At 59.8% G+C, this 56,842-nt stretch carries 49 protein-coding genes, 2 tRNA genes and 2 riboswitches (1 of these 53 cut by a window edge); of the genes, 27 read left to right on the plus strand and 24 right to left on the minus strand.

Going from position 1 to position 56,842, the window contains the following annotated elements:
* Positions 1–485: 485 nt before the first annotated feature.
* From AB5Y82_RS03665 to AB5Y82_RS03675, 3 genes are all read right to left on the minus strand, one after another.
* Positions 486–2,402, minus strand: coding sequence for a glycoside hydrolase family 19 protein (locus AB5Y82_RS03665; RefSeq protein WP_368173673.1), 1,917 nt, complete (start codon positions 2,400–2,402; stop codon positions 486–488).
* Between the two features lie 79 nt (positions 2,403–2,481).
* Entirely contained in the window at positions 2,482–5,463 is a 2,982-nt protein-coding gene (locus tag AB5Y82_RS03670) for a M66 family metalloprotease (protein ID WP_368173674.1), read from the minus strand.
* Between the two features lie 73 nt (positions 5,464–5,536).
* Positions 5,537–8,149, minus strand: coding sequence for a glycosyl hydrolase family 18 protein (locus AB5Y82_RS03675; protein ID WP_368173675.1), 2,613 nt, complete (start codon positions 8,147–8,149; stop codon positions 5,537–5,539).
* A 99-nt stretch (positions 8,150–8,248) separates the two neighbouring features.
* Positions 8,249–8,336: riboswitch (cyclic di-GMP riboswitch) on the minus strand.
* A 315-nt stretch (positions 8,337–8,651) separates the two neighbouring features.
* Between AB5Y82_RS03675 and AB5Y82_RS03680 the strand changes: the two genes are divergently transcribed.
* Positions 8,652–9,887, plus strand: a complete 1,236-nt coding sequence (locus tag AB5Y82_RS03680) for a diguanylate cyclase (RefSeq protein ID WP_368173676.1) — start codon at positions 8,652–8,654, stop codon at positions 9,885–9,887.
* Positions 9,888–10,017: 130 nt separating this feature from the next.
* Here AB5Y82_RS03680 and AB5Y82_RS03685 read toward each other — a convergent pair whose 3' ends face one another.
* Both AB5Y82_RS03685 and AB5Y82_RS03690 read right to left on the minus strand, forming a co-directional pair.
* Complete coding sequence (locus AB5Y82_RS03685; RefSeq protein ID WP_368173677.1) at positions 10,018–12,612, minus strand: glycosyl hydrolase family 18 protein; 2,595 nt, start codon at positions 12,610–12,612, stop codon at positions 10,018–10,020.
* Positions 12,613–12,714: 102 nt separating this feature from the next.
* Positions 12,715–12,802: riboswitch (cyclic di-GMP riboswitch) on the minus strand.
* Between the two features lie 234 nt (positions 12,803–13,036).
* Entirely contained in the window at positions 13,037–16,492 is a 3,456-nt protein-coding gene (locus tag AB5Y82_RS03690; RefSeq protein ID WP_368173678.1) for a NahK/ErcS family hybrid sensor histidine kinase/response regulator, read from the minus strand.
* A gap of 215 nt (positions 16,493–16,707) precedes the next feature.
* On the opposite strand from AB5Y82_RS03690, the gene AB5Y82_RS03695 reads away from it, so the two are divergent.
* The 3 genes from AB5Y82_RS03695 to AB5Y82_RS03705 are packed head-to-tail and all read left to right on the plus strand — an operon-like array spanning position 16,708 to position 18,698.
* Positions 16,708–17,256 carry a DUF2975 domain-containing protein gene (locus tag AB5Y82_RS03695; RefSeq protein WP_076495674.1) on the plus strand — a complete coding sequence of 183 codons (549 nt, stop codon included), beginning with the start codon at positions 16,708–16,710 and terminating at the stop codon, positions 17,254–17,256.
* A gap of 7 nt (positions 17,257–17,263) precedes the next feature.
* Positions 17,264–17,473: a helix-turn-helix transcriptional regulator gene (locus tag AB5Y82_RS03700; RefSeq protein ID WP_005348179.1), complete on the plus strand. Its 210-nt coding sequence runs from the start codon at positions 17,264–17,266 to the stop codon at positions 17,471–17,473.
* Positions 17,474–17,480: 7 nt separating this feature from the next.
* A complete protein-coding gene (locus tag AB5Y82_RS03705) occupies positions 17,481–18,698 on the plus strand; it encodes a hypothetical protein (RefSeq protein ID WP_368173679.1) in 1,218 nt (405 codons plus the stop codon).
* Between the two features lie 77 nt (positions 18,699–18,775).
* Here the strand turns inward: AB5Y82_RS03705 and AB5Y82_RS03710 are convergent, their stop codons facing one another.
* Positions 18,776–19,930, minus strand: coding sequence for a 3-phenylpropionate MFS transporter (locus tag AB5Y82_RS03710; protein ID WP_005354203.1), 1,155 nt, complete (start codon positions 19,928–19,930; stop codon positions 18,776–18,778).
* Between the two features lie 289 nt (positions 19,931–20,219).
* On the minus strand, positions 20,220–22,325 hold the full coding sequence (locus AB5Y82_RS03715) for a TonB-dependent hemoglobin/transferrin/lactoferrin family receptor (RefSeq protein WP_216952995.1): 2,106 nt from the start codon (positions 22,323–22,325) through the stop codon (positions 20,220–20,222).
* A gap of 192 nt (positions 22,326–22,517) precedes the next feature.
* On the opposite strand from AB5Y82_RS03715, the gene AB5Y82_RS03720 reads away from it, so the two are divergent.
* Genes AB5Y82_RS03720 through AB5Y82_RS03730 form a run of 3 tightly spaced genes read left to right on the plus strand, consistent with a single transcriptional unit; the run spans position 22,518 to position 24,490 of the window.
* Entirely contained in the window at positions 22,518–23,489 is a 972-nt protein-coding gene (locus AB5Y82_RS03720; RefSeq protein WP_368173680.1) for a ChaN family lipoprotein, read from the plus strand.
* A gap of 25 nt (positions 23,490–23,514) precedes the next feature.
* Positions 23,515–24,069, plus strand: a complete 555-nt coding sequence (locus AB5Y82_RS03725; RefSeq protein WP_005348211.1) for a cysteine hydrolase family protein — start codon at positions 23,515–23,517, stop codon at positions 24,067–24,069.
* A gap of 37 nt (positions 24,070–24,106) precedes the next feature.
* Positions 24,107–24,490, plus strand: a complete 384-nt coding sequence (locus tag AB5Y82_RS03730; RefSeq protein ID WP_005335256.1) for a hypothetical protein — start codon at positions 24,107–24,109, stop codon at positions 24,488–24,490.
* Between the two features lie 87 nt (positions 24,491–24,577).
* Here AB5Y82_RS03730 and hutZ read toward each other — a convergent pair whose 3' ends face one another.
* Together hutZ and hutX are read right to left on the minus strand one after the other, a co-directional pair.
* On the minus strand, positions 24,578–25,135 hold the full coding sequence (gene hutZ, locus AB5Y82_RS03735; protein WP_021230813.1) for a heme utilization protein HutZ: 558 nt from the start codon (positions 25,133–25,135) through the stop codon (positions 24,578–24,580).
* Positions 25,132–25,644, minus strand: coding sequence for a heme utilization cystosolic carrier protein HutX (gene hutX / locus AB5Y82_RS03740; RefSeq protein ID WP_005362516.1), 513 nt, complete (start codon positions 25,642–25,644; stop codon positions 25,132–25,134). The genes hutZ and hutX overlap by 4 nt, the downstream gene beginning before the upstream one ends.
* 170 nt (positions 25,645–25,814) lie before the next feature.
* Between hutX and AB5Y82_RS03745 the strand changes: the two genes are divergently transcribed.
* The 5 genes from AB5Y82_RS03745 (at position 25,815) to pepE (ending at position 31,091) form a co-directional block, all read left to right on the plus strand.
* Positions 25,815–26,666, plus strand: a complete 852-nt coding sequence (locus AB5Y82_RS03745) for a hemin ABC transporter substrate-binding protein (RefSeq protein WP_159144271.1) — start codon at positions 25,815–25,817, stop codon at positions 26,664–26,666.
* Positions 26,663–27,694, plus strand: a complete 1,032-nt coding sequence (locus AB5Y82_RS03750) for a FecCD family ABC transporter permease (protein ID WP_368173681.1) — start codon at positions 26,663–26,665, stop codon at positions 27,692–27,694. The genes AB5Y82_RS03745 and AB5Y82_RS03750 overlap by 4 nt, the downstream gene beginning before the upstream one ends.
* A gap of 11 nt (positions 27,695–27,705) precedes the next feature.
* The gene (locus tag AB5Y82_RS03755) at positions 27,706–28,518 is read left to right on the plus strand and encodes a heme ABC transporter ATP-binding protein (protein WP_368173682.1); all 813 of its coding nucleotides are present in this window, start codon (positions 27,706–27,708) and stop codon (positions 28,516–28,518) included.
* Positions 28,519–28,748: 230 nt separating this feature from the next.
* A complete protein-coding gene (locus AB5Y82_RS03760) occupies positions 28,749–30,110 on the plus strand; it encodes an endonuclease/exonuclease/phosphatase family protein (RefSeq protein ID WP_368173683.1) in 1,362 nt (453 codons plus the stop codon).
* Positions 30,111–30,353: 243 nt separating this feature from the next.
* Positions 30,354–31,091, plus strand: a complete 738-nt coding sequence (gene pepE / locus AB5Y82_RS03765; protein WP_159144274.1) for a dipeptidase PepE — start codon at positions 30,354–30,356, stop codon at positions 31,089–31,091.
* Positions 31,092–31,211: 120 nt separating this feature from the next.
* Here pepE and AB5Y82_RS03770 read toward each other — a convergent pair whose 3' ends face one another.
* The 3 genes from AB5Y82_RS03770 to dnaB form a co-directional block, all read right to left on the minus strand.
* Positions 31,212–31,631, minus strand: coding sequence for a secondary thiamine-phosphate synthase enzyme YjbQ (locus AB5Y82_RS03770; RefSeq protein WP_159144275.1), 420 nt, complete (start codon positions 31,629–31,631; stop codon positions 31,212–31,214).
* Entirely contained in the window at positions 31,631–32,704 is a 1,074-nt protein-coding gene (gene alr, locus AB5Y82_RS03775; protein ID WP_159144276.1) for an alanine racemase, read from the minus strand. Before alr ends, AB5Y82_RS03770 begins: the two co-directional genes overlap by 1 nt.
* Positions 32,705–32,903: 199 nt before the next feature.
* Positions 32,904–34,298 carry a replicative DNA helicase gene (gene dnaB / locus AB5Y82_RS03780; RefSeq protein WP_026035132.1) on the minus strand — a complete coding sequence of 465 codons (1,395 nt, stop codon included), beginning with the start codon at positions 34,296–34,298 and terminating at the stop codon, positions 32,904–32,906.
* Between the two features lie 363 nt (positions 34,299–34,661).
* Here dnaB and AB5Y82_RS03785 point away from each other — a divergent pair, with 363 nt between their 5' ends.
* Positions 34,662–35,522 (plus strand): Tim44 domain-containing protein, encoded by an 861-nt coding sequence (locus tag AB5Y82_RS03785; protein WP_005335275.1) that lies wholly within the window; start codon positions 34,662–34,664, stop codon positions 35,520–35,522.
* Positions 35,523–35,948: 426 nt separating this feature from the next.
* Here the strand turns inward: AB5Y82_RS03785 and slyD are convergent, their stop codons facing one another.
* Together slyD and AB5Y82_RS03795 are read right to left on the minus strand one after the other, a co-directional pair.
* Positions 35,949–36,620 carry a peptidylprolyl isomerase gene (gene slyD / locus AB5Y82_RS03790; protein ID WP_005348264.1) on the minus strand — a complete coding sequence of 224 codons (672 nt, stop codon included), beginning with the start codon at positions 36,618–36,620 and terminating at the stop codon, positions 35,949–35,951.
* Positions 36,621–36,763: 143 nt separating this feature from the next.
* Positions 36,764–36,967, minus strand: coding sequence for a YheV family putative zinc ribbon protein (locus tag AB5Y82_RS03795; protein ID WP_005335287.1), 204 nt, complete (start codon positions 36,965–36,967; stop codon positions 36,764–36,766).
* Between the two features lie 39 nt (positions 36,968–37,006).
* On the opposite strand from AB5Y82_RS03795, the gene AB5Y82_RS03800 reads away from it, so the two are divergent.
* The 3 genes from AB5Y82_RS03800 to AB5Y82_RS03810 all read left to right on the plus strand — a co-directional run bounded on the left by AB5Y82_RS03800 (position 37,007) and on the right by AB5Y82_RS03810 (position 39,772).
* Positions 37,007–37,666 carry a hypothetical protein gene (locus AB5Y82_RS03800; protein WP_159144277.1) on the plus strand — a complete coding sequence of 220 codons (660 nt, stop codon included), beginning with the start codon at positions 37,007–37,009 and terminating at the stop codon, positions 37,664–37,666.
* A gap of 153 nt (positions 37,667–37,819) precedes the next feature.
* A complete protein-coding gene (locus AB5Y82_RS03805) occupies positions 37,820–38,719 on the plus strand; it encodes a chemotaxis protein (protein WP_005335289.1) in 900 nt (299 codons plus the stop codon).
* Positions 38,720–38,785: 66 nt separating this feature from the next.
* Positions 38,786–39,772, plus strand: coding sequence for a hydrolase (locus AB5Y82_RS03810; RefSeq protein ID WP_159144278.1), 987 nt, complete (start codon positions 38,786–38,788; stop codon positions 39,770–39,772).
* Here the strand turns inward: AB5Y82_RS03810 and AB5Y82_RS03815 are convergent.
* Positions 39,751–40,902 (minus strand): GGDEF domain-containing protein, encoded by a 1,152-nt coding sequence (locus tag AB5Y82_RS03815; RefSeq protein ID WP_159144279.1) that lies wholly within the window; start codon positions 40,900–40,902, stop codon positions 39,751–39,753. The two genes, AB5Y82_RS03810 and AB5Y82_RS03815, sit on opposite strands and share 22 nt — an antisense overlap.
* Positions 40,903–40,999: 97 nt before the next feature.
* Between AB5Y82_RS03815 and AB5Y82_RS03820 the strand changes: the two genes are divergently transcribed.
* From AB5Y82_RS03820 to AB5Y82_RS03830, 3 genes are read left to right on the plus strand one after another with little or no spacing between them, the layout of a single operon-like run.
* Positions 41,000–41,224: a YheU family protein gene (locus AB5Y82_RS03820; protein ID WP_005335298.1), complete on the plus strand. Its 225-nt coding sequence runs from the start codon at positions 41,000–41,002 to the stop codon at positions 41,222–41,224.
* A gap of 52 nt (positions 41,225–41,276) precedes the next feature.
* Positions 41,277–42,146, plus strand: coding sequence for a phosphoribulokinase (locus AB5Y82_RS03825; protein ID WP_005335299.1), 870 nt, complete (start codon positions 41,277–41,279; stop codon positions 42,144–42,146).
* Positions 42,147–42,162: 16 nt separating this feature from the next.
* Positions 42,163–42,696, plus strand: a complete 534-nt coding sequence (locus tag AB5Y82_RS03830; RefSeq protein WP_005335300.1) for a DUF4136 domain-containing protein — start codon at positions 42,163–42,165, stop codon at positions 42,694–42,696.
* A gap of 141 nt (positions 42,697–42,837) precedes the next feature.
* Here AB5Y82_RS03830 and AB5Y82_RS03835 read toward each other — a convergent pair whose 3' ends face one another.
* Both AB5Y82_RS03835 and AB5Y82_RS03840 read right to left on the minus strand, forming a co-directional pair.
* Positions 42,838–43,134 (minus strand): MliC family protein, encoded by a 297-nt coding sequence (locus AB5Y82_RS03835; protein ID WP_040067985.1) that lies wholly within the window; start codon positions 43,132–43,134, stop codon positions 42,838–42,840.
* A 93-nt stretch (positions 43,135–43,227) separates the two neighbouring features.
* The gene (locus AB5Y82_RS03840; protein WP_019446908.1) at positions 43,228–43,632 is read right to left on the minus strand and encodes an OsmC family protein; all 405 of its coding nucleotides are present in this window, start codon (positions 43,630–43,632) and stop codon (positions 43,228–43,230) included.
* A gap of 300 nt (positions 43,633–43,932) precedes the next feature.
* Here AB5Y82_RS03840 and crp point away from each other — a divergent pair, with 300 nt between their 5' ends.
* The 4 genes from crp (at position 43,933) to AB5Y82_RS03860 (ending at position 47,733) form a co-directional block, all read left to right on the plus strand.
* Entirely contained in the window at positions 43,933–44,571 is a 639-nt protein-coding gene (gene crp, locus AB5Y82_RS03845; protein WP_005335304.1) for a cAMP-activated global transcriptional regulator CRP, read from the plus strand.
* Positions 44,572–44,696: 125 nt separating this feature from the next.
* Positions 44,697–45,497 carry a putative RNA methyltransferase gene (locus AB5Y82_RS03850; protein ID WP_111901197.1) on the plus strand — a complete coding sequence of 267 codons (801 nt, stop codon included), beginning with the start codon at positions 44,697–44,699 and terminating at the stop codon, positions 45,495–45,497.
* Between the two features lie 337 nt (positions 45,498–45,834).
* Entirely contained in the window at positions 45,835–46,923 is a 1,089-nt protein-coding gene (locus AB5Y82_RS03855) for a porin (protein WP_368173684.1), read from the plus strand.
* A 174-nt stretch (positions 46,924–47,097) separates the two neighbouring features.
* Positions 47,098–47,733 carry a murein L,D-transpeptidase catalytic domain family protein gene (locus tag AB5Y82_RS03860; RefSeq protein ID WP_088868584.1) on the plus strand — a complete coding sequence of 212 codons (636 nt, stop codon included), beginning with the start codon at positions 47,098–47,100 and terminating at the stop codon, positions 47,731–47,733.
* A gap of 77 nt (positions 47,734–47,810) precedes the next feature.
* Here the strand turns inward: AB5Y82_RS03860 and AB5Y82_RS03865 are convergent, their stop codons facing one another.
* A complete protein-coding gene (locus tag AB5Y82_RS03865) occupies positions 47,811–48,242 on the minus strand; it encodes a universal stress protein (RefSeq protein ID WP_005335309.1) in 432 nt (143 codons plus the stop codon).
* Positions 48,243–48,430: 188 nt separating this feature from the next.
* On the opposite strand from AB5Y82_RS03865, the gene AB5Y82_RS03870 reads away from it, so the two are divergent.
* On the plus strand, positions 48,431–49,174 hold the full coding sequence (locus tag AB5Y82_RS03870; RefSeq protein ID WP_159144281.1) for an ABC transporter substrate-binding protein: 744 nt from the start codon (positions 48,431–48,433) through the stop codon (positions 49,172–49,174).
* 120 nt (positions 49,175–49,294) lie between these two features.
* Here AB5Y82_RS03870 and AB5Y82_RS03875 read toward each other — a convergent pair whose 3' ends face one another.
* Positions 49,295–49,747: an RNA methyltransferase gene (locus tag AB5Y82_RS03875; RefSeq protein ID WP_005335311.1), complete on the minus strand. Its 453-nt coding sequence runs from the start codon at positions 49,745–49,747 to the stop codon at positions 49,295–49,297.
* Between the two features lie 204 nt (positions 49,748–49,951).
* Between AB5Y82_RS03875 and AB5Y82_RS03880 the strand changes: the two genes are divergently transcribed.
* Both AB5Y82_RS03880 and AB5Y82_RS03885 read left to right on the plus strand, forming a co-directional pair.
* Positions 49,952–51,043, plus strand: coding sequence for a PfkB family carbohydrate kinase (locus AB5Y82_RS03880; protein ID WP_021230795.1), 1,092 nt, complete (start codon positions 49,952–49,954; stop codon positions 51,041–51,043).
* Entirely contained in the window at positions 51,037–51,945 is a 909-nt protein-coding gene (locus AB5Y82_RS03885; RefSeq protein ID WP_159144282.1) for a pseudouridine-5'-phosphate glycosidase, read from the plus strand. The genes AB5Y82_RS03880 and AB5Y82_RS03885 overlap by 7 nt, the downstream gene beginning before the upstream one ends.
* Before the next feature lie 86 nt (positions 51,946–52,031).
* Here AB5Y82_RS03885 and AB5Y82_RS03890 read toward each other — a convergent pair whose 3' ends face one another.
* The 4 genes from AB5Y82_RS03890 to AB5Y82_RS03905 form a co-directional block, all read right to left on the minus strand.
* Positions 52,032–52,757 (minus strand): carbonic anhydrase, encoded by a 726-nt coding sequence (locus AB5Y82_RS03890; protein WP_159144619.1) that lies wholly within the window; start codon positions 52,755–52,757, stop codon positions 52,032–52,034.
* Positions 52,758–53,107: 350 nt separating this feature from the next.
* A complete protein-coding gene (locus AB5Y82_RS03895) occupies positions 53,108–54,382 on the minus strand; it encodes an alpha/beta fold hydrolase (RefSeq protein WP_159144283.1) in 1,275 nt (424 codons plus the stop codon).
* 426 nt (positions 54,383–54,808) lie between these two features.
* Positions 54,809–54,884 (minus strand) — tRNA-Asn (locus AB5Y82_RS03900).
* Positions 54,885–54,888: 4 nt separating this feature from the next.
* Positions 54,889–54,964 (minus strand) — tRNA-Phe (locus AB5Y82_RS03905).
* A gap of 265 nt (positions 54,965–55,229) precedes the next feature.
* On the opposite strand from AB5Y82_RS03905, the gene rraB reads away from it, so the two are divergent.
* Complete coding sequence (gene rraB, locus AB5Y82_RS03910; protein ID WP_026034893.1) at positions 55,230–55,565, plus strand: ribonuclease E inhibitor RraB; 336 nt, start codon at positions 55,230–55,232, stop codon at positions 55,563–55,565.
* Between the two features lie 63 nt (positions 55,566–55,628).
* Here the strand turns inward: rraB and AB5Y82_RS03915 are convergent, their stop codons facing one another.
* Positions 55,629–56,842 carry the 3' portion of an EAL domain-containing protein gene (locus tag AB5Y82_RS03915; protein ID WP_162517607.1) on the minus strand. The gene runs 742 nt beyond the window's last position, so only the last 1,214 of its 1,956 coding nucleotides appear in the window; its start codon lies beyond the right edge, outside the window; its stop codon occupies positions 55,629–55,631.

Here is a 56,842-nt window from a genome sequence, read left to right on the forward strand (position 1 = left end):
GGCTGATCATCAGCTTCTCCCCCGTCACCTCGGGAAAGCCTTTCCATAAAGGGCATTGCATTTGAAAACCCTTTCCATGATTTTTGTAAATTTACAACACAGAAAGTTGATCTGGTTCACAAATGACCATAGGATCAAACCGTGACCCAGGTCACATACCATAACCATAAATGACAGAGCGATGAGGTAAACCATGTTTGAGAATCTGGCAGTCCTGTTCCACCTGCGCGGTGCAACCACCAAGAACGGCGTTGTAGAGAAAGATGCCTATGCCCCCTCCACCCGTGAATACTACTTCCGCTACGGCAAATAATTGCTGAAAGCCTTTCACGGAAAATGTAATAAAAAAACAACACACATCATCACACAGCCCTTTCGAGGCGCTGTCCTGTCCGGGCCAGATGTTCCACGGCCAAACCTGAACTCCACCAAACAAGAATGGGGCCCGCAGGCCCCATCTTTTATTGCTTCGGCTTAATGCCGGATCACAGCTTGATCCAGGCATCACTCCACGCGGTTCCCTTTCCCGGCTCATAGGCCCAGGCGGCACCTGCGCACCAGCCGGTGTAGGGGTGCGGTTTGCACTCGTAGCTGGCACCGCCGTTGCTGACCCGCTCGCCCGCCTTGTAGGGAGTCCCCTCTTTATAAGCCGGATAGTCAGGCGGCGTTACGCCCCCCTCCTCTCCTTTCACCAGCAGGCTATGGGTGGTGCTGCGGCTCAGATTACCTTCATCTGTGACCGTCAGTTTGATCTCCAGCTTGGTATCGCTGGCCGGCGTGGGCAGGGTCAACTCCAGCATTACCTGATCCAGTGCCGGGGCAGAGGCTCCAGCCGGGATAGTCCAGGCATAGGAGAGCGGCTTGCCTTCCGGATCGCTGGAGTGCTGTCCGGAGAGAGTCACCTTGCTGCCACCTTCGGCCTGCGCCGGGCCAGTGATATTGGCCACTGGCGGCAGGTTGGTGCCACCGCCGTTATCCTCGATCACCACCTCCGGATAGAAGTGCTGAACGCAGCGGCTGTAATCCCCCTCCTTGAAGGCGCTGAAACGGGTCTGGTAGCCCACCAGCTTGCAAGCGTAACTCTTGCCGCCGTTGGGGTTCTCTGCCACATAGCTCCAGTCCTGCTCCCAATAGATGGGCAAGGCACCGGTGCCATTGTCATCAAACACCTTCATATTCTTGCAACCCAGCACCTCGTCGGATGGCACCGCCACCCCGAGGTAGTTGGCAAACTCGCGGTAGTAGTTGATGCGATTCTGGGACTGGGCATGCTCGACCGGGCCGCCGCACTCCACCCCGCCATTGATAATCTGGGTGGTGACCCCGAAGCCCGGCACTAGACCGTTCTGCTTGTCATGGTCATTCGGCTGCCAGGTGCCATCAATGACATGGAGCATGGAGGGCTTGGGCGGCTGCGGATAGGTATAAAAGAACACCGCACTGGCCAGGTTCAGCCAGGTGTCGGCCACCAGATCGGGGCGGTCGAGCAGGGTGCGCACCGTACCGAACATCACCTCGGAGAAGGGGCCGTAGTTGTAGTTGTAGGAGAGCTGCTTGGCGCCGCGGCCAAAGTAGCTCTTGAACTCGCCATTGTCGAACGTACCGCACGGCCACTGCTGACCCTGCCACACATCGGGACGGCACTCGGCGTTGTAACCGCCGCGCATGGTCTCATTCCATCCCATCTCGCGCACGTAGACCAGCGCCTGACGCCACTCGGCTTCCGGGCGCCAGTTTTCATGGCCACCGGTCTCCTGGGCGAAGTGGGCGAACATGGTCGCCAGGGTCTTGCGGCAGATGGCGTCAGCATCGCGGCCGTCGCTGTAGTCGCCGCACAGGGCCGGGAACTTGGCCGCCGCCTGCAGCAGGCCGCGATAGGTGTACTCGGGGGCGCGCAGCGGGAAGACGTAGTTGAACTGACCCTCGCTCAGCAGGCTTTCGACCCGCTTGACGTTGCCCGGGTTGTCGACACGGCCCGGCTGCACCGCCTCGACCACCAGATTGTCCCGGGTAGCGATGGAAGCCTTGACCGCTTCCATCGCCGGGAAGTCGGTCAGCGCCTTCTCTTTGGCATCCAACTCGGCCTGGCTCATATAGACGGGGGTAGTGCTGCCATCCGGTGGAGTTGGCGTCGGCGGATTGGGCTTGTCATCGCCGCCAGTGTCCGGCGGGGTCACTTCCCCTTCGCCGACAAGCTTCCACGGGGTATCCCACTCATTGGCGGCTGCCATACCGGGAGTCTGACCCGGGTTGGCCCACCACTTGGCCTCGAAAACCTGGCCGTTGTAATTGACCTGGCTGCCGCCCGGGTAGGATTTGTTGATGTCGTATGCCTCGGCCGCCCACAGGTGGCCGCTCAGCATCATGCCGGCAAGCAGAAGGGTGATGCGGTTTTTTTTCATTATTGTTGCTCTCTATGGTTTTGTGGCAAAAGGCGGAGTCCGCCTGAACAGGCTCCGCCATCTTCATCATGGACTCAACCTAGGGGCAGCTTGCCGCCCCGACATCCAGCCAGACATCGTGCTTGCCCGGCTCGTTGCCTTGAGTCCACCACTTGGCCTTCCACTGACGGCCATTGTGGTTGGTCAGCTCACCGCCGTTGTAGGCAACGGTAGCGCTCCAGCCCAGATCAACCTGACTCGCCAGCGCCCACTGATCGGCGGCGCGGCTCGGTTCATTGCCCTGAGTCCAATACTTGGCACGCCATACCAGCTGGTTGTGGCTCACCTTGTCGCCGCCGTTGTAGACCTTGCCGGCCTGCCATGCGGGAACATTCGCCGCTTCCGGATCGGTGGTGTTGCAAGAGCCATCGACCACGGGCGCCAGCGTCAACACGACACGCCCTTCGCTCTGGTGTACCCCGTCCGAGACACTCACACTCAGCTCATGCTGCTCGCTGGTGGTGACAGCTGGCGGTAGCAGACGCAGGTTGGCACTGGTCTCGCCTTCCGCCTGCCAGCCCGCCGGGAAGTGCCAGCGGTAGCTCAGCGCATCGCCCTCGGGATCCCTCGCCTCGGCAGTGACGGTCAGCCACTCACCGCCGATGCCGCCGAGCTGCGCCGGTACGGTCACCACCGGAGGCTGGTTCTCCACCACGCCCTGCTCCAGCGGCCGCCCGTTGACGGTAAAGGAGAGCGCCTGCTGCGGTGGCAGCAAGCTCTGCTGTACCAGTGTCTGGCCACGGCACTGGATGGTGGCGCGGCCGGGCTCGCTGGCGGTGGGCAGGTTGATGTGGAACTTGTTCATGACGCTACTGGCCGCTCTGTGATTGGCCAGCCTGAAGCGCTGCAGACCATCGCGGGTCTCCACCTGCAACTGGCAGTCATTGCCGGACAGGGTGCTGCTGTCATCCGGGTAGGTGAAGCCATAGGCGCCGTGCAGTGCCGGATAGATGTAGCTGCGCAGGGCTCCTTGCGGATCGTAATAGCCCACCAAAGTGGTCACCGGCACGCCGAACTGCTCGGGCTTGCGTGCAACCTTGGTATCGATGGGGGAGACCTCCACCCAGCTCTGGCCATCCGAGGTGAAGCTCTTCTTGAAGCCCCGGTTCACCACAATTTCCTTGCCGTTGATAAAAAGGCGACTGTTGTAACCGGCCCCGTGATCGATGGTCAGACTGCGCCCACGGTTGTCCGCAGAGGCAATCGGCACCCGGATATCACGGGTCCAGCGACCATCCCACATGGCGACCCTGACCAAGCCGTAGTCCGCCAGCAGAGCGCTCAGTCCGGCCTCGCTCAGGGCATTCATGGGGGCATCGACCTTCTCTATCCCCTCGATTGTGTGCTGATAGGGCTCCATCCTGGCCGTCGCACTGTTCCACTTGCTAAAGCCGGTGGCCGAGTTGGCATCGAACACCGCCTTGCTCTCCAGAAAACGCTGGATGATGGCGGCGGAATTGGGGGTATAGAGGGTGAAACGGTTGGCGCCGGAGAGAGGGCTGCCGCCCGCCATCGCATCGTAGCCAAACTTGCGGCCATCGAACGGTGGCTGGCACTGGCCATCCAGACAGGCATCCTCATTGGTGCGGGTCGGCGAGAAGTTGGGGATGAACCGGTGTTTGTCACTGTCCCAGCCCCAGCTGGAGTTGAGCTGATCGGCACTACGGTGAACCGAGCCACGGAAGCCATCCACATAGTGGCCAAGGCCGAAGTTATGGCCCACTTCGTGGCTGAACTCGTTGCCCAGCGAGTCATCCAGCGTGACGATACCACCGCCACCGGAGCCACCGTGCACCTGAACCCCATTGGCATACTTGCCGCGGCTGTTGTGCGCCGTCAGCTGGGCCACCACAAAGGGATGGCTCCCCTCCCCTTCACCGGCACTGCTGTTGATGCCGTAGTTGGCATTGTCGATACCGTGGGAGATAAGCTCCTTGCCGATGCGCTGACGCATGGTGCCGCCATGCCAGCCCCCTTCGCTCGGGTCAAAATCGGTCAGCAGGGTGCCGTTGGGCAGTATCACCTCAGGCAGGGAGAGCGGTGCATACTGACTGACGATCAACCGGCTGGCCGGGATGGTCTGGAAGTATTCGCGATGGGCCTCCTTGTCATTGGCAAAGGCAAAGCGATCCCGTGGCGTGGTGAGCATGCCGATGTCGATGGTGTGCAGCAGCAGCTCGCCGGGGGCGCCGACCTTGATGTCACGCAGTTCACCGCTGAGATTGCCCTGACGAACGGAGAGGTTCAGTCCGGGCTGGATCCACTCTGCGGGCAGCTCGCCACTCCAGGTATCCGGGGCATAGGTGATGCGGTTGTTCTCCAGCTCCCCCTCACGGAACCACTGCCCCTTGGCAAACTTGAACTGCAGGGTCTGGCCACGGGAGACGGTCACCTGTCGCTCGCCATAGAAGGCCGTCGAGTTATAACCGGCGCTGGAGCGGATCCTCACCATCTTGCCCTCCAGCTCCGGGCTCACGGGCAGGTAGATATCCCGAACCCAGCGGCCGTCGGCAGTCTGGATCTCCACCAACGCACGCCCGGTCAGCCGATCCTTGAGGAAGGCGCCGCTCTTGTCGTTCAGTTTGGCCAAATCAGCACTGCTGCTGATGATGGCAGTGGTGCCGCTCTCCGGGATGAAACTCACTCCCCCGGCAGGAGCTCCCGCGAGGTGGTAGACAGTCTCTGGCAGCGCCGATGGCGGTGACAAGGTCAGGGTGCCAAGCAGCGTGCCGCTGCCGTCACGAGCCTCCACCGTCATGGGGGTCACCCCGTCGGCCTGGAGCGGTTGCACCAGCAGCAAACTCTTGCGCAGGCTGGTCAGGATGGGTTGGCGATCCCCCTCTTTGGGATGGGATGGCAGGATCTGGCTCTGGGCAAACTGCACTCTGGCAGCCAGGCTACCCGCCAGATCGCTTTGCGGGGTCGTGTCATTGAATATCAGGGGCGAGGTGGTGGCAGACAAGGGGCCGGCCGCCAGGGTTGCCATGATGAGGGCAGCGATTCGGGTCACATTTGTGGTCATTGTCGGGTTCTCGTTCATATTGCTACCGGGAATGAGGGGCATGTCGCCATGCCCCGTCATCGGTGAGGAGGCCTCAGTTACAGCTTGCTGCCCCGATATCCAGCCAGACATCGTGCTTGCCTGGTTCATTGCCTTGAGTCCACCACTTGGCCTTCCACTGACGGCCGTTATGGTTGGTGAGATCCCCGCCGTTGTAGGCAACGGCTGCGTTCCAGCCCAGATCAACCTGACTCACCAGCGCCCACTGATCGGCGGCGCGGCTCGGTTCATTGCCCTGAGTCCAGTACTTGGCCTGCCATACCAGCTGGTTGTGGCTCACCTTGTCGCCGCCGTTGTAGACCTTGCTGGCCTGCCATGCGGGAACGTTGGCTGCTTCCGGGTCGGTGGTGTTGCAGGAGCCACCCTCACCGCCTTCGTTGATTGGCGTGACGGTGAGACGAGTGGCCACGTTGGCGTCGAGTGCGCCATCGGAGACGGTCACAGAGAGGTCATAACCGGTTTCGACATCCACCGCCGGGCCGGTGACCACCAGGGTGGCGCTGTTCTGGCCGGTCGCCGTGATACCGGCAGGCACTTGCCATTGATAGATCAGCTCGTCGCCATTGGGGTCGGATGCCTTGGCGGTGATGGTAACTTGCTTGCCCTCTTCCACCTTGACGCTGGCGGGCAGAGTGACCACCGGAGGCAGGTTGGGCTGCGGCGCCTTGTTGGTCACCACCACCTGATCGCGAGCGGTGAGGTTGTGGTCGTCGGTCACTGCCAGCTCGAACACCAGATTGATGTCGGCGGACACGGCATCGAGTACAACACGGGCCTTGGCCTGAGTGGCATCTAGCAGGGCAGCCTGCGGGCCGGAGATCTGCTTCCAGCTATAGGTGAGGGCGCCATTTTCCGGGTCGTGGGACGCGGAGCCGTTCAGCGTCACCTCGGTCGGGCCGGTGACACTCAGATCGCTGCCTGCGTTAGCCACTGGCGGCTTGTTGGCTGGTGGGGTGACCCCTTCACCGTGACCGAGACCTTCATGCATGGCGTTAAGGATGTCGCCGTTGTCGGCATCGATCTCCCAGGAGAAGAGCCCGCCCAGCTTGTTGGCCAGCACGTATTGGCCTTTCGCCTTGACCGAGCGCTCGTCGTCATAGGTGATCAGCTCGCCGGTGGAGGGCTTGAACAGGGTGGCAGCTTCGGCAGTCTCGTCATAGTTGTACTCCCAGCCTGCGCCCATATGGCTGTTGACGATGTGGCGATAATCCAGCACGCCATCTTCCCAGGTGCCCTTGATCTTGCCGGTGGCGGTGCCGGTGAAGGGATCGTTGCCCTGATATCCGCTCACCCCTTTCCAGCCGCGACCGTAGGCGGCGGCACCGATCACCAGCTTCTCGGAGTCGACCCCTTGCGCCAGCAGTTGCTGCACCGCTGCATCAGTGTTGTAGCGCTTGTTGGCCGAGCCGTTGGTGGCCTGATAGAGGTTGGCCTGATGACCCAGGGAGGTATTGCTCCAGGCGCCGTTGTAGTCGTAACTCATCACGAAGAGGTGGTCCATGTACTGCTGGGCAGCCTTGTAATCCACATCCTCAATCTTGTCGTAACCGGCACCGATGGCGGAGGTGAGCTGATAGGTGCGACCGGTCTCGGCCTCCAGCTCGTCGAGCATGGCGCGCAGATCCTTCATGATCAGCACATAGGTTTCACCATCTTTGGTCTTGTCTCCCAGATTGGGGTTGGCGCCATCGCCGCCCGGGAACTCATAGTCGATATCGACACCGTCGAAGAACTTCCAGGTCTGCAGGAACTCTTTGACCGAGGCGACGAACACGTCACGCTTGGCCTTGTCATGCATGAAGAAGAAGGGGTCGGAGAGGGTCCAGCCACCGACTGAGGGGAGGATCTTCAGGTCCGGATAGGCCTGCTTGAGGGCCATCAGATTACCGAAGTTGCCCTTGTAGGGCTCATCCCAGGCGACCAGTGACCCCTGCCCTTTTTGCAGCGCGGCCCAGGGATCGTGAATGGCGACCTGGAAATCCTTGCGCCCGGCGCAGGCTCGTTGCAACGCCTGGAAGCTGCCGGCAATCTCTTTGAGGCTGTCGTTGAGGCCATCACCGCCACAGATCGGGGTGAAGCCATAGAGGATATGGGTCAGGTTCTGGGCCGGCAACTTGTCCACGGTGAAGTTGCGATCATAGACCCCCCACTCCACATAGTAGGTACCGACCACCTTGCCGGACTTGTTGACATAGGGTTTGTTATTCTCCTGCAGGGCAGGCTTGAGCGGCGCAAGGTGGCTGCCATCGGTATCGGCGACCACGATCTCCTTGGCATCAGACAGGGTGCAGCCATCGCCGTTGCATAGCGCAACCTGCATCTGATAGCGGCCCCCCTTGTGCACCTTGAAGGTGGCGGTGCCCGCGGCGGAAGAGGGACCGGACCACACCTCCTTGCCATCCAGCAGCACCTTGGCACTCTGGCCAATATCGCCGTTCCAGAGATTCCAGGTGACGGTCACATCGGCGCCATCCTTCACCTTGACCAGCTCGTTATAAGCGGTCGCGGACTGGCTGACTTCGACGATGGCAAACTTGGTGGGACCCCAACCGATGGCGGGTTTGCCGGGAGCCGCCGCATAAGCGGCGGAGGAGGCGAGCAGGGTACCGACCATCATGGCCAGCAGTGCGGGTTTTGGACTTAGCATATTGCTTTCCTTTTCGTTATTGGAAAAACGAAAGGGCAACGCAACACGACAGGTGACACAAAAACGGCCACCCCTTGGCAAAGGCAGCCTGCATTCTACTGTGGTGGCCCCGCTATCCTAGGTCGTCTTGACCCTTAGACCGGAAGCTTTGCGTCCCGACTTTTCAATCGGTTTGCCCTTGTCACAACATTATTTCTGGCGATAAATAATCGCCGATTGACTGTAGGGTAATTCTGATAAGTAAGCAAATCGGACCATTGCCAGCCCACCAGTTACCAACCCCGACAATTACCCACTTTCAAGAAATTAATGTTTAAAAAACAGCCGGATATACAGACCTAATCTCATCACCTCCAACCAGATACCTCACACCATTTTTTTGATCTGCATCACACCAAATTTAGAAAAATCAATGAGTAAGAACAATATGCGACAAAAGACCCATCTGTATCGCAACTAATGAATTTATGATCGCCGCTTTGCATGGCCAGCAGGTGTCTTCATGCCCAGCGAATTGCCCTCACGCACCCGGTTATCCAGATACGACAAATTTGTTCGTTTGACGATTTATGCCTTGCCACTGGCCGGGATGATCTGGCTTATCAACAGCCTCAATGGCTGGCAAAGGGCGCCGCTTGCCAGCACCTTGCTAGTCCAGAGCTACCTTATCTGCACCTTCTGGCTCTATCGCCACTACCGCTACCATCTGCACCGCCAGTGGCAGCATCTGAGTGAGGCGCTCAAGATCAACGAAACCACCGCCGAACTGGCCCGCAACTCGGCGCAATACCAGACCGAAGAGGCCTTTCTGGAGGATCTGCTCAGACGAGCCGTGATGTTGATCCCGGGAGCCGAGATGGGCTGCCTGATCAAGCTGCTGCCGGGCACAGGCATGTTGAGGTATGAAGCCGCCATCGGCATGGATTTGGTGAAACTGCGGCGGATCAATCTGCCGCTGGAGCACACCTTTCAGTACAAGCTGACTCAGGGACGCTGCAACAAAACACTGCTGATCAACGACCTGTCGAAGATAAATGCCACCATGCCCCTGTCCGAACAGGACAGAGAGCTGCTGGTCAACTGCACCGACCTGCCCATCCAGGCCACGCTGGCGACCCCGATCCATATCGATGGTCAGCTCTACGGCATGATCAATATGGACAGCAGCAAACGTAATGCCTTTACCCGCTACGACAGCCACCTGATGGCGATCCTGGCGCGGGATATTCGCCACGCCATCACCATCTATCAGCAGTCCCGCCGCATCTATCAGCTGGCCAATACCGACCAGCTGACCGGGCTCGCCAATCGACAGCAATTCGAACTCGCTCTGCAGGGGCAGCCGGAAGGCACCCTGCTGCTGATCGACATGGATAATCTCAAGCAGCTCAATGACAGCAGTGGCCATTTGGCGGGTGATCAGGCCCTGCGCCTTATCGCTGATGGCATACGCCAGCACTTCGGTCAGGGGGTGATTGCCGCCCGCTTCGGCGGGGATGAGTTTGTGCTGCTCACCACTCTGACACCGACCGAGCTGCAACAGACGATGGCCAAGCTGACGGCCATGCTGGCCAGCGCCTCCCCCACCATCTCGTGCAGCATGGGGATGGCCCCCTATCGCGGCGACTTTGCCGCTGCGTTTGCCAGAGCCGATGCCGACATGTACCAACACAAGCGGCACCACAAAGAGCAACGTGCGGCACAGATGCCAGCTATCGGGGAGAGCATTAATCACTAGCCCGGAAGGGCTGCTTTGCAGGCACAAAAGAGAAGCTGGGTGGGGAAACCGATTGGCAGACCCGCCAGAATGTGGCGAAGCGGGGAGAAAAAACGGGGCATGACTGGCATGCCCCGCCACCATTCAATGCTTATTTACAGCTGGCGGCTCCCACATCCTGCCAGACGTCGTGTTTGCCAGGCTCATTGCCCTTGGTCCAGTACTGCGCCTTCCACTGACGGCCGTTATGGGTGGTGAGCTCGCCACCGTTGTAGGCCACATTGGCATCCCAACCCAGTTGCACCTTGCTCACCAGCAGCCACTGATCCGCGGTGCGGCTCGGCTCGTTGCCCTGGGTCCAGTACTTGGCCTGCCACACCAGCTGGTTGTGGCTCACCTTGTCGCCGCTGTTATAGGTGCTTGCCGCTTTCCAGACTGGCCAGTTGGCCGCATCCGGATCGGTCGCCGTGCAACCACCGCCGCTGCTGGCCGGTTTGACCGTCAGACGGGTTGCCGCACTGGCATCCAGCCCACCGTCGGAGACAGTGACGCTCAGGTCATAGCCGGTGTCGATGGTGACGCTCGGGCCGGTGACCACCAGGGTGGCGCTGTTCTGACCCGTTGCGGTGATGCCTGCCGGCACACTCCACTGATAAGTCAACGGATCACCGTTCGGATCGGAGGCGGTCGCCTTGATGGTCACCTGCTTGCCCGCCTCCACAGAGGCCGTGGCAGGTACACTCACCACCGGCGCCAGATTGGCCTGCGGCGCCTTGTTGGTCACCACCACCTGATCCTTGGCACTCAACTGCTGGTCATCGGTCACTGTCAGCTCGAACACCAGATTGATGTCGGCGGACACGGCATCGAGTACAACACGGGCCTTGGCCTGAGTGGCATCGAGCAGGGCAGCCTGCGGGCCGGAGATCTGCTTCCAGCTGTAGCTGAGCGCGCTGTTTTCCGGATCGTGGGAGGCTGACCCATCCAGCGTCACCTCGGTCGGGCCGGTCACCTTGAGGTCACTGCCCGCGTTGGCCAGCGGCGGCTTGTTGGCTGGTGGAGTCGTCCCCTCGCCGTGGCCCAGCCCCTCGTGCATGGCGTTGAGGATGTCGCCGTTGTCGGCATCGATTTCCCAGGAGAAGAGGCCACCGAGCTTGTTGGCCAGCACATACTGCCCCTTGGCCTTGACCGAGCGCTCGTTGTCATAGGTGATGAGATCGCCGGTTGCCGCCTTGAACAAATAGGGCGCCTCGGCCACTTCGTCGTAGCCCTTCTCCCAGCCCGCCCCCATCCGGTTGTTGACGATGTCGCGGTAATCCACCACCCCGTCCTCCCAGGTGCCTTTCACCTTGCCGGTCGCCTTGCCGGTGAAGGGGTTGTTGCCCTGATAACCGCTCACCCCGGTCCAGCCACGGCCATACATGGCGGCACCAACCACCAGCTTGCCCGGCTCAACCCCCTGCGCCAGCAGCTGATTGACCGCCTTGTCGGTGGTGTACTTGGTAGCGGGATCCCAGCTCGCCGCATAGAGGTTGGTCTGGTGACCCAGCTCGGTGTTGCTCCAGGCACCGTTGTAGTCGTAGGTCATCATGAAGATGTGGTCCATGTAGGGCTGGGCCGCCTTGTAGTCCACATCCTGGATCTTGTCGCCCCCAGCCCCGATGGCCGAGGTGAGCTCATACTGGCGACCGGTCTCGGCCTCCAGCTCGTCGAGCATGGCCCGCAACTCCTTCATCAGGGCCACATAAGTGGCACCATCACTCGGGCTGCCCAGTTTCGGGTTGGCGCCCTGTCCGCCCGGGTACTCCCAGTCGATATCCACACCATCGAAGAACTTCCAGGTCTGCAGGAACTCTTTCACCGAGCCGACAAACACGTCACGCTTGGTTTTGTCACCGAGGAAGTAGAAGGGATCGGAGAGGGTCCAGCCGCCGACCGAGGGGAGGATCTTGAGGTTCGGATAGGCCTGCTTGAGCGCCATCAGGGCGCCAAAGTTGCCCTTGTAGGGCTCGTCATGAGCAGTGAGGTTGCCTTGCGGCATCTGGATGGCGGCCCAGGGATCGTGCATCGCCACCTTGAAGTCCGCCCGGCCGGCGCACGCCCGTTGCAGCGCCTGGAAGCTCCCTTCGATCTCCTTGAGGCTGTCGTTGAGGCCATCCCCGCCGCAGATGGGGGTGAAACCATAGAGGATATGGGTCAGGTTCTGGGCCGGGAGCTTGTCCACCGTAAACTTGCGGCCATAGACTCCCCACTCCACATAGTAAGTCCCCACCACCTTGCCGGACTTGTTGGCGTAGGCCTTGTTGTTCTCCTGCAGCGGCGCCTTGAGTGGCGCCAGATGACTGCCGTCGGTATCGGCGACCACGATCTCCTTGGCATCAGAGAGGGTACAGCCATCGGCGTTGCACAGCGCCACCTGCATCTGGTAGCGCCCCCCTTTCTTCACCTTGAATTTGGCACTGCCCGCCGCGGCCGAGGGGCCGGACCACACCTCCTGACCATTGAGCAGCACCTTGGCACTCTGGCCCAGATCGCCGCTCCAGAGGTTCCAGTTCACCTCCACATCGGCGGCATCCTTTACCTTGACCAGATTGTTGTAGGCAGTGGCCGCCTGATCGACTTCAACGATGGAAAACTTGGTGGGGCCCCATCCGATGGTGGGCTTGCCGGGCACCGCAGCATAAGCGGACGAGGCGCAGCACAGACCGACCGCGAGGGCCAGCATGGTAGGCTTTGGACTTAGCATTTTTATATTTCCCTATTTCGTTATGTTGGCAACGAAAAGGGCTACGCCCTGACAGGTAACGCAGACGGCAGTGCGGCCTCTTGGCAAAGGTGCACAACAACCTGTGGTGGCCCCGCTATCTCAAGTACGGCTCATCCCTGGACCGGAAGCTTTGCGTCCCGATCTTGCGATCGGTTTGCCCTTCGGTTACTTCATTTGCGATGCAAAAAATCGCATCCCGACTATAGAGTGAGCCAATCCGGTCTGCCACTGTCGGCGTTCACCGACAGTGGCAAGCCAATAGAGTAACTGGCAGTCATTACGCAGGAAGATGAAGATATCTTCGCCAATAAATCTCTGTTTTCGGCATTCCTCCATGACTACGGGCCACAGGATCATTGCGCGGTTTTGTGAGCCGGTTCACGGCTTGCCGCTCCGGATGCGGCTAGCGCAGCAGCAGGCTGTTCATCAGGGCCCGCAGTTTGAGTGGTTTGACCGGTTTGCTGATGTAGCCATACCCCCGCTCGCGGATCTGCGCCTGCAGCTCGCTCTTGCGATCAGCGCTGATGATGATGCCTCCCAGCTCGTCGCCACACACCCGTTGCAGGACAGCGAGCGCCTCCAACCCGGTCTTGCCATCGTCGAGGTGGTAGTCAGAGAGCACCAGTCTCGGCACAAACCCGTCTGCCACCAGCGCCTCGGCTTCGGCCAGATCGACGGCGCAGCGGACCTCGCAGCCCCAACGGCCGAGCAGGGTGCTCATGGCGGTCAGAATGTCCCGCTCGTTGTCGATACAGAGCACGGCTACACCTTCCAGCTGGCTGTCGCGTGCCACCGGCGCAACCAACTGATGGGCAGTGACCGGCCGGGTTGCCAGATTGAGGGTCACAGCAAAGACCGACCCCTTGCCCGGCCAGCTCTGCAATGTGAGCTGATGACCGAGCACCTGCGAGATGCCGCGGGCGATGGCAAGCCCCAGACCCAGCCCCTGCTCCTTGGCGGTGCGGGAGTGATCGAGGCGGGAGAACTCGTCAAAAATAGCCTCCTGCTTGTCCTGCGGGATGCCGGGGCCGTTATCCCACACCTCGATGCGGATCTTCTCCCCCATCCGGCGGCAACCAAGCAGCACCCTGCCCCCCGGGTTGTAGCGAAACGCATTGGTCAGGAAGTTCTGCAGCACCCGGCGCAGTAGCCGCACATCGCTGTGTACCGCATGCTTGCTCTCCACCACCGAGAAGTGGATCCCTCCCGCCTGCGCCAGCACGCCAAACTCCGCCTTGAGGTTGTCGAGCAGATCGCGCAGGGCAAAGTCGAGCTTCTTGGCCTTGAACTTGCCCGCTTCGAGCCGCGAGATATCGAGCAGATCGGTGATGAGATCCTCGGTCGCCCCCAGCGCATCATCGATATGGCGGGCAATGCGGGCCTGCTCGCCAGCATCGGGCAACATCTCCAGCAGGGAGGAGGTAAACAGCTTGGCGGCATTAAGGGGTTGGGTCAGATCGTGGCTGACCGCCGCCAGAAAACGGCTCTTGGATTGATTGGCCTGCTCCACCTGCTGGTTCACCAGCAATAGTTGGCGGTTGAGTTCGGAGAGCTCACGGGTGCGCTCGGCCACCCGCGCCTCCAGATGTTCGTTCGCTTCGCGCAACACCCGCTCCGCATCGCGAAACGGAGTGATGTCGGTAAAGGTCATGACGAAACCACCGGCGGGCATGGGGTTGCCCTGCATCTCGATCACCCGCCCATCCGGACGCTCCCGCGCCGAGATATGGGCGCTGCCGCGCTTCATAAAGGCGACCCGCCGCGCCACGTGCTCCTCGATATCGCCGGGGCCGCAAAGCCCCTGCTGGGCGTTGTAGCGGATGATCTCTTCAATGGGGCGCCCTGCCTGAATAAGCCCCGGCGGATAGTGGAACAGCTCGATGTAGCGGCGGTTCCAGGCCACCAGCCGAAGCTCCCTGTCCACCACCGAGATCCCCTGCCCGATATGCTCGATCGCCCCCTGCAGCAGGCCGCGGTTGAAGCGAAACACGTCGGAGGCCTCATCGACTATGGTGGCGATCTCCTCGAGCTGCATGTTGCGCCCCTGCAGGGCAGAGGCAAGCACCAACCGCGCCGACGAGGTGCCAAACACCCCCGCCAGCAGCCGCTCGGTGTGGGCAATCAGTTCGGCCGAGGCCTGCATCTGGGGCGCCAGGGTGCCGCCCCGCTCACCGGCGAAACGACCAAAGGCGCGTTTGACCCGGCTTGAACCGACAAAGCGGGCCGCCAGCATCTCCAGCTCCTTGACCGAAACCCGCGCCTGATAGAGGGCAGCGGTATCGCGGCTCGGCTTGCCGACAAAGTTGGCCGCCTGCAGCCGCTCGCTCACCGCCGGACGGGAGAGCAGCGAGCCTGCCACATAGCCGAGCAGGTTGAAGAGCAGGCTCAGGAAGATGCACCAGGCCCCGAGACTCAGCTCGCGAAACGCAGGCCAGTCCGGCGGCGCCAGCAGCTCGGCCAAGGGCGAGCCCGCCAGCAGCCCGCTCTCCACCAGCAGGGTGACGAACCAGAGGCTCACCCCGAGGCTCAACCCAAGATAGACCCCCTTGCGATTGCCGTGACGCCAGTAGAGACCGAGCAGCAGGGCTGGCGCAAACTGGGCCACCGCGCCAAAAGAGAGATAGCCGATGCGCGACAAGCTGGTGAGATCGCCGAGCCATAGGTAGAGCCCCCAGGCCGCCAGCAAGATCAGCAGGATGGCGCCACGGCGCACCTGCAACAGCAGCCGCACCAGCCGCTCGTCGCGCCCCTGCCGCCAGAAGCGGCGCAGCAGCACCGGCAGCACCAGATCGTTGCTCACCATGATCGCCAGCGCGATGGTACAGACGATCACCATGCCGGTAGCCGCCGAGGTGCCGCCGAGAAACGCCAGCATCGCCATGCCATCGAAACCGAGGGCCATCGGCAGACTGATCACATAGGTGTCGGAGGCCATGTCAGCCCCGACCCACTGCTTGCCCGCCAGCGCCAGCGGCCAGATAAAGAGCCCCATCACGAACAGGTAGAGCGGGAAGATCCAGCGCGCCCAGTGCAGGTCCTGCCCCTGATTGTTCTCCACCACAGTCACATGAAACTGGCGCGGCAGGCAGATGACGGCGCACATCGCCAACACCGTATAAATGGCAAGCTCCAGCAGGTTGCCGGGGCTCACCGCCACCACCTGCGCAAAAAAGTCACGGGTCACCTGCTCGTGAGCCTCGCCCGGTTTGCTCAGGATCAGCCAGAGGGCGAAGCCCCCCACCGCGATAAAGGCCAGCAATTTGACCACCGACTCGAAAGCGATGGCCACCACCATCCCCCTGTGGTGCTCGGTGGCATCGAGATGGCGGGTGCCGAACAGGATGCTGAACAGCGCCAGCAGCAGGGTGACCCCGAGCGCCAGCTCGCTGGTATTGCTGGTCGGACTGATGCCGCCGCTGTTGACCATCAGCAGATCCAGCCCGGTGACGATGGCTTTGAGCTGCAACACCAGATAGGGGAGGATCCCCATGATGGCGATGAGGGCGATCACCATGGCGAGCCGCTGGGATTTGCCGTAACGGGCGGCGATAAAGTCGGCGATGGAGGTGATGTGCTCGCGCTTGGCCACCAGAATGAGGCGTGCCAGCAGCCGCCAGCCAAACAGAAAGACCAGCATGGGGCCAAGGTAGATGGGCACCGGTGACCAGGGGGATTCACTCGCCTGACCCACGGTGCCGAAGAAGGTCCAGGAGGTACAGTAGACTGCTAGCGACAGGCTGTAGAGCAGCGGTTGTCCCTTGAGACGGTGCCGTTTGTGCTTGTCTGCCACGAAGGCGATCAGAAACAGCAGCCCCAGATAGGTGAGCGACAATCCGATCAGCAGCCATCCCTGGTGCATCGATAACTCCTTGTCCATGTTGAGTTTTTGTATACAACCTCGCCAGTCTAGAGAGGCTGCAGCCAAAAGTCATCCCCTTCGGACAGATTGAAATTATCGTTTTTCAATAAGTTTTATCTTGACTGTATATCGCAAAACAATAAACATTACCGGTGTGAATATTGATAAACGATAAACTTTACCTTTCAGATAAAACCATCACAGTGAGGAATGAGATGATCTCCAACAAACTCGAACGCTCGAGCATGCTGATCGAATGGCTGCTGCTGCTGGCACTGCTAGCGACCCCTTTGATCACCTTGCTGGAGGTGTGGACCCCCTTCGGTGGCGCCGATTTTCTGCAGGAGAAGCTCAACACCATCTTGAGCCGTCCCGGCATCAATCCTGCCGACTATCCCCTTCACTTCTCCACCCGGCTGCTCGGCACCCTGGTGCAGCTGTTGCCGGATCTGGTCTTTATGATGATGCTCTGGCAACTGCGTCAGCTGTTTCGCGGCTACCGCGCCGGTCTGCTCTTCACCTTCGAGCAGATCCGCCGCTACCGGCAGATCGGACTGCTGCTCTGTGCAACCTTCCTGGTCGAATTGATCCTGACCCCCTTGCTGGATACGGTGCTCACCATGAGAGGCCCGGAAGTACTCGGTACCATAGCGCTGAGTACCTCAGATTTCCGGGTACTGCTGGCGGGACTGATCGTACTGGCGCTGGCACTGGTCATGCGCGAGGCCAAACTGCTGGCCGATGAACAGCAACTGACAGTGTGAGGAACGTATGCCCATTATCATCCGCCTCGATGCCCTGCTGGCAGAGCGCAAAATGACCGCCCGCGAGCTGGCCCAGCGCATCGACATCACCGAGGCCAACCTCTCGATCCTCAAGAATGGCCACGCCAAGGCGGTGCGCTTCTCCACTCTGGAGGCTATCTGCCGTGAACTCAATTGCCAGCCCGGCGATCTGCTGGGCTACGAACAGGAGCGCTAACCCCCTTATGAGTCGTCATATCACCCTGTTTGCCCTGTGGCTGCTGCCACTGTGGGCCTGCGCTGGCAATGACGCGAACGGCCCCCGCTACCTTATCGAGCAGGGCGCCAGCACCAATGTGCTGCAAGTGCGCCTCACCATGCAGGGCAAGCCCCCTTTTACCCTGCTCCCCGCCCGCCAGTTGCCGGGCAGTGCCGCGCCGGTTTCCCCCGCGCTGAGCTGCCTTGCAGACAACCAGCCGGTTGCCCTCAACCAGCCCTTCTCCTGCAAGGAGATCGGCTGGCAGATCACGCTCACACCGGCTCCGACAGTGGGTGCTGATGCCTCGGCCCAACAGTCGCTGCTGTTCGCTCCCAACCAGTGGCTATTGACCGAATGGGGTAACTTTGTGCGGCAGATAGGGAGCCGCCAAGGAAAAGTTTGTCTGCCGGATGGCAGCTGCCAACCACTGCCGGATGTCAACCAGCCGCCGCTGATCCTGCCGTTTGGTCTGGACACAGTGCCCGTCACCAAGCCGGATCCGCGGCTGGTGCTGAGCCATGACGAGACCGCCAACCAGCTCGATCTGCCGGCCTTGCAGCAGCAACTGAATGAGATCATCGACTATCTGGCCTTCCAGCTCGATGTGGATCCGCCCGCTCATCCATGGCAACTGGTGTGGCTGGGGCGGGATGTGGCGACCCGCTCCCTCGGCGGCGCCGCCGGAAATCAGGTGTTTGTCGCCAACTACCCCACCGAGGCTGGCAAGCCGACGCCACAGGCCCCCTTGCGCCTGCTGCGCACCTCGGCCCACGAGGCGGTGCATATCCTCAGCGCTCGCCACTCTGCTCCACAACCCACCTGGGTCAACGAGAGCCTCGCCGAGTACCTCGCCATCAAGGCGCTGCGCCGCTTTCGGCTGCATCAGGTCACGGCGGTCAACGAGCTGGGCGAGCGGGGCAAACAGCTGCCCCATAGCGAGAGTGGTCTCTATCGGGCGGCTCGCGAGGTGCTGGCGGGCGATCGCTCCTACTACCCGCTCTTTTACGTCAAGGGGAGCGCCTTCTGGGAAGCGCTGGAGCGGGAGCTGCAACACAATGACGTGACGCTGGCGCAACTGCTGCCCCAACTGGGCTGGCTGCCGGATGGACGCTTTGATGCCGCCTCCAATGAGCTGCTTGCCGGCACCATCGGCTCGGATACCTGGCGCCGTCTCAGCCGCCTCTATCTTGGCGAGCAGCAGTAACGCCGCAAACTGCAACAACGAAAAAGGGAGAGCCGTGGCTCTCCCTTTTGTGAGGTGATGATTCAAATAGACAAATATCAGGCTGGAGCACTCTCCTGCGCAGACGACGCAAAGGGACGCAGCCGCAGGAAGAACACCGGCAAGACCACCAGCACCATCAGGAAGAAGATGCCGCCGCCGAGAGGCTCGAACAGCACGCCGCAGAGTGCCATCAGAGCCGCCACCGTCATGCCGAGGCCAAGGGCCGCATAGAGCGCCTGAGTCGGGATCAACTGCTCGGCCGGTAGCTGACGGGTCATAAAGCGCACCGCCCCGAGATGGCTCATACCGAACGTCACCGAGTGGAGCAACTGCCCCAGTACCAGCACCCACAACTCGGTCGAGGCACCCAGCAATACCCAGCGCACCACACAACCGATGGCACCGGCGATAAAGAGACTCTGGGCGCCAAAGCGTTGCAGGAAACGCTTGTCGGCGGCGAACATGCAAATCTCGGCCACCACCCCGAGCGCCCAGAGATAGCCGATGATGGTGCCGCTATACCCTTGCGCCTTCCAGTAGATGGCGCTGAAACCGTAATAGGCGGCGTGGCTCCCCTGCAGCAAAGCGGTCAGCAGCAGGAAACGGCGCACCGGCGCGCTGCGCAAAGTCGCCAGCAAAGATGCCTTGGCCCGCTCGCCCTGACTATCCTGTGGCGCCGGATAGAGCGGCAGCCAGCTGAGCAGCAGCATCAGCACCAGCCCCGCCACCATGGTGTGCAAAATCCAGTCGCTACCAAAGTTGCCCACCAACGCCCCCACCAGGGTAGAGGCGACGATAAAGGCAAAGGAGCCGCACAGCCGCACCTTGCCGTAATCGAGGTGCGCCTGCACCACCATTCGGGTCGCCAGCGCCTCTCCCACCGGCATCAGGGTCGGATAGATAAAGTTCGCCAGCAGGGTCAAGCCCACCAGCCACCAGAGGTTATGACTGAGATAGAAGCCGAGAAACGCCAGCAAACTGAGCAGGGAGAGCAACCGGGTAACCGGCAACAGATGGCCCGCCCCCTTGATCTGCCCCATCACCATCAGGTTGCCGGCAAAACGGATCGCCATCCCCGCCCCCAGCAGCAGACCAATCATCTCGGCGCTGACGCCCACCCCTTCCAGCCAGAGCGACCAGAACGGCAAGTAAGCACCGTAGACAAAATAGAAGGCGCCGAAAAAGAGCGCTAACCAGGAAAACGCGGGCATAGATCCTCTGCAACCGGATGACGGGAGCAGAATGATAACCCATCCGCCCCCGCAGATCCCGATGGAAACCCTGCGCAGAAAACGAAAAAACTTCAATAAAATTGAACTATTACCGAAGAGGTGGGGTCTACCTGGTAACACCTCCTCCTGGTTAGTGTTGCAATCCTTCCACCCGCCCATGGCGGGTTTCTTTTTTAGGCAAACATTTGCTCTGCTCCATCGTCACAACATGGCGGCGACAAAAAAGGGGCCGAAGCCCCTTTGATCATCTGCGTCTGTTGTTTGCTCTTTAGAATACGTATTTGACCCGTGCACTCAGGTTGCGGCCCGGTTCGGTCATCATGCTGTTATCGGAGCCCTCGGCACGACCGGCGATGCGCTCGTAGCTGGTGTACTCCTTGTCAAACAGGTTGAAGACCCCGACGTTGAGCTGCAGATCGGTCATCGGGTTGAACTGGGCGTACATATCCACCACACCCCAACCGGCGCTCTTCACGTAATCCTTGCCTTTGCTGTCTTTACGGACTTTGTCCATGTCGTCAGCAAAGCGCAGCGCGGTGTTGAAGTTCCATTGGGACTGTTCCAGACGCACACCGACGGAGCCGTTGAGCGGGCTCAGGCTGTTGATGTAGTTGCCATCCCCATCCTTGCCTTCGATGTAGGCGAGGTTGCCCCAGACATTGACGATGTCGTTGAGCCAGTAATCCGCCTTGGCTTCGACCCCTTTGGTGGTCGCCTTGCTCAGGTTCTGGTACTGGTAGACGGCTGTGCGCCCCTCTTTGCCCACTTCCACCATCTCGATGAAGTCTTCGAACTTGTTGTAGAAGCTGGCTACTTCATAGCTGAAGCCGTTGCTGCTGCCACGCACGCCAAGATCGATGCCGTCGCTGCTCTCCGGATTGAGGTTCGGGTTGGGCTCGATGCGATAGCCGTACGCCTGATGGTTCAGGGTGGAGAAGGCGCTGTCATACATGGGGGCCTTGAAACCGTGGCTGTACTGGGCGAACAGGTTAGCCGCCTCGTGGGCCTTGAACACCAGACCCAGCTTGGGTGACAACTCCCCTTCCGAGAACTTGTGCAGCTTGTCGCCTGTATAGGCCGGATCGTTGTCCGGAGTCATCCGGTAGTAGTCATAACGGGCACCCGGGGTCAGCACCCAGCGCTCGCCAAACTTGATCTCGTCAAAGGCCCACAGGGCGCTGCGCTCGCTGGTGGTAGCCGGGAAACTCAGCTCGTTGTAGCCGACAAAATCACCGGGAGTCGTCGGCCCCTTGTAACGGGTACGTTCGTTGTCGGTGTGCTCGTATTCAGCCCCCCAGGCCAGACGGTGGTTGGCGACCGCCTTGTGGAACTGCAGCTGGGCGCCGATGTTCTTCTGATCGAACACGTTGTGATCCAGCGAGTTTTTGGTCACATAGGGGTTGCCGGGGCTGACCGGATACTTGGATGAGGCGTACTGATCCAGCGTCTGCTTGGTGCGGGCGAAATAGACCTTGCTATCCATCCGATCGGCCCAGCCTTGATTCAGCGCGATGCCGTGATCCAGCACCACAGAGAGGTTGTCGGTCTGCTTGTCGGTGATGGGCTGATCAAAGACACGGGCAGTGCCGGTACCGACCTTGTTGAGCTTGACCGCATCCGGCTCCTCGCCATCGGTCAGGTAGTCAACGGTCAGCTTGAGGAACTGTTCATCGGAGAGGTTCCACTTGCTCTTGAGCAGCAGGGCGTGGGTACCGATATCGAAGTCATTTTTGGTGGAGTCGAAATTCTGGGTCACACCGCCATCGCGCCAGGTGTAGCGCAGCAGGTTCTCCACTTCACCAGTGCGTAAGGCGCCGGTAAAGCCCGCCATCTTCTGGTGGCTGCTGGAGGCGTAACCGCTGGTCACATCCAGATAGCTGTCCTTGCCCTTGAGGAAGTCGCTGGCATCCTTGGTGGTGATGGCAATCACGCCACCCAGCGCATCGGATCCGTAGGCGGCAGACGCCGGCCCCTTGGCCACTTCTACCTGCTTGATCATGTCGGTATCGAAGTAGCTCTGGCCAACCCCGCCCTTGCTGTAGGCATCGTTCTGGCGCACACCGTCGCGCACCACCTTGACCCGGTTTTCACCCATGCCGCGGATGATAAAGGTCTGCGCATCCCCCTGACCGCCGAGCACAGTCACACCGGGTTCGTAGCGGAACAAGTCGGCCACATTGGTGACGACCTGCTCTTCAATCTGCTTGGCGGTGATCACCGAGATGGGGCCGGAGACATCTTCCAGTTTTTGCTCCATCCGTGAGCCGCTGACGACCACGACTTCATCCGCCTTCTGGGTGGCAGCAAAGACCTGGGAGGAGAGACCTGCCGCCACGGCGAGGGCAACCAGAGAGAGTGCGTTATGATGGGTCACAGCGAATCCTTATTGAGAATTATTATCAAACAGACCGCATATTACCCGGCTCTCGACAAAGATCAACAAGAAACGAAATCATTCTCATTTGTTTTGAACCAAATTGGTTTTACACTGTCGCCCTGTGTTGCCCTTATTCTCTATTAGCCCCCGAGATGCACCGGCATCCGGGCATATCAGCCGTGAGATCCCATGATTAGACGACTTCCCCTGCTCGCCCTGCCGCTGCTACTGGCAGCCTGTGCCACCCCCACCCAACCGACCCAGTCATCACAGTTGCAGACGCTCTATGACTACCGGCTAAGCAGCGAAGGAGACGCAGACCTGACGCTGGAGCAAGCAATCGCGCGCATTGCCGACGCCGACATCATTCTGGTGGGTGAGCTGCACAGCCATCCCGCCGTGCATCTGTTGCAATCGCGCCTGCTGAGCGGGCTCTACACCGCTGGTCAGCAGCACGGTCGGCCATTGGCCCTCTCCATGGAGCAGTTCAGCCGCGCCGATCAGAAGACGCTGGATGCCTATCTGGCGAACCAGATTGGTGAAGCGGCCTTGATCCGCGAAGGCAACGCCTGGCCCAACTATCCGAGCGACTACCGCTCGCTGGTGGAGTTTGCCAAGGCTCACCAGATGCCGGTGATCGCCGCCAACGCCCCCAAGCCGCTGGTGAGCTGTGTCGGTCAGGAGGGGGCTGAGTGGCTCGACAAACTGCCAGCCGCACGTCGCAGCCAGCTGGCCCGCCAGCTGACGCTGGGGGATGACCCCTATCGCCAGAAATTTATGGCCTCCATGCACCACGGCGATGCCGACAGCAACGCCCGCCGCTTCGCCGCCCAGACCAGTTGGGATGACACCATGGCCGAGAGCATGGTGGATTATCTCGCCAAGCACCCGGGCCAGCAGATCATGCATATCGCCGGCAATTTCCACGTCGAGGGGGGGCTTGGGCTCGCCAGTCGCATCGCCAGCCGCAATCCGGCCCTCAAGGTAGCGCTGGTCGTCCCCCGTACAGATGAGACCTCTGTTGCAGATCCCGCAGCCGATGTGCAGGTAACCATCATGCCGCTGCCTAAGCGCTGGCAAAACAGTGACGAGATGAAGCAAGATATGGGCGCGCTGCATCAATCCCGCAGTCGTGACTGCAGCCAGTGGCTGCAACCCTAATCTTCAAGGAAACGGCGGGTAAAATATGGATGTGTTACTGATCATCGATGTGCAGCAAGGCTTGTTCAACGAGCCCCGTTACCGCCAGGAGCAAGTGCTGGCCAATATCAATCGGGCTGCGGCCCATGTCAGGCAGCAACAGGGACGGGTCATCTATATCCAGCATGACTCGCCCCCCGGTACCGAACTGGAACCGGGCACCCCGGGTTGGCAGTTGCACAGTGCGCTGCAACCGGCCAAGGGAGAGAGCCGGGTACGCAAGACAGCATGTGACAGCTTTCTCGATACCGAGCTTGCCTTCCTGCTGGCCGAGCAGCCGGTCGATCGACTGATCCTCTGTGGCTGCGCCACCGATTTTTGCGTCGATACCACGGTGCGCAGTGCCGCCTCCCATGGGTACGAGGTGCTGGTGTTGAGCGATGGTCACACCACCGCCGATCGCCCCCACCTGAGCGCGGCCCAGATCACCGAGCACCATCACTGGATGTGGCGCCACCTCAGCCTGCCGGAGGGGCGCAGTGTCACCCTGCTCACCACCGACGAGCTGCTGGCAGTAACACCCGCCCTGCAGCCGTGCTAATCTGCGAGCCTCGCCTCGTTTCTCACTGGAGTCTGTCGTGCGCCTGTTGTCTGCCACCCTGTTGTTGATTGTTCCCCTGCTGTCGGCCTGCTCCAGCTTGCCCGGCCAGAAGTATGACGGGCCGGAACCCCTGTTTCTGACCCACATCAATGAGGAGGGGAGCAAGCGCTTCACCTTTGAAGCCGCGCCCAACGACACCTTGCCGCGCGGCCTCTCGGCGGCCCAGAGCCAGCGGCTGCTGGAACAGCGGGAAGCGTTGCAGGAGAACCTGCTGACCGAGACCCTGGCGACCAAGCAGTATTGCCGCCAGGGCTACATAGTGCTGAGCCAGACCTCATGGAAGGTGCGGGGAGAGTGCAACGAAACGGCCACCGACGCCGATCGTCGCGCTTTTCCCAACAAGGCCTCCTGGCAGGATTGAACAGGCCGGATGAGATAACGCAATAAAAACGGGCAGCCCAGTGGCTGCCCGTTTTGTTATGACGGCTGTCGTGGTCGACAGGGATCCTCAGACCGGCGCATCGGCCGGGCTGGTGAGCTCGGCACCGTTGTCAATGCGCTTGTGCCCCTCCACCAGATGGACGAAATCCACCAGCTCGTCACCGGAGACCGCGAACGCCTGGCCGAAGCCCTTGACGAACAGCCCCTGCTCCGGCTTGAGGCGGAACAGTTTGAAATCCTTGAGGTTGGAGAGACCCTTGATGATCTCGCCAAAACGACCTTCCAGTGCCGCCACCGCCTTGCTCCAGCGGGCGTCGTCACGGGCCACCACTTCAGCCACCGCATCGAAGGTCAAGCGCTTGCGGGCAAACAGCTCGCGGGCACCGCTCTCATCCTCGATCAGCATCAGGGATACCCGGGGCACCTGTTGCAGGTTGCGGGCGTGGCGGGCGATCTCGGAGATCAGCACATAGTAGCCATCTTCCTGCAGCACGAACGGGGCATAGCTGGCGTTGGGATTGCCTTCACCATCGACGGTGGCGAGCTGCAGGGTACGGCAGTTGTCGCGAAACTCGCGGATCTCCGGTTGCAGGCGGTTCTGCAGACGCTCCTGACGTTCACTCATGCTTTGACTTCCTCTTGAGAGTTGTGGCGCAGCGCCATAAAACGGGTGACCTGATCGGCCAGCAGCTGGCGTTTCTCGTCGCGACCCAGATAGACCTTGAAAATGCAGCGGCCGGAGTGACCGAAGAACTGGAAGGAGTGCCCCTCCTTGCCCATGAACAGCTTGCTGACCAGCGCAATCCCCGCCACGTTGTCGAGCTTGAGATGACCATGCAGCTCACCGTCGCGGCCCATCAGGTTGTAGTAACCGCGTGCGTCCTTGCCTTTCGGGAAGGGGGCTTTTACCTCGAAGATGGATCCTTCTGATTCAACGATGGTGGTCACCGGGCCCCAGTCGGCCAAATCTTCCAGCAGACCTTGTGCGCGATCGGCGGGCAACAGGGTCACCAGCTCGGCGGGCAGATGGCGAACCACCTCCCATTCGCTGATGGCAAGCTGGGCCGCCAGGGTGGACGGATGAGCGCCGGGATCCTGCTCCAGCAGCGCGTGAATGCGTTGTGCAATGCTCATGTTTTCTCCCTCTGCGGGACCATACTGTCCCGCTGTTTATCATGGCGGCTACTCTAATAAAGCACCGAAACCAATGCAATTGATAATTGCTATCATTATCAGTGCATTTTTTCCAAAGCCTTGATATTCTCGGCGGTACACCCGTTTCATTCACCCCTTCGGAGGTTAGCATGGGCCGTCGTTTTGCCCTCGCCATCACCCTGCTCTGCAGTTCACTGTCCCCATTCTCTGCCGTTGCCGCCGACGGACAGAAAGAGCGTATCGTCAGTATCGGCCCCGCCACCACAGAACTCATTCTGGCACTTGGTGGTGAATCGAGCCTGATCGCCACCGATGTCAGCAGTCCCTTGCCAAAAGGGCTGCCCAAGGTGGGTTATCACCGGGCACTGGCCGCCGAAGGGATCCTGAGCCTCTCCCCCACCCGACTGGTGGGCAGTGACGAGATGGGGCCGGCCCCGACCCTGGATCAGCTGCGCCGTGCCGGGGTCAAGGTGGAGGTGCTGGATACCGCGCCGACTCTCGCCAACCTCAACCAGCGTATCGACACCCTCGCCAGCCTGCTGGGCGATAAAGCTGCTGGCGATCGCCTGAAGGCAGAGATCCAGGCTCAGACCGATCAGCTGGCGGCGCAAGCCAAACAGAACAAACCGCTCAAGGTAGCCTTCCTGCTGCTGCACAAGGGGCAACCCACCAGCATCGCCGGGGGGGACACCACCGCCAGCGCGCTGATCTCGCTGGCAGGCGGCATCAATCCGGTCGCCGAGTTGCGCAACTACAAGCCGGTATCCGCCGAATCCCTCATCGAGATGCAGCCCGATCTGGTGCTGGTCAGCGGTCGTGACTGGCAGCAATATGCCGATCCGGCCAAGGTGCTGGCCGAAGTGCCCGCCTTGGCGGCTACCCCGGCAGGCAAGCGCAACGCCATTCACGCCATCGACGGTCACGCCCTGCAAGGGGGCCTGAGCCTCAACTCCCTGCAACAGGCGAACCAGATCGCCCAGTGGATCAAGCAGGGGTCATGATGCGGTTACCCCTCTCCTGGCTGCTGGCCTTCACCACGGCCGCACTGGCGCTGTTGCTGCTCGGTTCGCTGGCAACCGGCCCCATGACCCTCACCCTGGGCGAGAGTCTGCGGGCGCTGTTTGCCGGGCAGGAGAGCGGGATTGAGTCGCACAAACTGCTGATCGTGCAGGAAATTCGCCTGCCGAGAACCCTGCTCTGCATCGCAGTGGGGGGGATCCTCGGGCTCTGTGGCGCCGTGATGCAGGGGCTGTTTCGCAACCCCCTGGCTGACCCCGGCATCATAGGTGTCTCCGGCGGTGCGGCGCTCGGCGCGGCGCTCGCCATCGTGCTGCTGGCCCCCCTCGGCCAGCAGCTGCAAACCACCATCGGGGTTGGTCTGCTGCCGCTGCTCGCCTTTCTCGGCGGCGCGCTCACCACCACCCTGGTCTATCTGCTCGGCACCCGTGAGGGGGGCACCTCGGTCACTGTCATGCTGCTGGCCGGGGTCGCCATCACGGCGCTCTCCGGTGCAGTGATCGGCCTGCTCACCTATCTGGCGGACGATCAGATGCTGCGCAACCTGAGCCTGTGGCAGATGGGAACGCTGGCGGCAGGCAAACCGGCCGATGTGGCGCTGGCCCTGCTCACCCTGGCGGCCCTGCTGTGGCTCTTTATGCGCGATGCCAATCCCCTCAACGCCCTGCTGCTGGGTGAAGGAGAGGCCCGTCATCTTGGGGTCAATGTGCAATCCCTCAAACGTCGCCTGATCCTGCTCACCGCAGCGGGCGTCGGGGTGGCGGTGGCGGTAGCCGGGATGATCGGCTTCGTCGGGCTGGTAGTGCCCCATCTGGTGCGCCTGCTGGCGGGCCCCAACCATGTCAGGTTGCTGCCGCTCTCGGCCCTGCTTGGCGCCGCCCTGCTGCTGGCAGCCGATATGCTGGCACGCACCCTGCTGGTCCCGGCCGAGCTGCCGGTGGGCATCATCACCGCTCTGCTCGGCGCCCCCTTCTTCATCTGGCTGCTGGTAAAAGGCCGCCGCGCCCTGTGATACGGACTGTTATGCAACCACTCTCATCCTCACTCTCCTACCCCCTGTTGAGCTGCAGCCGACTCAGCCTGCGCCGTGGCCAGCGCCAGATCCTGGATGGGCTCGATCTTAGTCTCGAGAGCGGCACCCTCACCGCGCTGCTAGGCCCCAACGGGGCGGGCAAGAGCTCGCTGCTCAAGTGCCTGACCGGCGAGCTGGAATATGAGGGTTCCATCACTCTGTTTGGCGCGGATCGCCGGCAGTGGGACAGCAGCCAGCTGGCCCACCGGCTCGGGGTATTGCCGCAAAGCTCCTCCCTCAACTTCCCCTTTCTCTGCGAGGAAGTGGTTGCCATGGGGCGCTTGCCCCACAGTGAACCGGCGGCGCGGCGTGACGAAATTGTGGCGGCGGCCATGACCCATGCCGGGGTCGAGCATCTGGCCAAGCGGCTCTATCCGGGGCTCTCTGGCGGCGAGCGGCAGCGGGTGCAGTTTGCCCGGGTGCTGGCGCAGATCTGGCAGGCCCCCTCCCCGACCGAGCAAGCCGAGCAACCCCGCCTGCTGCTGCTCGACGAACCCACCTCAGCGCTGGATCTGAAATACCAGCATCAGCTGCTCACCATGGCACGCGCCCTCGCCAGCCGCAATACAGCTGTGCTGGTGGTGCTGCACGACCTCAATCTGGCGGCGCGCTATGCCGATCGGCTGGTGATGCTGGAGCGGGGCAAACTGATGGCCGATGGCACACCTGCCGAAGTGCTGACCCCTGAGCTGATCGCCCGTCTCTATGATTATCCGGCACAGGTGATCCATCACCCCGAGAGCGGCCTGCCGATGGTGGTGTGACAAATTCAGAGTGCGTTAACGGCAGGAAGCGCGCTATTCATCACGAAAACTGCAGCGTATAAACCGGTTTTTCACACCCCATATCGCCCTGCTAACATTCATCATCGCCAGATATGTGGTGTGAATATCCTCACACTTTACTCAGGCAAAATCCCCGCAGCATCGCCGTCTCCTTATAATGGCGCCGCCTCACAGAAGGCATAACTCATTGATGCTACGGAACAATTACAATGAAAAATATCAACAAGACCCTACTGGCCGCCGCCATCTCCCTCGGGATGCTGGCAGGCTGCAACAGCGACAACGACTCAAAGGCAGCTGATCCCATGGTTCGTTTTGCCACCTTCAACCTCTCTTTTGACCGCACTGCCGCCGGTATGCTGACCGGTGAGCTGGCGCTGACCCGCACCGAGCAGGATGCCCTGCTGGCCCGCCTCGCCGAAGGAAGCCTGAGCGGCGCCACTGAAACCAAAGCCAAGAACGTGCAGCAGATCCGCAACGTGGCGGAGATCATCCAGCGCACCCGTCCGGATGTGTTCCTGCTCAACGAGTTCGACAACGACGGCAAAGGCGAGAGCACCGCCGATCTGAAAGCCTTCAACGACAACTATCTGGCTCACGCCCAGCACGCAGAGGTGACGGCCATCAGCTATCCGGTGATGCAGAACTTCGCCACCAACACCGGCCTGATGAGCGGTTATGACCTCAATCTGGATGGCAAGGTCAACAGCGGCCCCGACGATGCCTGGGGCTTTGGCAACTACCACGGCCAGTACGCCTTTGCGGTGATGTCCAAATACCCCATCGACACCAAGCAGATCCGTACCTTCCAGAACTTCAAGTGGAAGGATATGCCGGGCGAGCAGAACCCCATCATCGATGACTGCAACAATCCCAAGCTCAAGATCCCGGCCAGCCGCCAGTGTGGTGATGCCTGGTATTCAGACGCGGCCTGGCAGCAGTACCCGCTCTCCTCCAAGAACCACGCCGATGTGCCGGTACGGATCAAGACCGAGAAGGGGGAAGAGGTGATCCACTTCCTGATCTCCCACCCGACCCCGCCGATCTTTGCCAACGCAGCGCGTCACACCGTCAAGCACAACCGCGCCGAGATCGCCTTCTGGAGTGATTACGTCAAGGGTCTCAACTACATGACCGATGACAAGGGCACCAAGGGTGGGCTGGCCAAAAACGCCAAGTTCGTCATCGCCGGCGATCTCAACGCCGATCCGCTCACCGGTGACGGCGACCTGACCGCCATTCAGGATTTGCTAAACAACCCGCTGATGAATCAGGCCATCACCAATGGCACCCTGATCCCGGTCAGCGAAGGGGGCCCGGAGTGTGTCAGCAAGGGGACCGACTGCAAACGCAACCTCACTCGCCCCAACCCGGAACGCATCACCAACTCCAGCGTGCTGCAGCTGGATCACGTCATCCCCTCCGCCAACCTCAACGCGGTCAAGAGCGGCGTCTTCTGGCCTGCCAGCTTCGAGGCCGGTTATCACCTGGTCTATGATGCGAAACTCGGCATCGCCAAGGGAGTCAGCTCGGATCACCGCATGGTGTGGGTCGATCTCAAACTCGACTAACTCTGCCATGACCCCGCTGCGGCGGGGTCTTTTATTGGCGATGGCAGCGAGTTGACCACGGCTCATTAATCCACCGCTTGGCATTGAGTTATCCATCCATAACTCATCCATAGCCGTTGAATAGGCCCTCCGATCACAGAACCGCCGCGCCAATGGTGGTAGCATGCCTCCTCTTGCCATCCGGCCGCACGGCGGATCCGGTGGCCCTCCCTCCTCCGCTTTCACTTTTTGAGGAACGATTTGATGGAACTGCTTCTGCTTAGCAACGGTAAAGCCAACGAATTTCCGGGTCTGCTCGGCTGGGCCCGCGACCGGGTGCAGAGCCTGCTGGCTCGCAAACAGGTCAAGCGCATCCTGCTCATCCCCTACGCGGTGATCCGCAGCGACTGGGATGCCCGTGCCAACGAACTTACCGAGAGCCTCGGGATCGAGACCATCAGCATTCATCACTTCGATGATCCGGTCGAGGCCGTCAATCAGGCCGACGCCATCTTTATCAGCGGTGGCAACACCTGGCGCCTCAACCAGATGTTGCATGAAAATGGCCTGATCGTGCCGATCCAGCGTGCCGTGCGCGAGCGGGGCATCCCCTATGTGGGCTGGAGCGCCGGTTGCAACGTGGCGACCCCGAGCATCCGCACCACCAACGACATGCCGGTCTGCAACGCAGCCGTACTGCCCGCGCTGGGCCTGTTCCCGCTGCAGATCAACCCGCACTATCTGGACGCCAGCATCAGCGGCCACATGGGCGAAACTCGCGACGAGCGTCTGGCCGAGTTCTGCGCCATCAACCCGAGCGAATATGTGGTGGCTCTGCGCGAAGCGAGCCTGCTGCAAATCACCGGAGAAAACGGCAGCGAACGTCTGGAGTACTGGAGTGCCCGCGAGCAGGACTTCAAGATCTTCAAACAGGGTCAGGAGCCGCAAGCCTTTATGGACGCCGCCCCGCTGGCCGAGCTGACCCCCTTCAAGGTCGGCTAAGCCAAGCAGAGCGCTTCACTACTGGCAGGCGGATAGCTCGCGAAATCGTAAAAACAAAAGAGGGATGGCTCAATGCCATCCCTCTTTTTTATCATCATCTTTCAGCTAGTTGTAGTCTGATTACTCACCCTGCAGGGTCACCAGCACCTTGCGGGCACCGCCATCGACGCGATGTTCGCCAAGCCAGATCCCCTGCCAGGTGCCAAGTGCCAGCTGACCATCACGGATCGGCAGTAGCAGGCTCACCCCGAGCAGGGAGGATTTGATGTGGGCGGGCATGTCATCCGGCCCCTCATAGGTGTGGCGATAGTAGGGGGCATCTTCCGGCGCCAGCCGGTGCAGATGGGCATCCATATCGCTGCGCACGCTGGGGTCGCAATTCTCGTTGAGGGTGAGCGAGGCGGAGGTATGTTGCAGCAGCAGGTGCGCCATGCCAATCCGGTAATCCGCCAGCATCGGCAGCTTGGCCACCAGCTCGTCCGTCACCAGATGAAAGCCCCGCGAACGGGGCTTCAGAGTCAGCAGGCACTGCTGCCACATCAGACGTACTCCATAAAGACGCGGGAGGTGAGCTTGGTGATGAGCTCGTAGGGGATGGTGCCAATCTCGTCGGCCACCCGCTCCACCGGCAGCCCCTCGCCCCACAGCACCGCCTCGTCGCCGGCCTTGTCGGTCGCGCCCGGCCCCAGATCGACGGTGCTCATATCCATGGAGACACGCCCCACCAGCGGCACGATGCGGCCGTTGATCAGCACGGAAGTGCCATTGGGCGCCATGCGCGGATAACCGTCACCGTAGCCGATGGCGATCACCCCGAGCCGGGTATCGCGCTCTGACACCCAGTTGGCGCCATAACCCACCGGCTCGCCCGCCTTGTGATCCCGCACCGCAATCAGCTGGGTCTTCAAGGTCATCACCGGCTGCAGGTCGTAATCGGCCGCCACCGTGTTGGGGAACGGGGAGACGCCATAGAGGATGACACCGGGGCGAACCCAGTCGCAGTGGGAGTCTGGCCAGGCCAGAATGCCCGCCGAGTTGGCCATGGCCCGTTCGCCCGCCAGCGGTGCGGTCAACTTGCTGAACAAATCGATCTGCTCGCGGGTAGTGGGCTGCTCCAGCTCATCGGAGCGGCTGAAGTGGGTCATGATGTTGAACGGCTGCACAACGTTCTTGCACTTGCCGAGGCGCTCGATAAAGGCGTGCATCTCGTCGGCACGTACCCCGAGGCGATGCATGCCGGTGTCGAGCTTGAGCCAGGCCACCACGGGGGCTGGCAGCTCGACCTGCTCCAGCGCTTCGAGCTGCTCCCAGGTGTGAACCGCCGTCTGCAGGTTGTTGGCCGCCAGCACCGGCAGATCGTCGGCAGAGAAGAAGCCCTCCAGCAGCACAATGGGTTTGACCACGGCGCAGGAGCGCAGCATCAGCGCCTCTTCGATACGGGCCACCGCATAGGCATCCGCATCCACCAGGGTGCGGGCGACCGGCAGCAGTCCGTGGCCATAGGCGTTGGCCTTGACCACAGCGATGATCTTGCAAGCAGGGGCGTGGCGCTTGACCACGGCGAGGTTGTGGCGCAAGGCCGCAGTATTGATTTGGGCAGTAGCCGCTTTCATGGTTTTCCCTTACGAGGGCACAAATGGTCTCCCCCTCATCGGGCCGAAGACCGCCACTCACTTATCGTCGTCGAAGGCCGGACCGGCATAATTGTCGAACCGGGAAAACAGGCTCTGACGGGCTGCCTTGCAGTGAATGGCAAGCGGGTCAGAGCGGTGGTAGCAATCCTGACCACAGGATTGCCATGATTGTTACTTATCAATAATCATCGTCAAACGCCGGACCGGCGTAGTTGTCGAACCGGGAGAACTGACCCTGGAAGGTGAGGCGCACTCTTCCGATAGGGCCGTTACGCTGCTTGCCGATGATGATCTCGGCAATCCCCTTGTCCGGGCTGTCATCGTGATAAACCTCATCACGATAGATAAACATGATCAAATCCGCATCCTGCTCGATGGAGCCCGATTCACGAAGGTCCGAGTTGACCGGGCGCTTGTCGGCCCGCTGTTCCAGGCTTCGGTTCAACTGGGATAGCGCCACCACAGGGCACTGCAGCTCTTTCGCCAAGGCCTTGAGGGAGCGGGAGATCTCGCCGATCTCCAAGGTACGGTTGTCAGAGAGCGCCGGCACCCGCATCAGCTGCAGGTAGTCCACCATGATCATGGATAGGCCACCGTGCTCGCGTGCCACCCGACGGGCACGGGAGCGTACATCGGTCGGGGTGAGGCCGGAGGCGTCATCGATATACATCTTGCCCTTCTCCAGCAGCAATCCCATGGTGGAGGAGAGGCGTGCCCAATCCTCGTCGTCGAGCTGACCGGTACGCACCTTGGTCTGGTCGATACGCCCCACAGAGGCAAGCATACGCATGATGATCTGCTCGGAGGGCATCTCCAGCGAGAAGATAAGCACCGGCTTGTCGGCGGTGAGGGCCGCATGCTCACAGAGGTTCATGGCAAAGGTGGTCTTGCCCATTGAGGGACGGGCCGCCACGATGATCAAGTCCGAACGCTGCAAACCGGCGGTCATCTTGTCCAGATCGTTGTAACCGCTCGATACCCCGGTCACCCCGTTGTGGGGGGTCTTGAACAACTCTTCAATCTTGTCGACGGTCTGCTCGAGGATGAGCTTCAGGGGCTGGGGCCCCTCGTTGGCGCTGGTGCGCTGCTCGGCAATCTTGAATACCTTGCTCTCGGCAAGATCCAGCAGATCGCCGGAGGTACGGCCTTGCGGCTCGTAGCCCGCTTCGACTATCTCGTTGGCGACCGAGATCATCTCCCGTACGACCGCCCGCTCGCGCACGATTTCGGCGTAGGCGTTGATGTTGGCGGCACTCGGGGTGTTCTTGGCGATCTCCACCAGATAGGCGAAGCCACCCGCCTCTTCCAGCTGTTCGGAGCGCTCCAGCTCCTCCTGCAGGGTGATGAGGTCAATGGGGTTGCCCGCGTTGGAGAGGCGGGTCATGGCCTGGAAGATCAACCGGTGCGGACGGCTGTAGAAATCCTGATCGATAACCCGTTCGGCAACCCGATCCCAGGCATCGTTATCCAGCATCAGGCCGCCCAGTACGGACTGTTCGGCCTCAAAAGAGTGGGGAGGAACTTTCAGCTGTTGTGTCTTGGCGTCTTTTTTCGCCGTCACTTGCTCTGCCATACACATAAAAACCGCAGCGGGAAGGGGACGGGAATTTTACAAAAGAAAGCCAACTACGGCGAGCCCTATCTGGCGGCTCATACCATCATAAAGGGCCAAACCAGAGTCTGCTCTACCTTGACCATTTTGATTTTGCTTCGCATTTTGCGCTCCTTGCGACTCAATCTTCTGCTTTTCATCCGGTTTACTCCTCTTGTTTGACGCCGCATCGCGGCAACCTCGTTCATGAATAATTCATGCCAGAGGTGATATTGGTGAATACAAGCTGCGACACAATTAGGGACAGGCAGCCTGCCATGCGCCTTGCTGAGCTTGCCAAAGCGGAGCATGCCCCACCCACAGACGAGAGTGAAAAGAGTCAAAATGAAAAAGATGCTGACCCTGTTTGCCGTGATCCTGGCCATTGGCCTGGGGGCACCTCACGCCGAAGCCAAGAAATTTGGCGGCGGCAAATCCTTTGGTAAAAGTTACAAAACTGCGCCGGCCCAGCCTGCGGCCAAACCGGTCGACAACAAGAATCCGACACTGAATGCCCAGACTCCGCCGAAAAAGAGCGGCATGATGGGTGGCCTGCTGGGCGGCCTGCTGGCTGGCGGCCTGTTTGCCTACCTGCTGGGCAGCGGTGCCTTTGAAGGTCTGCAAGGAATGGACTTCCTGCTGATCGCCCTGCTGGCGCTGGGTGCCGTCTTCCTGATCCGTACCCTGCGCAAGGGCAAGGTCGCGACGCCACAGCCACAACAGGCGGCCTATGCGGGCTATCAGCCACCGCAATCCGCGGCCCCGCAGCAATTTGAACAGAGCAACAGCGCACCGCAAGCCACCGGCTTTGCCGACAGCGACGTGCCGTTCCGCCTGCCGCCAGGCTTTGACATGAACAGCTTCCTGGCCGGTGCCCGTGATCACTATCGCACCCTGCAAGAGGCATGGAACAAGAACGATCTGGAAAAGGTGCGCGAGTACGTCAGCCCCGAGCTGTTTGAGCAGCTCAAAGCCGAGCGCGCCGAACTGACTGGCGACCAGCACACAGAAGTAATGTATGTCGACACCCAGCTGGTACGTGCTGACTATGGCAGCGACTGGGCCCAGGTGAGCGTGCGCTTCAGCGGCCGCTACATGGACCGTCAGGAGCAGGTCGAAGAAGACATCAAAGAGGTGTGGCACCTCGAGCGCGATCTGGCCAAGAACAATGCCCCCTGGCATATCGTCGGGATCGAGCAGCTGTAAGGCTTCGCGCCTATCAGTTAGTCACTAGGCAATAGCCAGTCAGTTAAGCCTGACTGGCTATTTTTTTATGGGGCACAACGAGACCAAATAGAGACTGACGCTGGCTCGTTATAGCTGTTGGGGCATGAAGTAACTTGGTCATATTGTGCTGATGAAGACACCGATTTGATGACTCGTTTGCAGATGACGTTTGCGCTCCGCACAAAAGCCCCATCGCGGAACCGAGAGGGAATAATGTTGAGCATTAACCAAAAATAAGCAGCCCTGTTAGCTTGGGAAAAGCCGCGAGCCTATTTGACAGACATAAAAAATCCGAAGCCAGAACAACCGGCTTCGGATTTCATCATCCAAGGAGGAGCAATTAATGAGCATTAATTGCTCGGTATGACTCCTACGGCAGATTTCTTATCATCGGCATGGCCGTGATCAGTGGTGATGGCCCTTGCCACCACAACCGCCGCCACCGCAGCAGCCGCCGTGACCATGGTCATCACCGTGGTCGTGGCCATGATCGTGACCGTGGCCAGCACCGCCGCAGCAACCGCCCTGGCCGTGATCTTCATCGTGGTCGTGACCATGACCGCCACAGCAGCCGCCGTGATCGTGGTCATGACCGTGATCGTGACCGCAACCACCGGCACCGTGAACGTGTCCGTGAGCCAGCTCTTCGGCAGTGGCGGCACGCACGTCCTTGATCTCGACCTTGAAGCCCAGAGTCACGCCAGCCAGCGGATGGTTGCCATCTACCTTGACGAACTCTTCAGACACTTCAACAACGGTTACCGGACGGTGGCCATCGTCGGTTTCAGCCACAAAAGTATCCCCTTCGGAAACTTCCATGCCGTCGAACAGCTCGCCCGGTACTTCTTGTACCAGGGTCTCATCATATTCGCCGTAGGCCTGGCTCGGTGCCAGAGTCACTTCGAAGGCTTCACCTACCGCGCGACCTTCCAGCTCGGCTTCCAGGCCTGAGACCAGGTAACGGGTGCCGTGCAGATAGACCAGCGGCTCTTTGCCGACAGTGCTGTCGATGACTTCACCGTGCTCGTCGGTGACTGTGTATTCCAGCGTAACCACGCTCAGAGGAGCTACTTTCATGTCAGGATCCTGCGGATAGAAAAAAACGGGCTCAGAATACCCTAAAAAGCGGGCCGCGCATATGCCGTGCGGCGCCACTGAGTGACGAAAAAAACGGCAACAGCGTCAGCAAGGAGACCCGCATTCCACCCGCCGTTGCCTTATCAGGGGCGAAACACCCCGATCACCTCTTCCGCCTCGCGAGTCTGCTTGTCGACCTCGGCGGGTGTTTGTACCTGGGTATCGCCACAGGCGACGCAGGTCACCTTCTCGACTCCATGCTCCAGATACAGCATCATGTTGTCCAATTTGCCGCACGCCGGGCAGACAGCACCGGCAATGAAGCGTTTTTTACGTCTGGTTTCCATATTTGTTACCTCCAGGCAGCATCATATCAGGGTTTTTACATGCATCACGCCATCGAGTATCACCATTTTTCCTGCCAGGGCCTGCACGCTGGCAACCGCAAACGAACTCCGGTCGGGCAGCTGTTGCGGATCACCCGGGGCGCCGCGCTGCTGAGACTGGGCCAACATGAGCTGTTGCTGCCGGCAGGAAGCAGCTTCTGGCTATGCGCCGATGCCCTTGCGGCCTTCAGCCCCCTCAGCGGTTGCGAGTACGATCAGCTGAGCGTCTCTTTGCGCGTGGCTCAGCCGCAGCAGGCTGGCTGGCTGCAGGCCACCCCGCTGCTCGATACCCTGCTCGACTCTCTGGCCCGGTGGCAACGTCCGAAAGAGTGGCAAGGAGCCTATGGTCAGCGACTGCAGGTGATCTTGGATGAACTGCAACAGTGCGCCATCAACCAGCAGGGTCACGGTGAGCTGCAAGCCTGCTGGCAAGCGCTGGCCAATGGCCAGCAGGAGTCTCTGCAACAGTGGGCACAACAAGCCCATGCGCCGGTGGAAGGGAGTGAATTGCAACAACAGTGGCGAATGCTGCAAGCGCTCAGATTGCTCAAGGGCGGCAGCAAGCCCGCACAGGTGGCCAGCAAGCTGGGTTATGCCGATGAGGCCGCATTGCAAGCTGCCTGCCAACAGTGGGACGTTGGCGAAGATGGTGATCAATAACCGGACGCCGATGTGAGTGCGCCAACGAAATTGGCTGAATGAGTCCAGTTTTTTGCCAGATGGTCGTTAACAAGGAAGGGCCATTCCCCCCGTAATCCTTTATGCTAGAGGCCTGAAGTGACTGCCAACGTTTCGACCAACAGGACATCTGCCATGACGAGCAAAGCCAATCAATCCCAAGGCATGTTGCTGTTTCACCTTTCAGCCAAACAATCCTTTGCCATCGGTACCCTCAAGGTGAAGGAGATAGTGCCCTACACCCAGCTGACGGCAATGCCGCACTCGCACCCGACCGTGTTGGGGGCCGCCAATATGCGCGGCTCCACCATCCCGGTGATCGACATGGCGATGGCGGTGGGCTATCGCCCCATCAGCAAGGAGGAGATGCCCCACTGCTTCATCATCATTACCGACTGCCGCCGCACCCTGGTGGGCTTTCTGGTGCGGGGCATCGACAAGATCACCGAGTGCAACTGGCGCGATATCGAATCGCCCCCCGCCTCTCTCGGTCACAATGTGTTCGTAACCGGCGTGACCCGGGTCAATGACCAGCTGATCCAGCTGCTGGATGTGGAGCTGATCCTCTCCCGGGTCTATCCGGACGATCCGAGCCACCTCTATCCGGTGCTGACCGATGTGCAGCGGGAACGGATCAAGCCGATGCGGATCCTGCTGGTTGATGACTCTTCGGTCGCCCGCCGTCAGCTGATGGCCGCGCTGGACTACATCAATATCCCCTATGAGGTCTGCACCAATGGCAAGGATGCACTGACCCTGATGCAGACTCGGGCGAGCCAGAAGACCCCGATCGACATTCTGGTGAGCGATATCGAGATGCCCGGGCTCGATGGCTACGAGCTGGCCTTCGAAGTGCAGAGCGACAGCAAACTGGCGGGGGCCTACATCATCTTGCACACCTCACTCTCCAGCGAGATCAGTGTGGAGCGAGCCCATCAGGTGGGTGCTCATGAGGCGCTGACCAAGTTCGAAGCCAATGAGCTGATCCAGGCCATGCTGCGCGGTGCCGAACATCACGATCGCCTGCTGAAATAAGCCAATGACTGGCGGGAGGAACACGCCTCCCGTCCTCCTTATCTTCGACCCAGACCGACTGACCCCATGCTGACCGAGAGCCACTTCCACGCCCCCTGGTGGGCACGCAATCCTCATCTGCAGACCATATTGCCCAAATGGCTGCGCCGCCCCCCTGCCCGTTTTGTGGCGGAGCGGTTTGAGCTGCAGGATGGGGACTTTGTCGACCTCGCCTGGAGCGGGGAAGTCAGCCTTGATGAACGGCCGCTGATAGTGGTGTTTCACGGGCTGGAGGGAAGCATTCACTCCCACTACGCCAAGGGATTGTTCGCCCACCTGCAGCAAGAGGGCAGAGAGGCCGTGCTGATGCACTTTCGCGGTTGCAGTGGCGAGCCCAATCGCCACCTGCAGGCCTATCACTCCGGCGCCATCGGTGATGCGCAGGAGCTGATTGCCGAGCTGAGCCAGCGCTTTCCGGGCAAACCGCTGATCGCCATCGGCTTTTCACTGGGTGGCAATATGCTGGTCAATCTGCTGGCACGGGCCTGTCCTGCGGCATTGAAAGCGGCGGTGGTGGTCTCGGCCCCGCTGCAACTGGCGAGCTGCGCCGAGCGGGTCAATCAGGGCTTCTCGAAGGTCTATCAGAACTATCTGCTGCGCACCATGCGCCGCAACCTGCTCAACAAAATCAGCCAGCAGCAGAAAGCGAGTGAACGCTGGCAACCTCGACAAGTCGAGCAGATTGCCACCCTGCGCGATTTTGACGAGCTGGTTACCGCGCCGCTGCATGGCTTTCACAGCGCCAACCACTACTACCAGAGCTGCTCGGGACTACCGCTGCTGGCTCAAATCCCCATCCCTACCCTGATCCTGCACGCCGCCGACGATCCCTTTATGTCACACGCGGTCATTCCCCGGCCGGAGCAACTCTCGCCCACGGTGCGCTATGAGTTGAGCCAGCGCGGCGGCCATGTCGGCTTTCTGCACGGCACGCCCTGGCGGCCACGGTTTTGGCTGGATGAACGGATCAGTCGCTGGATTGCCGAACAGAGTCACTCCGCAACACAGAACTGATTGCGTCCCGACTCCTTGGCCCGATAGAGCGCCTGATCGGCCCGCTCCAGCAACTGGCTCGCCCCTTCGCCGGACACATTGCTGGCAATCCCCTGACTCACCGTCACCCAGGAGGCAACCTCGGACGCCAGATGCTCCAGCCGCAGGCTGGCCAAGCCATCTTGCAGCCGCTGCGCCACGCTGGCCGCAGCCTGACGGTCGGTATTGGGCAGCAGCAGCACAAACTCCTCTCCGCCATAGCGGGCAACCAGATCAGATGGCGTGCGTACCGCACGGTTGAGCGCTTGTGCCACCTCCTTGAGACACATATCCCCCACCTGATGGCCATAGTGGTCGTTGAAGCGCTTGAAATAGTCCACATCGATCAGGATGAGCGATAGCGGAGCACCGCTCTCCTGGCTATGGGCTAACGCGCGCTCCAGCTCGATATTGAAATGCCGCCGGTTGGCGACACCGGTCAGAGGATCTTGCTTGGCGAGCTGATCAAGTTGGCGCAGCAGCATCAGATTTTCATGCTCTCGCATGATCGCCAACTCAAACCAGCGGTGCAGCATGCGACGGCCAACCTCCAGCGCAATCACGCCAAACAGCACGCCAAGCAGGTAGATCTGGGGAAAATCGACGCGTAAAAAGAGTTCCAACCCCACACCCACCGTCATCGGGCCCAAGAGATAGCCATAAAAAACCTTGCGATCGGGATAAAACGCGATGAGCGCAGCCAGCAGGTTGAGCCGCATGATCCCGTTGGCATAGCTGACCCCTCCCCGCAGCTCCACCTGACCAATCGTGTAGATGTGCAGCGTCCAGAGTCCGCCCCATAGCACCATCACCAGCGCAGCCATCCGTAACCAGAGGCGGTCCTGCAGATGGTCACAAAACAGGCTAACAACAGGTAGCAGCAATAGCACCACCATGACCAGGGCCAGCTCACTCTGAAAGCGCCAGGGCAAGCTGTCATCACTGGCGAGCCCGACCTGGCTGTAAACCTCATAGCGTATCGAAAGAAACAACACCACCAGCCAGTTCAATAACCAGAACCACACCATGCCTCGGGCAATCGCCTCTCGACGTGCGCTGTCCAGATGCTCAGTCAGGGTTAACGGCGCGCTGCGCTGCGCTTCAGACAACATCTCTCAGACTCCGGTGAAAAGGTAAAAAGTGATTGCATTCGCGGGATTCAACACAACAATAGCCTGACGATCACCTCTTTTGCTGTGAGACCTTTAAATGATCATTCCCTGGCAAGAACTGGACGGCGACACCCTGACCAACCTGATCGAACACTTTGTGTTGCAGGAAGGAACCGAATATGGAGAGCAGGATGTCCCACTTGGCGTCAAAGTCGATGCAGTGAGAGAACAATTACAGCAAGGCAAAGCTGTCATCGTCTATAGCGAGCTGCACGAATCGGTGAATATCGTGATGAAAGACCGCTTCATCGAGCAGTCTTGACCCAACCGCAGTCCGGACCTTATAACGGAATTCCCAAGGAAGAGAGAATCCCATGTCGGCCAAGCACCCCATTATTGCCGTTACCGGTTCGTCCGGTGCCGGCACCTCCACCTCCACCAACGCCTTTCGCTCCATGTTCCATCAACTGGGATATACCGCGGCTGTGGTGGAAGGTGACAGTTTTCACCGCTACACCCGACCGGAAATGGATGTAGCGATCCGCAAGGCGCGCGAACAGGGGCGTCATATCAGCTATTTTGGCCCTGAGGCCAATGACTTCGGCCTGCTGGAGAGCTTTTTCCAGGGCTATGGGCAGGATGGCAATGGCCAGTATCGCCGCTACCTGCACAGCTTTGACGAGGCAGTGCCCTTCAACCAGATGCCCGGTACCTTCACCCCCTGGCAGCATCTGCCCAGCAATACCGATCTGCTGTTTTATGAAGGGCTGCACGGCGGCGTGGTCACTGAGGATCACAACGTAGCCCGCCACGTGGATTTTCTGATAGGTGTAGTACCCATCGTCAACCTGGAGTGGATCCAGAAGCTGATCCGCGATACCTCGGAGCGAGGGCATTCTCGCGAGGCGGTGACCGACTCCATCGTTCGCTCCATGGATGACTACATCAACTTCATCACCCCGCAGTTCTCGCGCACCCATATCAACTTCCAGCGAGTACCGACGGTGGATACCTCCAACCCCTTCAGCGCCAAGGTGATCCCGAGTCTGGACGAGAGTATGCTGGTGATCCGGTTTCGCGGTATCAAGCAGGTGGATTTCCCCTACCTGCTGTCGATGATCGATGGCTCATTCATGTCGCGGATGAACACCATAGTGGTGCCGGGCGGCAAGATGGGCTTTGCGATGGAGCTGATCCTGCGCCCGCTCATCCAGCAATTGATCGAAACCGGCAAAATAACCTGATTCAAAGGAGTTCACGATGCGGCTTGCTTATCTCTCTGTGGCACTGCTCGCCCTGCTTGGCGGTTGCAGCAGCGGGCCGGCGGCCCCCACGCTGGAGTCCGGCACCATGCTGGTTCGCCCGATGGGCAACTGGACCTATGGTGCAACCCCGCGCTACGCCCTGGCCGAACAGTATCAATTTGCCGGTGAGTTGGCGGAAGGGTGGCTGGAGCCGATGCAGCAGGCGGTAAGCCGGGAGCTCAATGGCAAGGGGTGGCAGAGTGCACCGCTCGACGAGGCGGATCTGTGGGTCGCCATCGGCGTCGCGGGCGGCAAGGATATGAGTGACGGCGAGATTTTCGCCCGTCTTGGCATGACACCCGGGGTATATGCCTCAGCCAACCAGCGCAAAGGGTCGCTGGCCATCGTGCTGCTCGATCGCAAAACCCAGAAAGCGGTCTGGAGCAGCATCATTCAGCTGACCAGCGACGTGAGCATTGCAGACAGCCAGCGTCAGGCACTCAGCCAGCAGCTCGCGGCCGAGCTGCTCAATCGCGTCCCCACCAACTAGCGCTTGTTTAGTGATAACGGATGGATAGAAAAACGGCTTGCCTCCCGGCAAGCCGTTTTTTGTGGTCTCAACCTCTTGACCCAATCCGGCCTAGGCCAGACCGGGGCACAAAGCTGCACACCTTCAGCTATCTGTGGTCACTTATTTAAGCGTACAGGTCAGCAGTGTGACCCCTTTCTGGGTGAGGAGGGCTTGTTTGTCCTGATTCCAGAAAGTGGTGACGCTGTCGGAATATTTGGCGCCAGATTCAGACTCAACGCGCGCCAGCTTGTGGTAAACCCCGGCATAGGGGAACTGCACCATGTCAGCCTGGGCATCATAGGTAACGGCCAGCATCTCTTCGCCACACTGGTATTGGCTGTATTGATACTGGGTAGGTTGCGGGCTGCTGCACGCCGCCAGGCCCAAAAGGGGAAGCAGAGCGATCAATTTTTTCATTGCACTTTCCTTATGTAATGGCTTTATGTCATGGCCTTGTGCAGTGGCCTTACGTAACGGCCTTATGCCAGGGTACCAACGAAACTATCGTTATCAAGCTTCAACAATTTGATAACTATGGGTAATTTGTACCGCTTTTTCCAACATCAGGGAAACAGAACAATATTTTTCCATCGACAGCTCGACCGCTCTGGCCACCTGCTTCTCCGCCAATCCCTTGCCTGTCACCACGAAGTGCAGATTAATCTTCTCGAAAACCCGGGGCACGCTATCGACCCGTTCGCCACTGACATCGACATGGCATGCGGTCACCGACTGGCGCGCTTTTTCGAGGATGGAGACCACATCAATGGAGCTGCAGCCACCGACCGCCAGCAGGATCATCTCCATCGGGCTGGCCCCCTCACCGGGGTTGGCACCATCCAGGATCACCTTGTGACCGGATTCACTCTCACCCACAAACTTCATCCCTTCCACCCAGCTGACCTTGGCTTTCATCTCGCACTCTCTCCTGTTAATCATGATGATGGATCCCTAGCATAACCCAGTCGCTTATCTCTGCCGAACAGGGGGAGTTGGGATGGAAATAGATCAAAATCAACATCTCCGACCTCTATCTTCCCTAGAATGGCCGAAGCGGCGCAGCAGGCATTACTCAAAGGGCTCTGTCAAAAGCCCGCAAAGCCTTGTCAGCACAGGCAAAGGCTCTTATCCTACTGCGACCAATACAAGGAATGGCAAGATTGGCAGCTTGCCCGGACGCACAAGTCCATAAAAAGACACTACAGAGGAATTCTCATGGTCATTGGCAAACCGCAAAGCGATCCCACCCTGGAATGGTTCTTGTCGCACTGCCACATTCATAAGTATCCCGCCAAGAGCACCCTGATCCATGCGGGTGAAAAAGCGGAGACCCTCTACTACATCGTCAAGGGCACTGTGGCCGTCTTGATCAAGGACGATGAGGGCAAAGAGATGATCCTCTCCTATCTGAACCAGGGCGATTTCCTGGGCGAGATGGGGATGTTCGAGGAGAACGAGAATCCCGAGCGCTCCGCTTGGGTTCGCGCCAAAGGCTCTTGCGAAGTGGCAGAGATCTCCTACAAGAAGTTCCGCCAGCTGATCCAGGTCAACCCGGACATTCTGATGCGTCTCTCTGGCCAGATGGCCAAGCGCCTGCAACACACCAGCCAGAAAGTGGGTAACCTCGCCTTCCTGGATGTGACCGGCCGGATCGCCCAGACTCTGCTCAACCTGGCCAAACAGCCGGATGCCATGACCCACCCGGATGGCATGCAGATCAAGATCACCCGTCAGGAGATAGGCCAGATCGTCGGCTGCTCCCGTGAAACCGTGGGCCGCATCCTGAAGATGCTGGAAGAGCAGGAGCTCATCTCTGCTCACGGCAAGACCATTGTGGTATTTGGCACTCGCTGATAACCCATCCGCAGGCCTGACTGAGGCCTTGGGATAAAAAAGGCTGCTACGGCAGCCTTTTTTGATCCTCTCCCCTATAATCCCGAACGCCCTTCACTGTTCCGGCATTCGCCCAGAGAGTTACTATGCATCTTCAATGTCCCCGCTGCCGCAGTCCGCTCCATTTTCATGAAGCCTCCCAGGGGCGTTATTGCGACAACAAGCATCACTTCGATCCGGCACCGGAAGGTTATCTGGATCTCATCCCCGGCAAGAAAAACCCCAAAGACAGCGACAGCCGGGCCCTGATGCGCGCCAAGCACCATTTCCTGGAGGCCGGCCACCAACTGCCGCTGGTTGAGGCCATGGCCGGCCTGCTCGCTCCGCTGGCCCCACAAGAGCTGATCCATCTTGGGTGCGGTGAAGGCTACTACTGCCGCGCGCTGGCAGAGCGCCTGCCCGGCTGGCAGTTTGCTGGGGTTGATATCGCCAAGAACACCATCTTTGCCGCCAAAAAAGCACAGCCGGACGGCCAGTTTGTCATTGCCGATCCCGCTCGCGCGCCGTTGCAACCGGGCTCGGTACAGGTGCTGCTGGTCAACGATCTCAAGGTCAAGACCGAGCAGCTGGTCAGCTGGTTGGCCCCCGGTGGCTATCTGCTCTATCTGCAGCCAGGCCCGCGCCATCAGTGGCAATTGCGGGTCAGCCTCAACCCGGTGAGCATGGAACACCCCCTCAGCTGGCCAACCCTCGGTGGCCTCAATCCGGTGGCTCAACAGCGCTGCCAGTTCAGCCTCACCATGGATCAGGCCATGCGCAGCTTTATTCTGGAGACCAGCCGTCTTGGCTGGCGGGCAACCGGTGAGCAGCGTCACGCTTTCGCTCAACAGGGCCCGAATGAACTGGAACAGGATCTGCTGCTGACCCTGTGGCAAAAGCCCCTCTGATCATTGGGGGGAGCCTTGTAAGGCTCCTCCCGTTTTTTCCCCGCCCCCATTCTCCCCTGCGTGATCTAGCTCACAACTTGAGCCATCGACCTTGTTGCTCAGAACAGTCTTGATGTCAAAAAAGTCACTAGAAAATAATTCATTGAATTTAATCTCTTTTTATCTTGTCAAAAACCGTCACATCCAGTCTTGATAACGACCTCGCCACCTCAATTAAACAACGATGGATTCAGCCCCAGTCAAGGTTGGGGCGCCTACCGTGTGGCTATCGGACTATTTCCGATTTCACAGAACCGACAACAAGTTCGGAAGTGTTTACATCAGAGGAATAACGCATATGAAGAAGTCTGCACTGACTATTGCCATCTCCAGCCTGCTGCTGGCGAGCGGCGCCCATGCTGCTACCGTTTACAACCAGAACGATACCAAGCTGGAGATCGGTGGCCGTGCTCAGGGCATGTACTACGGCACTGACGACAAAGGCTCCGAAGGAGACCAGAGCTATTTCCGTGTAAACATGCGCGGTGAAACCAAGATCGCCCCCGAAATGAAGGCGTTCGGCTTTGCCGAGTACAACGTGCCGACTTCCGGTTCTGACAACGACGAGCTGCGTTATGCCTATGCCGGCATCAAGCACGATCGTTTCGGCGCATTCAGCTACGGTCGTCAGGATGGTCTGTTCCGCATCGTGAACGACTACACCGACGTACTGCCCGAGTGGGGCGGTGACGGCCTGGGTAAAGGCACCGAAGTATTCGGTACCGGCCGTACCAACGGTCTGGCCCAGTACCTGTACACCTACAATGGCCTGACCCTGGGTGCCCAGTTCACCGGCAACAATGATCCGCAGAATGCCGATCGCTCCAACTTCAACACCAATGGCACAACTTGGAACAAGAAAGGTTCCAAAGAAGGTTTTGCTGTAGCTGCCTCCTATGACTTCGATATGGGTCTGGGCCTGTCAGCTGCCTACAACCAGGCTGGCAAGACCGATGAACAAGCTCAATTCGCTGCCTTCGGTGGCGACAAGGATGCCAAGCTGATGGGCTTTGGTGCCAAGTACGCTGTAGGTGACCTCTACCTGGCTGCCACCTATGCGCACGGCGAGAACCACCTGTATATCGGGAATGGCTTCAACGGCTACGCCGAGAAGCACGACGGTTACGAAGCTGTAGCCCAGTACACCATCGGCAAGTTCAAGCCTTCTCTGGCCTACCTGCGCACTGACGTGAAAGATACCGCTCACGGTATCGATGACACCTACACCGAGTACGTATCTATCGGTGCCTGGTACAACTTCACCGACAACTTCAACGCCTACGTTGACTACAAGGTCAACCTGCTGGATTCCGTTGCTGACTCTACCAGCAAGCTGGGCCAGAACACTGACGACGTAGTCGGTGTGGCTCTGCAGTACAACTTCTAAGTAATTGGAAGTCAGTTATACCCTGTGATACCAATGTCTACTGTTTGAATTACTTCCGGCCGCTCTGCGGCCGGTTTTTTTATTGCGCCTTTTCAGCACCTTGCATATAACTATCGAGCGGATTGATGGCAATATCCGCGTCGTTAACAGGGAGTGACAAGGAGATATTCACGGATGAGACAAGCGCGCGGGAACATAGACTGGCAACGCGGATGGCTGCTGTTGCCACTGCTGTTGATATCGCTCATCTGGAGCAGTACGGCAGATGCCAGCTGGGATCAGAGCCTCTATCGTCAACTGGGTCTGGCAGGCAAGCTGGATAAACAGACCTTTCGTCAGGCCCTCAACAGTTATCAAACCGTGCGCCACAAACGCAAACCCATTCTCACCATCATCGATTACAGCAAGCCATCCACCCAGCGCAGGCTGTTTGTCATCGATATGAAACGCCACAAGCTGCTCTATCACACCTGGGTCAGTCATGGCCGGAACTCAGGTGAACTGGCCGCAAAACGCTTTTCCAACCAGCTCAACTCCCGCCAAAGTTCCCTCGGCGTCTATCGCACCGCAGAAACCTATCTGGGCAAGCATGGCTACTCCCTGCGGCTGGACGGGCTCAGCCCCGGCAAGAACAGCAATGCCCGCAAGCGTGCCATCGTGGTACATGGCGCCGCCTATGCCAGCCCGACTCATCTGCGCAAATATGACAAGCTGGGCCGCAGCTGGGGTTGCCCCGCCCTGCCCAAGGAGCAGGCCAGAGCCATCATAGATACCATCAAGGGGGGGAGTGTCATCTACGCCCACGGCTAGCGGGCACAACACCAAAAAACGCAAGGCCAGCAATCGCTGGCCTTGTTTGTTACGCTTTTCACACTAAACGTGGCGCGTTATTGGCGCACCACCAGTACCGGACAGGGTGCATGACGCACCACAGACTCGGCGACACTGCCTACCAGCAGATGGCTGATACCGGAGCGACCGTGGCTGCCCATCACGATCAGCTCAACCTCATCCTCCTTGGCCTGAATGACAATTTCATCGGCGGCACGGCCAAAGCGAATATCAAAGGTGGCCGGGATCGGCAGGGTGGCAACCAGCTCTTTGAGCTGGGTTCTGGCCTGACGCTCCATCTCGTGGGTGATCTCGATGGCCGTCATATGAAGGATCTTGTAACTGTCAAAACCGTGCAGTTGATCAACCACGTGGATCAGCTTGAGCTGGGCCTGATGGCTCTGCGCCATGAAAACGGCATAGTCGAGTACCGCGCGAGACATTTGGGAAAAATCGACTGGACAGAGCAGAGTCTTGATCGATGGCATAATGCAGTCTCCTCTACTGATTGGGGTGCTATTGAATCTTTACTCGATCATAACGATCCGACCGTAAATAACCCTCGACCCTGTCGCAAAATGGAGATGCGGGATGTTTTCTCCGCCCGCCGCGATCAATGCATGGTATAAATCAGGTGATAAATGCTCTCCTCACCCCTGCGAGGATATTGCTGACCATGCTGCGCATCGGTTGTTTGCTGCTTTGCTCTCTGTGTGCGATCACCCACGCTCGCACAGCTGATATTCACGTCTATTGCGATGGCTGGCCCGGTTTCTGCCAACCGGATGGCCGCGGTATCTATCTCGATCTGGTGCGAACCATCTACCAACCCCACGGCTATCAGATCGTGCCCCATATCGTGCCTTACAAACGCGCCGTTGCCATGGTAGCCAAGCAAGAGGGGGATATGGCGATGAGTGTCTATCGGGACGAGCTCAAGGGAGTCAAACAGCCCCACCAGCCAGCCTCCGCAGATGATGTGACCGTCTTCATGCTCAAGCAGTGGCAGCCACAATGGCGGGGAGAGCGCAGTCTGGAGGGAGAGACCGTGCTCTGGCGGCGAGGATGGGTGCTGGATAAATATCTTCCGGTCACCATGCGGTGGCACGAGATCGACAACCATGAGATGGCCCTGCAGCTGATTGGCAAGGGGCGCTATCGCTATTACCTGACCGCTGGCGTGCTCCATGCAGCCGATGAGACCCCGGCCAATATGTACCGCACCATTTTGCGCTGGATCCCGACTTACCCCATTTTTGCCGATACCGAGCAGGGCGACCGGCTACTGCAGCTGTGGGATCAGGAGATGGTGAATCTGATCCGTCGCGGCACGCTGGCCGAGATATATCGCCATTATCACCTCTATGACTACTATCGCGACTTTCTCGAGGAGCAGGCGGTCAAGGTCGGCGAAAACTGATCCCACCATAGGGGAAAGAGAAGGATGCCGCAGCCCCGTCAACAGCGGCCACCGCCAGCAACCTGCCCATAAGCAACACCGTCTCCATTGTGGTTTGAGTCACCGTTGCCACACCACAACTCAGGGTTGCCGGAACCCCTTCGCCAAGCGGTCATAGAGGATCACATTGACCGAGGCGGCCAGATTCATGCAGCCCTGAGTCGGCACATAGACCACATCTTTCACCGCGCCATAGAGGGCGGGATCGAGCGTGCCATCCTCCGGCCCGAAGATATAAAAAGCCCGTTCCGGATGGACATAGTCGGGGAGCGGCGTAGCGCCGTCGATCAAATCGACCACCACGGGCACACATCCCTGCGGGATAAACGCCATCAGATCATCCACCCCGAGCAGCGGGATCTTCTCCACCATCTGCTTGGTATCAGTGGCAAAGCGGCGCGCCAGCTCGAAGCGGTTGCCGGTGTAGTAGACCTCATCCACCCCGTAGCAGCCCGCAGCCCGCATCACTGAGCCGACATTTTCCGGAGACTTGGGATTGACCAGCCCCACGCAGCAGAATGCACTCTTTTCCATCATCTCTCCTCATCTTGCGGCGGCCATTATAAGCCGTTGCAGGGCCACCGACCCGTTAAAAGTCCCCTCCCCGGCTAAACCGCTTGCCAACCCAGCTTTGAATGTCGATTTTTTGTGCGCAAGCCGACAAATTTTGTACAAGCAGATAGCCAGCAAACGTTTCCCAGCAATAATGGACAAACGTTTGTAAATGGATGTTTGTCTATGACTGAGCGTGAACAAGAGATCCTCGCCCTGCTGCGTCAGGACCCCATGATTGCCCAGCAGGAGCTGGCCGATCGCCTCGGCATCAGCCGCTCTGCGCTGGCCAGCCACATCTCAAGCCTGATCCGGCAGGGGTATGTGCAAGGCAGAGGCTATGTACTGCGAGAGGGTCCCTACGTAGTGGTGATCGGCGGTGCCAATATGGATATTTGCGGCACCAGCCACGACAACCTGCTGCTCGGCGACTCCAACCCGGGCAAGGTGCGCACCTCGGCCGGTGGTGTCGGCCGCAATATCGCCGAGAATCTGGCGCGGCTCGGCAGCGACACCCGGCTGCTGACAGCGGTCGGCAACGACCAGTATGGTCACCATCTATTGGAAGTGAGCCAGCGGGCTGGCGTCGATGTGCGCCAGACTCTGGTGCTCGATGGCCACGCAACCTCCTGTTATCTCAGCCTGCATGATGGCAGCGGCGAAATGAGCTGCGCCATCAATGACATGGCCATCATAGAGCAGCTCACCCCTGCCCGCCTGACCCCCCTCGCAGGCTTTCTCGGCGGTGCCCGGCTTTGGGTGCTCGACACCAATCTGGCCATTCACACCCTCGACTGGCTGTTCGAGCGGCAAGGTGAGCACGCCATCTTTGTCGATACCGTTTCGGTGGCCAAGGTGGAGAAGATCCGCCCCTGGCTCGGCAAGATCCACACCCTCAAACCCAATCGCAGTGAAGCCGAGCAGCTGTGCGGAATGACCATCGCCGGGCCCGAAACCTGGCCCATGGTGGCCGCCTGGTTCCACCGCGCCGGGGTCAAGCGGCTGTTCCTCAGTCTGGGTGAACAGGGGATCTTCTACAGCGATGGCGAGCAGCAGGGCCACCTGCCGGTGCTGGGCAGTCCGGTACTCAACGTCACCGGCGGCGGGGATGCCTTTATGGCTGGCCTCGCCCACGCCTGGCTGCAACAGCTCGACATTGCCCAAACCACCCGCTTTGCCCTGGGCTGCGCCGCCCTCACCGTCAATTGTTCCGATACCGTTTTTTCCGGTCTGAGCAAGACCGCCGTTGACCGCATACTGGAGGAGTACTCATGCTGAACGCTTACCTCGATATCCAACCGGAAGTGGCTGCCGCGCTGGCTGCTGGCAAACCGGTCGTTGCCCTCGAATCCACCATCATCTCCCATGGCATGCCCTATCCGCAGAACGTGGAGACGGCCCGTCAGGTGGAGCAGGTAGTGCGCGATAACAGCGCCATTCCGGCGACCATCGCCATCCTCGACGGCCGCCTCAAAGTGGGTCTCGATGCCGGTGCGCTGGAAGCGCTGGGCCGGGCTGGCCACGACGTGACCAAGTGCAGCCGCCGCGACATTCCGTTCGTGCTGGCGCGCAAGGGGATGGGGGCCACCACGGTCGCCTCCACCATGATCATCGCCGCCATGGCGGGGATCCGGGTCTTTGCCACCGGTGGTATCGGCGGGGTACATCGCGGCGCGCAGGAGACCTTCGATATCTCGGCCGACCTGCAGGAGCTGGCCCAAACGCCGGTGGCCGTAGTCTGTGCCGGTGCCAAGTCGATCCTCGATATCGGGCTGACCTTGGAGTATCTGGAGACCCAGGGCGTGCCGGTGATCGGCTATCAAACCGAGGAGCTGCCCGCCTTCTACACCCGCGAGAGCGGCTTCAAGGTCGACTACCGACTGGAGAGTCCAGCAGCCATCGCCGAGGCGCTTCGCCTCAAGTGGGAGCTGGGACTGGCGGGCGGCGCCGTGGTGGCCAACCCCATCCCGACCGCACACGCCATGCCGAAAGCCGATATCGACGCAGCCATTGCCCGGGCGCTCCATGAAGCGGACGAGCAGGGGATCAAGGGCAAGGCATCTACCCCCTTCCTGCTGGCACGCGTCTGCGAGCTGACTGGCGGCAACTCGCTCGCCGCCAACATCCAGCTGGTACTGAACAACGCGGCACTTGGCGCCCGCATCGCCGCCAGCCTCTGATCGCTCGCCGATACCTCGCCATGTAAAAGAGGGCCTCGCGGCCCTCTTGTTGTTTTTGCTATCTGCAGCGCTATTGCAACGCTGTGTTATTGCAGTACCACGCGCCCATTGAGCGGTTGCACCGGCCGGTTGTTGGGGTGGTGCATCACCGCCTTGAAGGCGTCGATCTGGGCCTGACTGACCTCGACTGGCTGCTTCATCACCAGCCAGCGCACTCCTTCCGAGCAGGGAGGCGTAGTAAGGGAACCGCTGAAGCGATAGTAGTCACGATTCTCGGGCAGCAGTTGCTCAGCAGAGAGCGGCGCCTTGAGGGCCAGGATCACCCCCACCTTGGCCGGTAGTTCACCCCAGGCAGCCGCCAATGCCGGATTGGCCTTGCCAGCCTCGAACATCACCGCCACCACGGCGATCTCTCCCTTGTCACTGACGTGCACCAGATGCCCTTCCAGCGGATAGGATTTGCCCTCGATGAGGTTTTCACTCGGGGCGTGGAAGTGGAACTGCTTGAGTTCAAACGTGGTGCCATCGAGTTGCAAGGTGCTACCCGGGGCATAACCGACCTGCACGGTGTGACCGTTGTTGACCACTGTGTTGCCACCCGCCTGATAGTGGAGTACCAGCGGGGCCAGTTTGGCCTCGACCAATCCGCTCAGGTCAACCGGTGACTGATTGCTGCCCGCACACTGACCAAACTCCGGGGTCAGCTTGGCCCAGTGGGCTGGTCCCGCCTCACCGCTATATTCCCAATGGGGGGTGGCAGCAAACACGACAGGGCACAGCAACAGGGAGCAGGCCAACAGAGACTTTCTCATCATACATCCTTATCTTGATTGAAAAGCACGACCATCCCCTCCCCCGGATAGCGGGGCATGCAGAGATGGCATATCTGATACGCGGGATACAGAGCATCGGAGCGACTTTCTAATGGTAACGAGCACGGGTTGGTCAATCGGTTTGACCGCGGCTCAATACAGAGTCGTTTGGCAAGTATATGGTGAGGGATCGACAGAGACAGTGAAAGAGGGGGAAATTAATCAGCCTGCTATCCACTCATCGTCTGGCGGATACGGGTCAAGGTTCAGGGTGTCACGCTTTCATAACAACCATCCATAACAACCATCGCGGGAGTCCGGGCTCCCGCGATGGTTGCCGATAACGGCCATTAACGGTCGCGATTCAACGCGATCAGACGATCAAGAATCGCTTCACCATCGGCACGCAAACCGTTGTGCTCATATTCATTGGTGATCCAGGCGCGACTGTTGCCAAGGCCACGCAGAGTTTCGCGACTGTAGTCAAACTCCACATACATATCCTCGGCATAGACGGCGCAGGCTACCGGCACCTGATTGCGGGCCAGCTGGGCCGGGTCATAGAGCGCCCCCCAGTCCGCCTTGTTGGCCAGCAGATGAGCCGCCTCTTTCAGGGGCAGCAACTCGCGGTACTGCTCGAACATCCAGGGGTAAACCATCTCGCCGGTGAAGGCGAAATCCTTGCCAGGCACCCAGTTCACCGCAGGGAACTCCCCTCTGACCCGATCCGCCGCCCAGCGAGTCGCCTCCCCTTCGGCGTAGATAGCCTCGTGCAGGATGGCGAACAGCGGATTGGTATTGAATGGCTGCATGCTCTGCACCTGATAGAGAAAGGCCGGGCTCAGCTTGTCACCGATAAAGGCTTCTTCCAGCAGGTAATAGAGCTCCTCGAAGGCACCCGTGGCACCGAGATCCAGCCCTTGCTGCTGGAACTGCGCCACCGTCAGGCGCTGGCCGTTGGGCAGTCGCACATCATGCTGGTGCAGATGGTTGGCCAGCCGGTTGGCAATCCCCTGAGCATGGGGGAAGCGGGCGAAGAAGGCGCGGTTCTTGTCAGCCACCCTCAGGTAGGTGGCGCGGTAAACCTCCTCGGCACTGCGGCCAATCGGCGCAGTGCCGCCGGTGATATAGACCTCCCGCAGACTGTCGGGGAAAAGCGAGAGATAAGTCAGGCAGCAAAAACCGCCAAAGCTCTGACCAAGCAGGCTCCAGCGATGCTTGGGGCTAAGCTCCTGCCGGATGAACTCGGCATCTTGCACTATGCTGTCGGCGCGAAAATGGCTGAGATACTCCGCCTGCTCGGCTGGGGTCATTTTGGCCAGACTATGCCCGTGGATGGGGCTCGACATCCCGGTGCCACGCTGATCCAGCAGCAGCACTCTGAACTCCTGCAACGCCCGTTTGAGCCAACCACTGTTGGCTGTCGGGCGCGGCGCCCCGAATCCCGGCCCACCTTGCAGAAACAGCAGCCAGGGCAACTTCTCATCGAGCTTGTCTTTACGGCAGAGGGTACGGGCAAACAGGGTAATGCTGTCACCATCCGGCTCATCATGATCGAGGGGAACGGTAAAAAAGTGCGGCTCGCAATGAATGCCGTCCAGTACATAGCTTAAGGGGCTGTTCATCTGGGATCTCTCCGTCAGGATGGGAACATCATTGACCCCATCATATCCCCGCCCAGCCACAGGGTCACTCCGGTTTTCCAAAATGTTAACAATGGCTTAAAGGTCGAAACATCACCAGACAAGCCGCTCTTCAACGGTGCTGAATTAATTGTTTTGCGGGGGAGATTGACGCCATGGCGCCATTCAACAAAGATGGCTCGCCTGCACAGGAGTGCAGCCATTCAGGCCGACAAAATGGATAAGGGAATGTGATGAAACCGAAGTGGATCAGGGCCAGAAAAAGAGAGAAGAAGCCATGCCCTGGCAGCATGCTGCAGACCGGAATGCTGCTGTTCAGTGCCACCTGTGGCGCGACGCTCTTTTTGGCCGCATGCAACAGCAACTAGAAATGAAAAAGCCCGCTCGATTGAGCGGGCTTTTCGAATTTGGCTCCTCCTACTGGACTTGAACCAGTGACATACGGATTAACAGTCCGCCGTTCTACCGACTGAACTAAGGAGGAATTGTGGTGCCCAGAGACGGAATCGAACCGCCGACACGGGGATTTTCAATCCCCTGCTCTACCGACTGAGCTATCTGGGCAACGGCGCGCATTAAACCCTTTCCAGCGCAGAGTGTCAACCATGATGGCACGATAAAAAGCGCGTTCGCTCAACAACCGAACGAAGCGACCATTTATTATCCATTTCAGTCCTGTTTGCCATACTTGCTGGCCTCTGCACGCCCTGCAGGCTGCGGCAATATGATGGAAATTCGAGGTTCAGTGGGTCCGCCGCATTGAGCCGAATCCACTCTGCGAGTATGCTTTGCCGCAATGATACCGCCTGGAGGCAACATGAGTCTGAATATGCAAGAGTGGCGTGATGAGACCACCGAGATCGTCAACGAACTGCTGGCCGATGGCAGCAATCCCGATGCGGATTACGACATCGAGCACCATTTCGCCTGCCAGGATTTCGACCGTCTGGAAAAAGCAGCGGTTGACCTGTTCAAGGCCGGTTTTGAAGTGACCGATGCCGAAGAGATGGAGCTGGATGACGGCGCCACCATCTTCTGCTTCGATGCCACCATCGAGTGCAAGCTGAATGTCGAAGCGATCGTCGCCGATATCGCCAAGATGCTGCCCATCCTGGAAAAATATGGGGTGGATTACGATGGTTGGGGCACCTACTTCCAGGATTGATCCTGCCTCCATCGTAAAACAACAAGGCCACCTTGCGGTGGCCTTGTTGTTTCTGACGATCTCTCACGCCAGATAGCTGGCAGCAAACTCCGCCGGCGGCAGTGGGCGACTGAACAGATAGCCCTGGAGCCGATCACACCCCGCCTCGGTCAGCCACAGCTGCTGCTCGGGTGTCTCTACCCCTTCGGCCGTAATCCGGATCCCAAGCTCATGGCCCAACCCGATAACCGAACGCACGATAGCGGTGGTCGCGCTATTACTGGCGAGCCCCTGAGTGAAGCTGCGATCCAGCTTGAGGGTCGCCACCTGCAAACGCGGCAGATAGGCCAGCGAACAGTAACCGGTACCAAAGTCGTCGATGGCCAACTGAAAACCGGCGGCGATCAGGTTGTCGAGGTTGGTCTCAATCTCGTCGGCATTCTCCATCAACACCCCTTCGGTGATCTCCAGCTCCAGTTGACTGGCCTTGAGACCATGACGAGCGATGCAGGCTGAGACCCGCTCACAGAGTGCCGGATCACGAAACTGCAGCGGCGAGAGATTGATGGATAGCACCATATCCGGCTGCGCAGTTTGCCACTGCGCCAGCTGGGCACACCCCTGCTCCAGCATCAACTGACCCAGTTGACCGATGATCCCCATCTCTTCCGCCAACGGAATGAACTCATCGGGGGAGATCATCCCAAGCTCGGGATGGGGCCAGCGACAGAGCAGCTCGGCGCCGTGCAGTCTGTGAGTACGGGTACAGATGATGGGCTGATAGACGGCAACCAGCTGGGCGGACTTGATGGCGAGTGGCAACTGGGCGGCGATCAGCTGACGCCGCTTGAGCCGGGCATGCAGCTCGGGATCAAACAGGGTGCAGTACTGCTGCTGCCGTTTTCCCTGCGCCAGCGCAGCCTCGGCATGACTGAGCAACCGTTCGGCATCGCTTGCCCGCCCCTGGGCCAGCCCCAGAAACACCGGGATCTGGATGCGGTGATCTTCCACCTGATAGTGCTCCATCAACTGCTGCTGCAGATGCTGGCTCCACCCCTGCAATGGCTCGTTGAAATCTGGCAGCAGCAGGCTGAAGTCATCGGCAGCGACCCGACAGAGCAGGGAACGCGGCGGTACCAACTGCTGCAACCGCTTGGCCACCTGGCTCAGCAGGCGATCGGCAATCCGGATCCCGAAGCGATCGTTGATTTCACGAAAATGGTGCAGATCGACCAGCACCAATGTGGCACTGCGTCCCCCAAGATGGCGGCTGGTCTGCAAGAACCGGGAGAGTTTGA

The organism is Aeromonas sp. s13, assembly GCF_040907905.1.
Taxonomy (GTDB): Bacteria; Pseudomonadota; Gammaproteobacteria; order Enterobacterales; family Aeromonadaceae; genus Aeromonas; species Aeromonas veronii.

Bases quoted from the DNA above. Each gene is read 5' to 3' on its own strand.
- AB5Y82_RS03855 (WP_368173684.1), top strand. From the start codon at position 45,835: ATGAAGAAGTCTGCACTGACTATTGCCATCTCCAGCCTGCTGCTGGCG.
- crp (WP_005335304.1), top strand. From the start codon at position 43,933: ATGGTCATTGGCAAACCGCAAAGCGATCCCACCCTGGAATGGTTCTTG.
- AB5Y82_RS03680 (WP_368173676.1), top strand. From the start codon at position 8,652: ATGCCCAGCGAATTGCCCTCACGCACCCGGTTATCCAGATACGACAAA.
- AB5Y82_RS03785 (WP_005335275.1), top strand. From the start codon at position 34,662: ATGAAAAAGATGCTGACCCTGTTTGCCGTGATCCTGGCCATTGGCCTG.
- dnaB (WP_026035132.1), bottom strand. From the start codon at position 34,298: ATGGCAGAGCAAGTGACGGCGAAAAAAGACGCCAAGACACAACAGCTG.
- AB5Y82_RS03700 (WP_005348179.1), top strand. From the start codon at position 17,264: ATGCCCATTATCATCCGCCTCGATGCCCTGCTGGCAGAGCGCAAAATG.
- AB5Y82_RS03890 (WP_159144619.1), bottom strand. From the start codon at position 52,757: ATGAGAAAGTCTCTGTTGGCCTGCTCCCTGTTGCTGTGCCCTGTCGTG.
- AB5Y82_RS03665 (WP_368173673.1), bottom strand. From the start codon at position 2,402: ATGAAAAAAAACCGCATCACCCTTCTGCTTGCCGGCATGATGCTGAGC.
- AB5Y82_RS03750 (WP_368173681.1), top strand. From the start codon at position 26,663: ATGATGCGGTTACCCCTCTCCTGGCTGCTGGCCTTCACCACGGCCGCA.
- hutX (WP_005362516.1), bottom strand. From the start codon at position 25,644: ATGAGCATTGCACAACGCATTCACGCGCTGCTGGAGCAGGATCCCGGC.
- AB5Y82_RS03675 (WP_368173675.1), bottom strand. From the start codon at position 8,149: ATGCTAAGTCCAAAACCCGCACTGCTGGCCATGATGGTCGGTACCCTG.
- AB5Y82_RS03770 (WP_159144275.1), bottom strand. From the start codon at position 31,631: ATGTGGCAGCAGTGCCTGCTGACTCTGAAGCCCCGTTCGCGGGGCTTT.
- AB5Y82_RS03830 (WP_005335300.1), top strand. From the start codon at position 42,163: ATGCGGCTTGCTTATCTCTCTGTGGCACTGCTCGCCCTGCTTGGCGGT.
- AB5Y82_RS03850 (WP_111901197.1), top strand. From the start codon at position 44,697: ATGCATCTTCAATGTCCCCGCTGCCGCAGTCCGCTCCATTTTCATGAA.
- AB5Y82_RS03710 (WP_005354203.1), bottom strand. From the start codon at position 19,930: ATGCCCGCGTTTTCCTGGTTAGCGCTCTTTTTCGGCGCCTTCTATTTT.
- AB5Y82_RS03895 (WP_159144283.1), bottom strand. From the start codon at position 54,382: ATGAACAGCCCCTTAAGCTATGTACTGGACGGCATTCATTGCGAGCCG.
- hutZ (WP_021230813.1), bottom strand. From the start codon at position 25,135: ATGAGTGAACGTCAGGAGCGTCTGCAGAACCGCCTGCAACCGGAGATC.
- AB5Y82_RS03720 (WP_368173680.1), top strand. From the start codon at position 22,518: ATGATTAGACGACTTCCCCTGCTCGCCCTGCCGCTGCTACTGGCAGCC.
- AB5Y82_RS03825 (WP_005335299.1), top strand. From the start codon at position 41,277: ATGTCGGCCAAGCACCCCATTATTGCCGTTACCGGTTCGTCCGGTGCC.
- AB5Y82_RS03745 (WP_159144271.1), top strand. From the start codon at position 25,815: ATGGGCCGTCGTTTTGCCCTCGCCATCACCCTGCTCTGCAGTTCACTG.
- AB5Y82_RS03885 (WP_159144282.1), top strand. From the start codon at position 51,037: ATGCTGAACGCTTACCTCGATATCCAACCGGAAGTGGCTGCCGCGCTG.
- AB5Y82_RS03760 (WP_368173683.1), top strand. From the start codon at position 28,749: ATGAAAAATATCAACAAGACCCTACTGGCCGCCGCCATCTCCCTCGGG.
- AB5Y82_RS03795 (WP_005335287.1), bottom strand. From the start codon at position 36,967: ATGGAAACCAGACGTAAAAAACGCTTCATTGCCGGTGCTGTCTGCCCG.
- alr (WP_159144276.1), bottom strand. From the start codon at position 32,704: ATGAAAGCGGCTACTGCCCAAATCAATACTGCGGCCTTGCGCCACAAC.
- AB5Y82_RS03690 (WP_368173678.1), bottom strand. From the start codon at position 16,492: ATGCACCAGGGATGGCTGCTGATCGGATTGTCGCTCACCTATCTGGGG.
- AB5Y82_RS03725 (WP_005348211.1), top strand. From the start codon at position 23,515: ATGGATGTGTTACTGATCATCGATGTGCAGCAAGGCTTGTTCAACGAG.
- AB5Y82_RS03835 (WP_040067985.1), bottom strand. From the start codon at position 43,134: ATGAAAAAATTGATCGCTCTGCTTCCCCTTTTGGGCCTGGCGGCGTGC.
- AB5Y82_RS03860 (WP_088868584.1), top strand. From the start codon at position 47,098: ATGAGACAAGCGCGCGGGAACATAGACTGGCAACGCGGATGGCTGCTG.
- AB5Y82_RS03840 (WP_019446908.1), bottom strand. From the start codon at position 43,632: ATGAAAGCCAAGGTCAGCTGGGTGGAAGGGATGAAGTTTGTGGGTGAG.
- AB5Y82_RS03810 (WP_159144278.1), top strand. From the start codon at position 38,786: ATGCTGACCGAGAGCCACTTCCACGCCCCCTGGTGGGCACGCAATCCT.
- AB5Y82_RS03820 (WP_005335298.1), top strand. From the start codon at position 41,000: ATGATCATTCCCTGGCAAGAACTGGACGGCGACACCCTGACCAACCTG.
- AB5Y82_RS03815 (WP_159144279.1), bottom strand. From the start codon at position 40,902: ATGTTGTCTGAAGCGCAGCGCAGCGCGCCGTTAACCCTGACTGAGCAT.
- slyD (WP_005348264.1), bottom strand. From the start codon at position 36,620: ATGAAAGTAGCTCCTCTGAGCGTGGTTACGCTGGAATACACAGTCACC.
- AB5Y82_RS03705 (WP_368173679.1), top strand. From the start codon at position 17,481: ATGAGTCGTCATATCACCCTGTTTGCCCTGTGGCTGCTGCCACTGTGG.
- AB5Y82_RS03880 (WP_021230795.1), top strand. From the start codon at position 49,952: ATGACTGAGCGTGAACAAGAGATCCTCGCCCTGCTGCGTCAGGACCCC.
- AB5Y82_RS03670 (WP_368173674.1), bottom strand. From the start codon at position 5,463: ATGACCACAAATGTGACCCGAATCGCTGCCCTCATCATGGCAACCCTG.
- AB5Y82_RS03805 (WP_005335289.1), top strand. From the start codon at position 37,820: ATGACGAGCAAAGCCAATCAATCCCAAGGCATGTTGCTGTTTCACCTT.
- AB5Y82_RS03755 (WP_368173682.1), top strand. From the start codon at position 27,706: ATGCAACCACTCTCATCCTCACTCTCCTACCCCCTGTTGAGCTGCAGC.
- AB5Y82_RS03870 (WP_159144281.1), top strand. From the start codon at position 48,431: ATGCTGCGCATCGGTTGTTTGCTGCTTTGCTCTCTGTGTGCGATCACC.
- AB5Y82_RS03695 (WP_076495674.1), top strand. From the start codon at position 16,708: ATGATCTCCAACAAACTCGAACGCTCGAGCATGCTGATCGAATGGCTG.
- AB5Y82_RS03875 (WP_005335311.1), bottom strand. From the start codon at position 49,747: ATGGAAAAGAGTGCATTCTGCTGCGTGGGGCTGGTCAATCCCAAGTCT.
- AB5Y82_RS03685 (WP_368173677.1), bottom strand. From the start codon at position 12,612: ATGCTAAGTCCAAAGCCTACCATGCTGGCCCTCGCGGTCGGTCTGTGC.
- AB5Y82_RS03800 (WP_159144277.1), top strand. From the start codon at position 37,007: ATGCATCACGCCATCGAGTATCACCATTTTTCCTGCCAGGGCCTGCAC.
- AB5Y82_RS03865 (WP_005335309.1), bottom strand. From the start codon at position 48,242: ATGCCATCGATCAAGACTCTGCTCTGTCCAGTCGATTTTTCCCAAATG.
- rraB (WP_026034893.1), top strand. From the start codon at position 55,230: ATGCAAGAGTGGCGTGATGAGACCACCGAGATCGTCAACGAACTGCTG.
- pepE (WP_159144274.1), top strand. From the start codon at position 30,354: ATGGAACTGCTTCTGCTTAGCAACGGTAAAGCCAACGAATTTCCGGGT.